This window comes from Kribbella sp. NPDC050470 (genome assembly GCF_044458365.1).
In the GTDB taxonomy this organism is placed as follows: domain Bacteria; phylum Actinomycetota; class Actinomycetes; order Propionibacteriales; family Kribbellaceae; genus Kribbella.
This window is the reverse complement of record NZ_JBITHV010000008.1, coordinates 442521-499221: the sequence shown is the minus strand read 5'-3', so window position 1 is coordinate 499221 and position 56701 is coordinate 442521. Positions and strand designations below refer to the sequence as shown.

Annotated in this window: 53 protein-coding genes (2 of these 53 only partly in view); 31 read left to right on the top strand and 22 right to left on the bottom strand. The window is 69.1% G+C overall.

Annotated elements, in window-relative coordinates; translation table 11 throughout:
• The 3 genes in view from ACIBGM_RS26565 to ACIBGM_RS26555 are tightly spaced (each overlapping or abutting the next) and all read left to right on the top strand, a layout consistent with a single transcriptional unit that may run on beyond the window.
• Nucleotides 1–201: the final stretch of an AMP-binding protein gene (locus tag ACIBGM_RS26565; protein WP_360536394.1), read on the top strand. 1509 nt of this gene lie to the left of the window's left edge; 201 of the gene's 1710 nt are visible here — the last part of the coding sequence; the start codon falls outside the window, past its left edge; the stop codon is at nt 199–201.
• Nucleotides 201–968, top strand: a complete 768-nt coding sequence (locus ACIBGM_RS26560; RefSeq protein ID WP_396387029.1) for an ABC transporter permease — start codon at nt 201–203, stop codon at nt 966–968. Before ACIBGM_RS26565 ends, ACIBGM_RS26560 begins: the two co-directional genes overlap by 1 nt.
• Complete coding sequence (locus ACIBGM_RS26555; protein ID WP_360536398.1) at nt 965–1213, top strand: DUF2630 family protein; 249 nt, start codon at nt 965–967, stop codon at nt 1211–1213. Before ACIBGM_RS26560 ends, ACIBGM_RS26555 begins: the two co-directional genes overlap by 4 nt.
• Nucleotides 1214–1230: 17 nt before the next feature.
• Here the strand turns inward: ACIBGM_RS26555 and ACIBGM_RS26550 are convergent, their stop codons facing one another.
• From ACIBGM_RS26550 to ACIBGM_RS26535, 4 genes are read right to left on the bottom strand one after another with little or no spacing between them, the layout of a single operon-like run.
• Nucleotides 1231–1653 carry a TIGR03667 family PPOX class F420-dependent oxidoreductase gene (locus ACIBGM_RS26550; protein WP_396387028.1) on the bottom strand — a complete coding sequence of 141 codons (423 nt, stop codon included), beginning with the start codon at nt 1651–1653 and terminating at the stop codon, nt 1231–1233.
• Between the two features lie 23 nt (nt 1654–1676).
• Entirely contained in the window at nt 1677–2078 is a 402-nt protein-coding gene (locus tag ACIBGM_RS26545) for a CoA-binding protein (RefSeq protein WP_396355874.1), read from the bottom strand.
• Between the two features lie 14 nt (nt 2079–2092).
• The gene (locus tag ACIBGM_RS26540; protein WP_396387027.1) at nt 2093–2746 is read right to left on the bottom strand and encodes a LuxR C-terminal-related transcriptional regulator; all 654 of its coding nucleotides are present in this window, start codon (nt 2744–2746) and stop codon (nt 2093–2095) included.
• Nucleotides 2728–4002, bottom strand: a complete 1275-nt coding sequence (locus tag ACIBGM_RS26535) for a sensor histidine kinase (RefSeq protein WP_396387026.1) — start codon at nt 4000–4002, stop codon at nt 2728–2730. Before ACIBGM_RS26535 ends, ACIBGM_RS26540 begins: the two co-directional genes overlap by 19 nt.
• Before the next feature lie 108 nt (nt 4003–4110).
• Between ACIBGM_RS26535 and ACIBGM_RS26530 the strand changes: the two genes are divergently transcribed.
• The 8 genes from ACIBGM_RS26530 to ACIBGM_RS26495 all read left to right on the top strand — a co-directional run bounded on the left by ACIBGM_RS26530 (nt 4111) and on the right by ACIBGM_RS26495 (nt 15258).
• Nucleotides 4111–4878 (top strand): ABC transporter ATP-binding protein, encoded by a 768-nt coding sequence (locus tag ACIBGM_RS26530; protein WP_360536408.1) that lies wholly within the window; start codon nt 4111–4113, stop codon nt 4876–4878.
• Nucleotides 4878–6803 carry an FtsX-like permease family protein gene (locus tag ACIBGM_RS26525; RefSeq protein WP_396387025.1) on the top strand — a complete coding sequence of 642 codons (1926 nt, stop codon included), beginning with the start codon at nt 4878–4880 and terminating at the stop codon, nt 6801–6803. Before ACIBGM_RS26530 ends, ACIBGM_RS26525 begins: the two co-directional genes overlap by 1 nt.
• Nucleotides 6804–7053: 250 nt before the next feature.
• Nucleotides 7054–9516, top strand: a complete 2463-nt coding sequence (locus ACIBGM_RS26520; RefSeq protein ID WP_396387024.1) for a DNA topoisomerase (ATP-hydrolyzing) subunit A — start codon at nt 7054–7056, stop codon at nt 9514–9516.
• A gap of 4 nt (nt 9517–9520) precedes the next feature.
• The gene (locus ACIBGM_RS26515) at nt 9521–10231 is read left to right on the top strand and encodes an LppX_LprAFG lipoprotein (RefSeq protein ID WP_396387023.1); all 711 of its coding nucleotides are present in this window, start codon (nt 9521–9523) and stop codon (nt 10229–10231) included.
• Nucleotides 10228–11883 (top strand): MFS transporter, encoded by a 1656-nt coding sequence (locus tag ACIBGM_RS26510; protein WP_396387022.1) that lies wholly within the window; start codon nt 10228–10230, stop codon nt 11881–11883. The genes ACIBGM_RS26515 and ACIBGM_RS26510 overlap by 4 nt, the downstream gene beginning before the upstream one ends.
• Before the next feature lie 106 nt (nt 11884–11989).
• A complete protein-coding gene (locus ACIBGM_RS26505; protein WP_396387021.1) occupies nt 11990–12871 on the top strand; it encodes a sucrase ferredoxin in 882 nt (293 codons plus the stop codon).
• Nucleotides 12868–13365 carry a carbonic anhydrase gene (locus ACIBGM_RS26500; RefSeq protein ID WP_360536420.1) on the top strand — a complete coding sequence of 166 codons (498 nt, stop codon included), beginning with the start codon at nt 12868–12870 and terminating at the stop codon, nt 13363–13365. Before ACIBGM_RS26505 ends, ACIBGM_RS26500 begins: the two co-directional genes overlap by 4 nt.
• A gap of 18 nt (nt 13366–13383) precedes the next feature.
• Nucleotides 13384–15258 carry a beta-L-arabinofuranosidase domain-containing protein gene (locus tag ACIBGM_RS26495; RefSeq protein WP_360536422.1) on the top strand — a complete coding sequence of 625 codons (1875 nt, stop codon included), beginning with the start codon at nt 13384–13386 and terminating at the stop codon, nt 15256–15258.
• 3 nt (nt 15259–15261) lie between these two features.
• Here the strand turns inward: ACIBGM_RS26495 and ACIBGM_RS26490 are convergent, their stop codons facing one another.
• Nucleotides 15262–15561, bottom strand: a complete 300-nt coding sequence (locus tag ACIBGM_RS26490) for a hypothetical protein (RefSeq protein WP_360536424.1) — start codon at nt 15559–15561, stop codon at nt 15262–15264.
• 60 nt (nt 15562–15621) lie between these two features.
• On the opposite strand from ACIBGM_RS26490, the gene ACIBGM_RS26485 reads away from it, so the two are divergent.
• Entirely contained in the window at nt 15622–16263 is a 642-nt protein-coding gene (locus ACIBGM_RS26485; protein WP_360536426.1) for a helix-turn-helix domain-containing protein, read from the top strand.
• On the opposite strand, the gene ACIBGM_RS26480 is transcribed toward ACIBGM_RS26485, so the two are convergent.
• Complete coding sequence (locus tag ACIBGM_RS26480; protein WP_396387020.1) at nt 16247–17032, bottom strand: carbonic anhydrase; 786 nt, start codon at nt 17030–17032, stop codon at nt 16247–16249. The genes ACIBGM_RS26485 and ACIBGM_RS26480 overlap by 17 nt on opposite strands.
• Nucleotides 17033–17164: 132 nt before the next feature.
• Here ACIBGM_RS26480 and ACIBGM_RS26475 point away from each other — a divergent pair, with 132 nt between their 5' ends.
• Nucleotides 17165–18457 (top strand): hypothetical protein, encoded by a 1293-nt coding sequence (locus tag ACIBGM_RS26475; RefSeq protein ID WP_396387019.1) that lies wholly within the window; start codon nt 17165–17167, stop codon nt 18455–18457.
• Here ACIBGM_RS26475 and ACIBGM_RS26470 read toward each other — a convergent pair.
• From ACIBGM_RS26470 to ACIBGM_RS26445, 6 genes are all read right to left on the bottom strand, one after another.
• On the bottom strand, nt 18454–19683 hold the full coding sequence (locus ACIBGM_RS26470; RefSeq protein WP_360536358.1) for a Gfo/Idh/MocA family oxidoreductase: 1230 nt from the start codon (nt 19681–19683) through the stop codon (nt 18454–18456). The genes ACIBGM_RS26475 and ACIBGM_RS26470 overlap by 4 nt on opposite strands.
• A gap of 10 nt (nt 19684–19693) precedes the next feature.
• Nucleotides 19694–20524: a carbohydrate ABC transporter permease gene (locus ACIBGM_RS26465; RefSeq protein ID WP_360536357.1), complete on the bottom strand. Its 831-nt coding sequence runs from the start codon at nt 20522–20524 to the stop codon at nt 19694–19696.
• Nucleotides 20521–21507: a carbohydrate ABC transporter permease gene (locus ACIBGM_RS26460; protein ID WP_396387018.1), complete on the bottom strand. Its 987-nt coding sequence runs from the start codon at nt 21505–21507 to the stop codon at nt 20521–20523. The genes ACIBGM_RS26465 and ACIBGM_RS26460 overlap by 4 nt, the downstream gene beginning before the upstream one ends.
• Nucleotides 21507–22976: an ABC transporter substrate-binding protein gene (locus tag ACIBGM_RS26455; protein ID WP_396387017.1), complete on the bottom strand. Its 1470-nt coding sequence runs from the start codon at nt 22974–22976 to the stop codon at nt 21507–21509. Before ACIBGM_RS26455 ends, ACIBGM_RS26460 begins: the two co-directional genes overlap by 1 nt.
• 4 nt (nt 22977–22980) lie before the next feature.
• Nucleotides 22981–26448 carry an endo-1,4-beta-xylanase gene (locus ACIBGM_RS26450; protein WP_396387016.1) on the bottom strand — a complete coding sequence of 1156 codons (3468 nt, stop codon included), beginning with the start codon at nt 26446–26448 and terminating at the stop codon, nt 22981–22983.
• Nucleotides 26449–26702: 254 nt separating this feature from the next.
• Entirely contained in the window at nt 26703–27788 is a 1086-nt protein-coding gene (locus ACIBGM_RS26445; protein ID WP_360536349.1) for a LacI family DNA-binding transcriptional regulator, read from the bottom strand.
• Between the two features lie 298 nt (nt 27789–28086).
• Here ACIBGM_RS26445 and ACIBGM_RS26440 point away from each other — a divergent pair, with 298 nt between their 5' ends.
• The 4 genes from ACIBGM_RS26440 (at nt 28087) to ACIBGM_RS26425 (ending at nt 32230) form a co-directional block, all read left to right on the top strand.
• On the top strand, nt 28087–30090 hold the full coding sequence (locus ACIBGM_RS26440; RefSeq protein ID WP_396387015.1) for an MGH1-like glycoside hydrolase domain-containing protein: 2004 nt from the start codon (nt 28087–28089) through the stop codon (nt 30088–30090).
• An 89-nt stretch (nt 30091–30179) separates the two neighbouring features.
• Nucleotides 30180–31151: an RNA polymerase subunit sigma-70 gene (locus tag ACIBGM_RS26435; protein WP_396387014.1), complete on the top strand. Its 972-nt coding sequence runs from the start codon at nt 30180–30182 to the stop codon at nt 31149–31151.
• Between the two features lie 63 nt (nt 31152–31214).
• On the top strand, nt 31215–31778 hold the full coding sequence (locus ACIBGM_RS26430) for a dihydrofolate reductase family protein (RefSeq protein ID WP_396387013.1): 564 nt from the start codon (nt 31215–31217) through the stop codon (nt 31776–31778).
• 26 nt (nt 31779–31804) lie between these two features.
• Nucleotides 31805–32230: a DUF6069 family protein gene (locus ACIBGM_RS26425; RefSeq protein WP_360536341.1), complete on the top strand. Its 426-nt coding sequence runs from the start codon at nt 31805–31807 to the stop codon at nt 32228–32230.
• 21 nt (nt 32231–32251) lie between these two features.
• Here the strand turns inward: ACIBGM_RS26425 and ACIBGM_RS26420 are convergent, their stop codons facing one another.
• A complete protein-coding gene (locus ACIBGM_RS26420; protein WP_396387012.1) occupies nt 32252–32980 on the bottom strand; it encodes a VOC family protein in 729 nt (242 codons plus the stop codon).
• 150 nt (nt 32981–33130) lie between these two features.
• Here ACIBGM_RS26420 and ACIBGM_RS26415 point away from each other — a divergent pair, with 150 nt between their 5' ends.
• Nucleotides 33131–34162, top strand: a complete 1032-nt coding sequence (locus ACIBGM_RS26415) for an RNA polymerase subunit sigma-70 (RefSeq protein ID WP_360536339.1) — start codon at nt 33131–33133, stop codon at nt 34160–34162.
• Nucleotides 34163–34255: 93 nt separating this feature from the next.
• Here the strand turns inward: ACIBGM_RS26415 and ACIBGM_RS26410 are convergent, their stop codons facing one another.
• Entirely contained in the window at nt 34256–34819 is a 564-nt protein-coding gene (locus ACIBGM_RS26410) for a dihydrofolate reductase family protein (RefSeq protein ID WP_396387011.1), read from the bottom strand.
• Nucleotides 34820–34899: 80 nt separating this feature from the next.
• Entirely contained in the window at nt 34900–35559 is a 660-nt protein-coding gene (locus ACIBGM_RS26405; RefSeq protein ID WP_396387010.1) for an HAD family hydrolase, read from the bottom strand.
• Nucleotides 35560–35623: 64 nt separating this feature from the next.
• Between ACIBGM_RS26405 and ACIBGM_RS26400 the strand changes: the two genes are divergently transcribed.
• Nucleotides 35624–36490 carry a PHP domain-containing protein gene (locus tag ACIBGM_RS26400; protein WP_396387009.1) on the top strand — a complete coding sequence of 289 codons (867 nt, stop codon included), beginning with the start codon at nt 35624–35626 and terminating at the stop codon, nt 36488–36490.
• 25 nt (nt 36491–36515) lie between these two features.
• Here ACIBGM_RS26400 and ACIBGM_RS26395 read toward each other — a convergent pair whose 3' ends face one another.
• Nucleotides 36516–38600 carry a DNA topoisomerase IV subunit B gene (locus ACIBGM_RS26395; RefSeq protein ID WP_360536331.1) on the bottom strand — a complete coding sequence of 695 codons (2085 nt, stop codon included), beginning with the start codon at nt 38598–38600 and terminating at the stop codon, nt 36516–36518.
• A 438-nt stretch (nt 38601–39038) separates the two neighbouring features.
• Here ACIBGM_RS26395 and ACIBGM_RS26390 point away from each other — a divergent pair, with 438 nt between their 5' ends.
• Entirely contained in the window at nt 39039–39281 is a 243-nt protein-coding gene (locus ACIBGM_RS26390) for a hypothetical protein (protein ID WP_360536329.1), read from the top strand.
• A 116-nt stretch (nt 39282–39397) separates the two neighbouring features.
• Here the strand turns inward: ACIBGM_RS26390 and ACIBGM_RS26385 are convergent, their stop codons facing one another.
• A complete protein-coding gene (locus ACIBGM_RS26385) occupies nt 39398–40873 on the bottom strand; it encodes a PLP-dependent aminotransferase family protein (RefSeq protein WP_396387008.1) in 1476 nt (491 codons plus the stop codon).
• Between the two features lie 86 nt (nt 40874–40959).
• Between ACIBGM_RS26385 and ACIBGM_RS26380 the strand changes: the two genes are divergently transcribed.
• The gene (locus tag ACIBGM_RS26380) at nt 40960–41583 is read left to right on the top strand and encodes a LysE family translocator (protein ID WP_396387007.1); all 624 of its coding nucleotides are present in this window, start codon (nt 40960–40962) and stop codon (nt 41581–41583) included.
• Here the strand turns inward: ACIBGM_RS26380 and ACIBGM_RS26375 are convergent.
• Nucleotides 41573–43564, bottom strand: a complete 1992-nt coding sequence (locus ACIBGM_RS26375) for a glycogen debranching N-terminal domain-containing protein (protein WP_396387006.1) — start codon at nt 43562–43564, stop codon at nt 41573–41575. The genes ACIBGM_RS26380 and ACIBGM_RS26375 overlap by 11 nt on opposite strands.
• Nucleotides 43565–43661: 97 nt before the next feature.
• Here ACIBGM_RS26375 and ACIBGM_RS26370 point away from each other — a divergent pair, with 97 nt between their 5' ends.
• From ACIBGM_RS26370 to ACIBGM_RS26350, 5 genes are all read left to right on the top strand, one after another.
• Complete coding sequence (locus ACIBGM_RS26370; RefSeq protein ID WP_396387005.1) at nt 43662–44147, top strand: DUF456 domain-containing protein; 486 nt, start codon at nt 43662–43664, stop codon at nt 44145–44147.
• A 131-nt stretch (nt 44148–44278) separates the two neighbouring features.
• The gene (locus tag ACIBGM_RS26365) at nt 44279–44830 is read left to right on the top strand and encodes a hypothetical protein (protein WP_360536319.1); all 552 of its coding nucleotides are present in this window, start codon (nt 44279–44281) and stop codon (nt 44828–44830) included.
• Nucleotides 44831–44991: 161 nt separating this feature from the next.
• A complete protein-coding gene (locus ACIBGM_RS26360) occupies nt 44992–45528 on the top strand; it encodes a hypothetical protein (protein ID WP_360536317.1) in 537 nt (178 codons plus the stop codon).
• A gap of 83 nt (nt 45529–45611) precedes the next feature.
• On the top strand, nt 45612–46313 hold the full coding sequence (locus tag ACIBGM_RS26355) for a response regulator transcription factor (RefSeq protein WP_360536315.1): 702 nt from the start codon (nt 45612–45614) through the stop codon (nt 46311–46313).
• On the top strand, nt 46313–47809 hold the full coding sequence (locus ACIBGM_RS26350) for a HAMP domain-containing sensor histidine kinase (protein WP_360536313.1): 1497 nt from the start codon (nt 46313–46315) through the stop codon (nt 47807–47809). The genes ACIBGM_RS26355 and ACIBGM_RS26350 overlap by 1 nt, the downstream gene beginning before the upstream one ends.
• A 26-nt stretch (nt 47810–47835) precedes the next feature.
• On the opposite strand, the gene ACIBGM_RS26345 is transcribed toward ACIBGM_RS26350, so the two are convergent.
• Nucleotides 47836–48456 (bottom strand): TetR/AcrR family transcriptional regulator, encoded by a 621-nt coding sequence (locus ACIBGM_RS26345; protein WP_360536311.1) that lies wholly within the window; start codon nt 48454–48456, stop codon nt 47836–47838.
• Between the two features lie 121 nt (nt 48457–48577).
• Here ACIBGM_RS26345 and ACIBGM_RS26340 point away from each other — a divergent pair, with 121 nt between their 5' ends.
• From ACIBGM_RS26340 to ACIBGM_RS26325, 4 genes are read left to right on the top strand one after another with little or no spacing between them, the layout of a single operon-like run.
• Entirely contained in the window at nt 48578–49594 is a 1017-nt protein-coding gene (locus ACIBGM_RS26340; RefSeq protein WP_360536309.1) for an alpha/beta hydrolase, read from the top strand.
• Nucleotides 49582–50940 carry an ABC transporter substrate-binding protein gene (locus tag ACIBGM_RS26335; protein ID WP_396387004.1) on the top strand — a complete coding sequence of 453 codons (1359 nt, stop codon included), beginning with the start codon at nt 49582–49584 and terminating at the stop codon, nt 50938–50940. The genes ACIBGM_RS26340 and ACIBGM_RS26335 overlap by 13 nt, the downstream gene beginning before the upstream one ends.
• Before the next feature lie 29 nt (nt 50941–50969).
• Complete coding sequence (locus ACIBGM_RS26330; RefSeq protein WP_360536305.1) at nt 50970–51881, top strand: sugar ABC transporter permease; 912 nt, start codon at nt 50970–50972, stop codon at nt 51879–51881.
• Nucleotides 51878–52690, top strand: a complete 813-nt coding sequence (locus tag ACIBGM_RS26325) for a carbohydrate ABC transporter permease (RefSeq protein WP_360536303.1) — start codon at nt 51878–51880, stop codon at nt 52688–52690. The genes ACIBGM_RS26330 and ACIBGM_RS26325 overlap by 4 nt, the downstream gene beginning before the upstream one ends.
• A gap of 2 nt (nt 52691–52692) precedes the next feature.
• Here ACIBGM_RS26325 and ppk2 read toward each other — a convergent pair whose 3' ends face one another.
• Nucleotides 52693–53601, bottom strand: coding sequence for a polyphosphate kinase 2 (gene ppk2 / locus ACIBGM_RS26320; RefSeq protein ID WP_360536301.1), 909 nt, complete (start codon nt 53599–53601; stop codon nt 52693–52695).
• Between the two features lie 183 nt (nt 53602–53784).
• Between ppk2 and ACIBGM_RS26315 the strand changes: the two genes are divergently transcribed.
• Nucleotides 53785–54660, top strand: coding sequence for a hypothetical protein (locus tag ACIBGM_RS26315; RefSeq protein ID WP_360536299.1), 876 nt, complete (start codon nt 53785–53787; stop codon nt 54658–54660).
• 935 nt (nt 54661–55595) lie between these two features.
• On the opposite strand, the gene ACIBGM_RS26310 is transcribed toward ACIBGM_RS26315, so the two are convergent.
• On the bottom strand, nt 55596–56651 hold the full coding sequence (locus ACIBGM_RS26310; protein ID WP_360523810.1) for a Gfo/Idh/MocA family oxidoreductase: 1056 nt from the start codon (nt 56649–56651) through the stop codon (nt 55596–55598).
• A gap of 1 nt (nt 56652) precedes the next feature.
• Nucleotides 56653–56701, bottom strand: the 3' end of a protein-coding gene (locus ACIBGM_RS26305; RefSeq protein WP_360523807.1) for a TIM barrel protein. It continues 794 nt past the right edge of the window; only the last 49 of its 843 coding nucleotides appear in the window; its start codon lies beyond the right edge, outside the window — the gene reads right to left on this strand; it ends in the stop codon at nt 56653–56655.

Here is a 56701-nt window from a genome sequence, read left to right as displayed (position 1 = left end):
CTGGCCGGCGAGATCCTGGCGTTCTGCCGCGAGCACCTGGCGCCGTACAAGCGGATCCGGCGGATCGAGTTCGCGGAGCTGCCCAAGACGATCTCCGGGAAGATCCGCCGGGTCGAGCTCCGGGCGGACGAGACGGCCAAGGTGGACAGCGGCGAGCCGGGCCGGCACGCGTACGACGAGGCCGACTTCAGGGAAGGGTGATGTCCTTCGACACCGGCCTGGGTTGGGCAGCGATTGTCGTTCTGCCACTGCTGATCGCAATTGGCGTCGGTGCGTCCCGGTACGCGGGGCTGCGGCACGACAGAGGAATCGTGACTGCGGCCCTGCGTGCTGTTCTGCAGCTGACCGCGGTCGGTCTGGTGGTCGGTGTCGCGCTGCAGCACACGCTGGGTGCGATCGCGTTCGTGCTGGTGATGTTCGTGGTCGCCACCTTCACCAGCACCCGGCGGATCCACTCGACCGCGGTGATCCCGCGGCAGTGGATGTACTGCGCGACCGCGATCGGTTGCGGTGCGTTCGCCGTACTGCTGCTGCTCATCCTGCCCGGGGTGGTGCCGCGCAACCCGGCCACGATCCTGCCGATGGGCGGCATCATCATCGGCGGCACGATGACCGCGACCACACTGGCCGGCCGCCGGGTGCTGAACGAGTACGGCACCCGGTACGGCGAGTTCGAGGCCGGACTGTCGATCGGCCTGCTGGCGCCGGACGCGTTCAAGCTAGTGGTCGGTCCGGTCGCCGGTGACGCTCTGCTGCCGGCGCTCGACCAGACGCGCACGGTCGGGCTCGTCTCGCTGCCCGGCGCGTTCGTCGGCATGGTCCTGGGCGGCGCCTCGCCCACGGAGGCGGCCGCCCTTCAGCTGGTCGTCCTGATCGGCCTGGTCGCCGCCGAGTCGCTGGCGATCCTGACCATCACCGAGCTGCTGTCCCGTTCGGCCCTTCCGGACGGGCGTACGGTTTCCTCATGAGTGATGACAAGAGCCTGTTCAGCCGGATCGACGACCTTGTCGCCGAGGAGCGCGAGCTGCGCTCCCGGCACGCGACCGGGCGAATGAACGACGACGACGAGCGCGCCCGGCTGCGGGCCGTCGAGGTCGAGCTCGACCAGTGCTGGGACCTGCTCCGGCAGCGCCGCGCCAAGCGCGAGTTCGGCGACAACCCCGACGACGCCCAGGCCCGCTCCGCCGACACCGTCGAGGGCTACCTCGGCTAGAAACCGCGCCTGACGGCCTAGAAACCGCGCAGTTTCTCCGGCGTGATGCGGATGGTCACCGAGTAGTCCGCGTGGAACTGCTCGTTGGTCATCCCGAGGCCGGCGATGTCGTCGGCGTACTTGTTGTTGTAGGCCGCCAGCTCGTCACCGGTGATCGGCGCGTCGTCGACGACCGCGGTGCCGGAGATCACCCCGACGTCGCCGCCGGTGTGGGTGGCGTTGAAGTTCAGCGCCACCTGCGGGTGCGCGGCGACGTTGTGCAGCTTGGCCTTGTTCGGCTGGCTGGCGATCAGCAGCCGGTCACCGTGCCAGAGGAACCAGACCGGGTTCGGCGCGGGTGTCCCGGACTTGCCGACGGTCGTCAGCCACACCACTCGTTCGTCGTCCAGCTGCCGCGCGATCCGCTTGCCGAAACCGGTGGACGTGTCGATCGTGATCATCAGGCCCCTTCAGGGTCAGGTGGTCAGGACGGACCGAGACGCCCCCACTCGATCGCCGGGCAGCGGTTCATCACCATGGTCAGCCCGGCGGCCGTCGTACGCGCGTAGGCGTCCGGATCCACTACATCCAGCTGGAACCACACGGCCCGCGCGTTGATTCCCACCGCCTGGTCCGCGATGTCGCCGGCCAGCTCGGAGCGCACGAACACGTCCACGCAGTCCACCGGGAACGGGATCTCCGCCAGCGTCGCGTACCCCTGCTCGCCGTGCACGGTCTCCGCCGACGGATGCACCGGCACGATCCGCTTGCCGTGCCCCTGCAGGAACCGCGCCACGCCGTACGCGGCCCGGCTGGTGTTGTTCGACAGTCCAACGACCGCCCACGTCTGGCAGTCCGCGAGGATCTTCCGGATATCGCTGTCCATGTCTCGATCCTCCCTCAGCCACGCAAGTACGTGAGCACTGCGGACACCCGCCGGTCCCGCCCGTCGTCCAGCTGCAGCTTCGCGAAGATGTTCCCGACGTGCTTGCGTACGGCGGCCTCGCTCACCACCAGCTGCTCGGCGATCGACGCGTTCACCCGCCCTTCCGCCATCAGCGCGAGCACCTCCAGCTCCCGCGGCGTGAGCGCCGACAGCGGACCGTCGTTCCGCCGCCGCGCGAGCAGTTGCCGGACCACCTCGGGGTCCACCACGGTCCCGCCGTCGGCGACCCGGTCCAGCGACTCGAGGAACTCCGCGACATGCCCGACCCGGTCCTTCAGCAGGTACCCGATCCCGCCGGTCGTTGTCTCGAGCAACGAGGAGAGATACGCGTCGGCGACGTACTGCGACAGCACCAGGATCCCGATCGCCGGCAACTCGGCCCGGATCGCCGCCGCCGCGCGCAGCCCTTCGTCGCTGTGGCCGGGCGGCATCCGGACGTCGGTGATCACCACGTCCGGCGGCGCCTTGCGTACGACGGCCAGCAGTGTGTCGGCGTCCCCGACGGCATCCCGTACCTCGTGGCCGGCGCGGTCGAGAATGCTGGCCAGCCCCTCCCGCAACAGCATCGAGTCTTCGGCCAGCACGATGCTCAGTCGCCGAGTCGGCACGGGCACTCCATCCTCAGTCGAGTCGGCCCACCGAGTGGGCTGTCGATGTCGAGTGTCCCTCCCAAAGCGTCCAACCGGGTCACCAGCCCGGTGAGCCCGGTCCCGGCGCCTGGCCGCGCACCACCGACTCCGTCGTCGGTGATCGTGATGACCAGCCGATCACGCTCGACCCACCCGGCCACCTCACAGGTCCTGGCCTGCGCGTGCTTGGCGACGTTGGCCAGCGCCTCGCTGACGACGAAGTACGCCGCGGCCTCGATCGGCGGCGGCAGTCGCGACGGCAGCGTCAGCTGCACGGTCACCGGCAGCGGACTCCGGTCCGCCACCTCCAGTACGGCGGCCTCCAGCCCATGGTCGACGAGTACGCGCGGATGGATCCCGCGGACCGCCTCGCGCAGGTCCGCCAGCGCCGCCTCCGCCTCACCGTGCGCCTTCACGACCAGCCGCTTGCCCTCCCCCTCCGGCAGGTCGAGCTCGGCCAGTCCGAGTGTCATGGTCAGCCCGACCAGACGCTGCTGCACGCCGTCGTGCAGGTGCCGCTCGATCCGGGCCCGCTCGGTCTCGAACGCGTCGACCAGGTCGAGCCGGGACCGCCGCAGCTCGGCCAGGTTCCGCTGCAGCTCCTCCTGCCGCGGGCCCAGCATCGCCTTCGCCAGCGCGGCCTCCGCACCCGCGAGCACGCCGACCAGGTAGGAGCTCAGCGCGAAGAAGGGCGGCCCGAAGCACAGCAGGAAGATGAACCCATCCTGCGCGCTGTCCAGGATCCACGGCCCCATCCCCATCTGGTCGCCGTCCGCGATCACCGGCGCGGCCAGCGTCGTACCGAGGATGGTCGCGCTGATGCCCGCGACCAGGGCGCTGAGCGGCCAGACGAAGACACCCAGCACGAAGCCGTAGCCGAGTGCGCGCAGCGAGGCCTGCTCGCGGCGGCGGAACTTCAGCTTCTCGCGCAGCGACAGCGACTCGGGCATCTTGGCGTGCGGGCTGCTGATGCCGTCGATCAGCACCAGCCCGGACCGCCACCGTTCGACCCGGCCGATCACGACCCCGATCAGCGGGAACATGGCGATCAGCAGGATCCCGATCAGGATCGGACTGAGCACCGCACTGGCCGCAGCGAGCCCGAAGAGCACACCGATCGTCACCACACCCACCGGCACCGACGTGAACAGGTAGGCGTAACTCCGCCACGGCCACGACGACACCAGGTACCGCGGCGACGCCATCGCCGCCCAGGTCGTCATCGGTCTGTCCACGGCGTCAGCCTAGGTGGGTTGGGGCCCGGTGAGCGGTAGCGTGCGCGCTACTCCAGGTCTCTTCTGTGGGCCAGGGCTTTGTAGCCGCTTTCCCGGTGTGCTGAATGCATGACCGCTACCGCGCCGACGTACCCGAGCGTCGTACCCACTGAACCGCCGGCCCTGCTGCTGGACGGCATCACCAAGACCTACCGGTCCAAGGCCGGTGCGGTCGATGCGCTGCGAGGCGTGACGTACCACTTCCACCGCGGCACGTTCACCGCCGTGATGGGCCCGTCCGGGTCCGGCAAGTCGACCCTGCTGCAGTGCGCAGCCGGGCTCGACCAGCCGACCAACGGCTCGGTCGTCCTCGGCGGAGTGAACCTGCGCGGGCTCAATGAGGTCGCGCTGACCAAGCTGCGCCGCAAGGAGATGGGCTTCGTCTTCCAGGCGTACAACCTGCTGCCGTCGCTCACCGCCTACGACAACGTCGCGCTCCCCCTGCGACTGACCGGTCGCCGCCCGAGCCGCAGCGCCGTACACCAGGTGCTCGAGCAGGTCGGGCTGGACGGCAAGGCGAAGCGGCGCCCGGCGGAGCTGTCCGGTGGACAGCAACAGCGGGTCGCGATCGCCCGGGCGCTGATCACCCAGCCGTCGGTGTTCTTCGCCGACGAGCCGACCGGCGCCCTGGACAGCGGCACCAGCCGGCAGATCCTGTCCCTGTTGCGCGATGCGACCGACCGGGCCGGGCAGACCGTGGTGATGGTGACCCACGACCCGGTGGCCGCCGCGTACGCCGAGCGTGTCCTGTTCCTGTCCGACGGCCTGATCGCAGGCCACCTCGAGCGCGGCACGCCGGCCCAGATCGCCGCCGCGATGAGCCACTTGGAGCGGTGATGTTCTACGTCAGCCGGCAGACCGTCGGCCGCCATCGCGCCCTGTATGCCGGCTCGTTCATCGCGCTCGCCGTCGGGGTCTTCCTGCTCGGTCTCGCCGCCACCGCGACGGCCGCCACCATCGCGTACGACGGTCCGCTCGCCGCAAGCATCACCGTGACGACCCTCGGCAGCCCCGACACCCCGCCCGAGCAGCTCCGGGTGCCGACGACCGACGCCGACGTGTCCGGCCTGCAGACCGTGCTCAGCATGGTCGGGACGCTCGCCGGGTTCATCACGATCTTCGTCATCGCCAGCACCTTCGCCTTCGCGGTCGCCTCGCGTCGCCGGGAGATCGGCCTGCTCCGGCTGATCGGCGCCACCCCGAGGCAGGTACGGCGGATGATCCTCGGCGAAGCGTTGGTCGTCGCGATCGCGGCTGCGCTGACCGGGGCGGTGCTCGCCCAGCTGGCGACGCCGCTGCTGCTGAGCAAAGCGTCGTACACCGAACTGGCGCCGGTGAAGCTGGAGCCGGCCTCGCCGTGGGTCCCGTTGTCGATCGCGGTCGGCGCCGGGGTCCTGGTGGCGATGCTCGGCGCGCGGTCGGCCGCTCGTCGGGCCGGTCGGGTCGGACCGATCGACGCGCTGCGTGAGGCAGCGCTGGAGCCGCCGCGGATCGGGCCGGTGCGGATCGCGTTCGGGCTGCTGTTCCTGGCCGGATCGATCACGTTGCTGGCGCTGATCCGGCCGTCGACCGGTGAGGGCGTGATGCCGCTGGCGATGTTCACCCCGATGCTGCTGGTCATCGCGCTCACTCTGCTGGCGCCGCTCATCGTGCCCTGGATCAGCCGGCTGTGGTCGCTGCCGCTGACCAGGTGGACCCAGGTCTCGGGCCTGCTCGCGCGGAGCAACGTGATCGCCGCACCCCGCCGGAGCGCCTCGCTCGCGGCGCCGATCCTGTCGATCTCCGCGATCGCCGGGTCGATGGTGCTCAGCCTCAGCTTCGCCGCCGACAGCGCCGAGGCGGCCATCCGCGACGCCGTTCGCGCACCCGTCGTGGTCACCGGCTCGCAGCTGTCGTCGACGACCGGCGTGGCCGCTGCCGACGCCGGCATCCCGCTCCAGTTCGTCCGGATCAGCCAGGACGACGCCCAGCTCGAGGACGCCGAAGGCATCGGCCCCGCGGTCGCGGTCCGCACCCGGCAGCTGACCCCGATCGCGGGCGACCTCGCGCGACTGACCGGCAACACGGTTGCCGTGGGCAAAGAGACGGCCGGGTTCGAGCACTACCGGGTCGGCGACGAGGTACCGGTGACGTTCCTGGACCGGACCAGCGCCAAGCTCCGGATCGTCGCCATCGTCCCGGATGCGTTCGGCGCGAACCCGACCTTCCTGGTGCCGCTCGAGCTGGCCCGCAAGCACGCGCCGACGGCCGAGCCCGAGCGGATCTTCGTGCTCCCCGAACCCGGCGTCGACCTGGTCGGCAAACTCGACAACGCCGTGCTGGCCGCCGAGTGGGAGGCGGAGCAGGCGGCGGGAGTCCGGAAGGGAAACCAGTTCGGGCTGATCCTGCTGCTCGGGCCGGCCGCGCTCTACAGCGCGATCGCGATCGCCAACACGCTGCTGATGGGCAGTCTGCAGCGGCGGCACGAGTTCGTCACGTCGCGGCTGCTCGGCGCCACGCCGGCCCAGATCCGCCGGATGGTGCTGTGGGAGTCGTCGCTGGTCGGCGTGGTGGCGCTCAGCCTCGGTACGGCGATCACGGTCACCGTCGGGATCCTGATCCGGCACGCGCTGACGTCGGGGGTGGCCGACGTACCGGTGACCGTGCCGTGGGGTGTGCTGCTGGGTATCGCCGCGATCTGTCTGACCTTGGCGGTAGGGTCCGCTCTGGCCCCGACGACGTACATCCTGCGCCGGTCGCAGCCGTCCGGAGCGCTGGACTAGACCGCTCACGGCGGCTGTCTCGGCAGGTTGGCGGGTCGTGGCCACGCTCGTGGGGCCCCCGTCCTGGACTGAGGAGCGCAGGGAGCGAAGCGACTGGAGTGACGAGGGAAGGACGGGAACCAGGCCCCACGACGCGCCGCGCCGGAGGCGTGGCAATGTGCACAGCAAATGGGAGTTCACCAGGGACAATGGGCACGGCGCCGGACCGTCGCGGCGCCGTACCGGCTTGATCGAGGAGTTCGTACACCGCATGGCACGCCGTAGCAGCACCACCGCCGAGCCCGAGGACTTCGAGGAGCGCATCCTCGACGTCGACGTCTCCGACGAGATGCGCACCAGCTACCTGGAGTACGCCTACTCGGTGATCTACTCCCGGGCGCTGCCGGACGCGCGGGACGGGCTGAAACCGGTCCAGCGGCGGATCCTGTTCTCGATGGCGGAGAACAACATCCGCCCCGACCGCGGCCACGTGAAGTCGGCCCGCGTCGTCGGTGAGGTGATGGGTAAGTACCACCCGCACGGCGACGGCGCGATCTACGACGCCCTGGTCCGGACCGCGCAGCCGTGGTCGATGCGGGTCCCGCTGATCGACGGCCACGGGAACTTCGGCTCGCTCGACGACGGCCCGGCCGCGATGCGGTACACCGAGTGCCGGATGGCGCCGTCCGCGCTGGCGATGACCAACGGCCTGGACGAGAACGTCGTCGACTTCCGGCCGAACTACGACGGCCAGGAGGAGGAGCCGGCGGTGCTGCCGGCCGCGTTCCCGAACCTGCTGGTCAACGGCGCCGCCGGGATCGCGGTCGGGATGGCGACCAACATGGCGCCGCACAACCTGGTCGAGGTGATCCAGGCACTGCGGCACCTGATCAAGACCCCGAACGCCGACCTGGACGACCTGATGCGGTTCGTCCCCGGGCCGGATCTGCCGACCGGCGGCAAGATCGTCGGCCTGGAGGGCATCAAAGGCGCCTACGCCACCGGCCGCGGCAGCTTCAAGATGCGCGCCACCGCCCGGATCGAGAACGTCACCCCGCGCCGCAAGGGCATCGTGGTCACCGAGCTGCCGTACTCGGTCGGCCCGGAGAAGGTGATCGAGAAGATCAAGACCCTGGTCCAGTCGAAGAAGCTGCAGGGCATCGCCGACGTCAAGGACCTGACCGACCGGACCCACGGCACCCAGCTGGTGATCGAGGTCAAGAACGGCTTCGTCCCCGAGGCGCTGCTGGAGCAGCTGTACAAGCTGACCCCGCTCGAGGACGCGTTCCACGTCAACAACGTGTGCCTGGTCGACGGCCAGCCGCGCACCCTCGGCCTGAAGGACCTGCTCGAGGTCTACCTCGGCCACCGGTACGACGTGGTCCGCCGGCGCAGCGAGTTCCGCCGGAAGAAGGCCCAGGACCGGCTGCACATCGTCGACGGCCTGCTGATCGCGATCCTGGACATCGACGAGGTCATCCAGATCATCCGCAACAGCGACGACGCCGCCCAGGCCCGCGGCCGGCTGATGGAGATCTACGACCTGTCCGAGGTGCAGGCCAACTACATCCTGGACATGCCGCTGCGCCGGCTGACGAAGTTCTCCAAGCTCGAGCTGGAGACCGAGAAGGGCGAGCTGGAGCGCGAGATCGAGCGGCTGACCGCGATCCTCGAGGACGAGAACCTGCTCCGCAAGACGGTCTCCGACGAGCTGGCCGAGGTCGCGAAGACCTACGGCACGCCGCGCCGGACCGTGCTGCTGGAGTCGTCCGGCGCGACCAAGACCGCGGCCGTGCCGCTCGAGGTCAGCGACGACCCGTGCTGGGTGCTGATGAGCTCGACCGGCCTGCTCGCCCGTACGAACGGCGTGGAGCCGTTCGGCACCGGCGACGCCCGGGCCAAGCACGACGCGATCGTGTCCGCGGTGAAGAGCACCGCCCGCGGCCAGTACGGCCTGGTCACCAGCGCCGGCCGGCTGATCCGGCTCGAGTCGCTCGACCTGCCCGCCGTACCGACGACGGCGAACGCGCCGAACCTGCAGGGTGGCGCGCCGGTGGCGGAGTTCGTGTCGCTGGAGCCCGGTGAGAAGGCGCTTGCGCTGACCACGATGGATCCCGACTCGATCGGTGTCGCGCTGGGGACGGCGGCTGGCGTGGTCAAGCGGGTCGTGCCCGACCACCTGAGCAACCGGGACGCGTGGGAGATCGTCCGGCTGAACGACGGCGACGAGGTCGTCGGCGCGATCGAGCTGACGACCGGCGAGGAGGAGCTCTGCTTCATCACCTCCGACGCGCAACTGCTGCACTTCCCGGCGTCCGCGGTGCGTCCGCAGGGCCGGACCGCGGGCGGTATGGCCGGTGTCCGGCTCGGCAAGGACGCGAAGGTGGTCTTCTTCGGCGCCGTCGAGTCCGGGCGCGAGGCGCACGTCGTCACGATCGCGGGCTCGTCGTCGGCGCTGCCGGGGACCGAGGTCGGCGCAGTGAAAGTCACACCGTTCAGCGAATACCCGGGCAAGGGCCGCGGCACCGGCGGTGTGCGCTGCCAGCGGCTGCTCAAGGGTGAGGACGGGCTGCTGCTCGGCTTCATCGGTGCTGCGCCGGTCCGGGCGAGCGCGAACAGCGGCGCCCCGGTGGACCTGCCGCCGATCGACCCCCGACGGGACGGCTCCGGCGTACCGGTTGCGCAACCTATCGCTGCCTGCGCCGCCGACAGCGCCAGTTACGTGGCAGGCTGACGCCATGAAGAGACTGCTCGCGCTGGGCGCGGTGCTGGTGCTGGCGCTGGCGGGCTGCAGCGACGACAAGAAGGACGCCGACGGCGGCACCACCCAGCCCGGCGACGATCCGGTCGCGCTGCTCACGGATGCCAAGAAGACGATCGACGAGGCGGCCAGCGTGCACATCGTGCTGACCGGCCGCGACCTACCGGAGAACGCGCAGACCCTGGTCACCGGTGACGGTGTGGCGACACACGCCCCGGCGTTCAAGGGCAAACTGACCGTTCGTACGGCGGGCGCGCCGATCGACGCCGAGGTGGTCGCGGTCGGCAGCAAGGTCTACGCGAAGCTGCCGTTCACGACCGGCTTCACCGAGCTGCCGCAGTCGCAGCTGGTCGCGCTCGGCGCGCCGGACCCGGCAATCCTGCTGGACCCGGACAAGGGCCTGACCTCTTTGCTGCCGAAGGTGAAGGACCCGAAGATCAAAGGCGAGACCCGGGAGGGCGCCAAGGTGCTGACCGAGGTCACCGGCACGGTGCCGGGTTCAGCGCTGCCGGGGATCTTCCCGAAGGCGCCGGCCGACCAGGACTTCCCGAGCACCTTCAAGATCGACAAGGACACCAAGCAGTTGGTGTCGGCAACGATCACCGGACCGTTCTACGACGGCGCCACCAGCAGCTATGACGTGACCCTGGACAAGTACGGCGAGCAGGTCGAGATCACCAAGCCGTGAGCACCCCCAGGGTCCGGCTCACCCTTGCGTCGATCGCGGTAGCCTTCGCAGCTGCCGACACCTACGTCGTCGTCCTGGCGTTGCCGGACATGATGGCGGGCGTCGGGTTGTCCGCGGACGAGCTCCAGCGGGCGGCGCCGATCATCTCCGGGTTCCTGCTCGGCTACATCGCCGTCCTGCCGCTGATCGGCCGGATCGCCGACGTCATCGGCCGCACCCCGGTACTGATCGGCGCACTGCTGCTCTTCGCGGTCGGGTCGCTCATCACCGCCGGGGCGTACGACCTGTCGTTGATAGTGACCGGCCGCTTCCTGCAAGGTGTCGGCGGTGGCGGCCTCGTCCCGGCCACCCTCGCACTGGTCGCAGACCTGTGGCCTGCCGACCGCCGAGGCCTCCCGCTCGGCGTGGTGAGCGCCGTACAGGAGATCGGGTCGGTGCTCGGCCCGCTGCTCGGCGCGCTCGTGCTCGCGGTGGCCGACTGGCGCTACATCTTCTGGCTCAACCTCCTTGTGGCTGTGGTCCTCGCGCTGCTGCTGCGCGGGTTCAAGGCACCACCGCTCTCGGCTGCGGTCGGCTTCCTCGCCTGTGTGGCACTCGGTCTCAGCTTGACTGCGCCGGACCGGTTGGCGACCGGTGTGACGCTCGGCATCCCGTTCGTCCCGTTCTCCGGTGACTCGCGCCTGCTCACGCCGATCGGCGTGGTCACACTCGCCCTGCTGCTCCTCTGGATTGCCCTGCTGCTCCGCAAGGCCCGTGTGCGGGCAACGCTCGAGCAGGTCGACCTCGTGGGCGCGCTGCTGCTTGCGCTCGCGCTGGCCGGTGTCGTGCTCGCGTTTGCGACCGCTGATCCCGAGCGGGAGCTGATGTCGCCTGCGGGACCGTGGCTGCTGGTGGGAGCTGCGGTGTTCGCGGTGGCGTTCGCGGTCTGGCAACGCCGTACGCCGCGGGCGATCGTGCCTCGTGGTTTGCTCGGTGCCTCGCCTGCGTGGGGTTCGCTGGTGGTCAGTTTCCTCGTCGGATGTGCGCTGATCGCGGCGCTGGTCGACGTACCCGTCTTTGCGCGCACCACCCAGGGCGGCGGGCAGTTGGCGGCCGCGTTGGTGTTGCTGCGATTCCTGATCGCGTTGCCGGTCGGTGCGGTGGTCGGCGGCTGGCTGACGCGGCGCTACGGGCTCGGCGTGATCACCGGTGCCGGGCTCGCGCTGGCCGGGGCGATGTTCGTGGCGATGGCGTTCTGGAGTCGCGACGCACTCGATCACTGGCCGGCGACCGTCGTACTGCTGCTGTGCGGGTTCGGCTTCGGGCTGGCGTTGTCGCCGGTCAACACGGCCGTGCTCGGTGCCACTCCCCCGGACAGCCACGGCCTGGTCAGCGCGCTCGTCGTGGTCGCCCGGATGGTCGGCATGCTCGTCGGCGTCTCCGCCCTCACGGCAATCGGTCTACGCCGCTACTTCGCCATCGTCGACGACATCCCGTCGCCCAACGAACTGTGCCCGACCGCCCCCGGCTCCTGCCGCCCGTTCGTCGACGCCCTCCGCGACGCAGCCGTTTCACAAGTTCACGCAATCTTCGCCGGCGCCGCCGTCTCCGCCTTCCTGGCCGCCGTCCTGGCCGTCCTCCTCCTCGGCCGACGTGGCGTTGTGCACAGATGATGGTCACCGTGCCGGAACCTGGTCCCGGCTGCCGTACGGTGATTCCGTGACCGCACGACTCGACGCAGCTGGCCGGCCTGGCCTGTGTTCGACTTTCTGTCGGGAGTTGCGTGAGCCGATGCCCGGTACGGCGGTTGTCGCCAGCGGCTGGGTGGTCGTCGAGCAGCCTGGGCCGTGGGGTGCGAAGGCGCCGACGCAGAGCCATCTCGACCCGGAGTTCGGTCGTGCGATCGACGAGGCGTGCAAGAAGGCGGACGTGCGGTTCGGGCTGATCCGCTCCCCCGGCCGCCATCCGGACGCGGTCGAACGGTCACACCAGGTGTACGTCGCCTCGACTCGTCCCGGCCGGACTTGGCTGCTCGGTGGAGCTGTCGCCGACCCGGTGCAGCTGGACGAGCTCGACCTCGACGCGATCGGCCGAGGCGATCAGGATGCCGTGATCGACTCGCTGCCCACGCTGAGCGTGGTCGACGAGCCGGTGATGCTGGTCTGTACCAACGGCAAGCGCGACGAGTGCTGCGCGCTGCTTGGCCGGCCCTTGGTCAACGCGGTCGCCGCGGTCGCGCCGGGCCGGGTCTGGGAGGCGAACCACCTCGGCGGACACCGGTTCGCGCCGACTGCGACTGTGCTCCCCTTCGGCACGATGCACGGCCACCTGACTGCCGACACCGCCGTCGGCGTACTCGAGGCCGCGCGTCGCGGGGAGACTGTGCTGACCGGCCTACGCGGGCGGTCGACCTGGTCGAAACACGGCCAGGCGGCGGAGATCGCCGTACGTGAGCTCACCGGTGAGCTTGCGCTGGATGCCCTCAGTGTGGCGGGCGAAGACCTGGGAACCGTGACCGTGGTGCATCGCAACGGCCGGTCCTGGAATGTGCCGGTCACCAGCGCACCGGCCGATCCACCTCGTCCGGAGTCCTGCGGAAAGGAGCCGTTCGCCATGTCGATCCTGCGTGCCGAAACCCCAGTGCCGGGTGACGTCCGATGAGCAGCGGATTCGAGGACCTGCTGGCCGCCAACGCCGACTACGCCGCCGACTTCCACTACGGCGGGTTCGACGGGATCGCGCACGCCGGCGTCTGCGTCGTCACCTGCATGGACTCGCGGATCCCGCCGCTGGAGATGCTCGGGCTGAAGCCGGGAGACGCGAAGGTGCTGCGCAGCGCCGGCGGCCGGGTCACCGAGGTGACGATGACCGGGCTGGTGCTCGGCGTCCAGCTGCTCGGCGTCCGCCGGATCATGGTCATCCCGCACACCCGCTGCGCGATGGCCGCGATGTCCGAGGACGACCTGCGCGCCAAGGTCGAGGCCGCCGCCGGCAAGCCGGCCGGCTACCTGCCGATCCACGTCATCCCCGACCAGCTCGAGGCGCTCCGCCACGACGTCACCGCCGTGCGCGACCACCCGCTGATCGGCGACGACATCCTGGTCGGAGGGTTCATGTACGACGTGGACACCGGCCGCCTCACCCAGGTCGACTGACACTTAGGAGCTGCTTCCGTGCCGGGTTCCGGCCACCCTCAGTTCACGCTCGCTCCCGCCGCCCTCCGCCCCTTGCCGCTGGCAACTGTCCGGCCCACCGGATGGTTGCTGGAGCGGCTGCGTCTGCAGGCCGACGGGATGGCCGGTCACCTGGACGAGTTCTGGCCCGACATCGCACGCAGCGGCTGGATCGGCGGTGACGCCGAGGGCTGGGAGCGCGGACCGTACTGGCTCGACGGCATCACCGGCATCGCCTACCTGCTCGACGACGAGCGGCTGCAGGCGAAGGTACAGCGCTGGGTCGACTACATCCTCGACCATCAGCACCCGGACGGCTGGTTCGGGCCGCGCTCGGGCGAATCGACGTACGCCGACCATGACGTCTGGCCGCGGATCATCGTGCTGAAGGCGCTGCTGCAGCACTATGACGCGACCGGCGACGAGCGGGTGGTACCGGCCGCACTGCGGTTCCTCCGGCTGCTCGACGTACTGCTTGACGAGTGGCCGCTGCAGGAGTGGGCGCGGTCGCGGTGGACCGACGTGGTCTGGGTGATCAACCAGCTCCACGATCTGACCCGCGAGGACTGGCTGCTGCCGCTGGCGGCGAAGTGCCAGGAGCAGGGGTTCGACTGGTTTGGGTACGCCGACGACCTCCCGTTCCGCGGGAAGGTGCCGGACGCAACCTTGCAGGCCGCGAAGGACGAGCACGACGGCCTCTGGATGAACGACGTCCACCTGTCCTCGCATGGTGTGAACGTCGCGATGGGGCTCAAGGCGATGCCGGTCTGGTCGCGGCACGATTCCGCCGAGGATCAGCAGGCCCGCCTCCTCCGGCTCGTCGCGGCGTTGGACGAGCACCACGGGCAAGCGAGCGGCTTGTTCAGCTGCGACGAGCACCTGGCCGGTCGCCACCCCAGCCAGGGCACCGAGAACTGCACGGTCGTCGAGCACCTGGCGTCGCTCGAGGTCGCCCTCGAGTCCTACGGCGCCGTCGAGCCACTCGCCGACCGGATGGAGCGGCTCGCCTTCAACGCGCTGCCCGCGAGTGCATCGGCCGACGAGTGGACGCACCAGTACGTACAGCAGGCCAACCAGGTGATCTGCCACGTCACCGAGGACCGCATCTACACCAACAACGGCCCCGACGCGAACGTCTTCGGCCTCGCGCCCCACTTCGGCTGCTGCACGGCCAACCGACACCAGGGCTGGCACCGCTTCACCACCCACCTCTGGATGCACTCGCCCGACGGCGCCCTCACCGCCCTGTCCTACGCCCCGTGCTCCTTCTCGTACGGCGACCTGTCCGTCGACGTCGCCACGTCGTACCCGTTCGAGGACGACGTCACGATCACGGTCAGCGGCTCCGGCGTCGTACCGCTCGATCTCCGTGTCCCCGCCTGGACCACCGACGCCACCGTCGACGGCAAGCCGGTTGCCGCCGGCACCATTCACCAGGTACGACGCGACTGGTCCGGCGGACCGCACGTCGTTCGACTGCATCTCCCGGCCGCGGTGCAGACGGTCTCGCGGACGGCCAGCACCTTCGAACGCGGTCCACTGGTCTTCGCCCTTCCGATCCCCGAGACCAGGCACCGCATCGGCGGCGACGACCCGCACGCGACCTGGGAGATCCACCCGGCCGGCCCGTGGAACTACGCCATCGACCCGGCCACGATCGAGGTCGACCGCCGGCCGCTGACCGGGCACCCCTTCGTGAAGTCCCCGATTCAGCTCCGCGCGCAGGGCCGCCAAGTCCCCTATTGGACGCTGGAGCACGGCGCAGCCGCCGCACCCGCGCCCAGGCCCGCCACCACCGGCGACGCGCAGGACCTCACGCTCATCCCCTACGGCTGCACAACCCTGCGCGTCACCGAGCTACCGCTGACCTCGTAGACCTCAGAGCTCGTCGACCACCTCGATCTCCTCGACCGCGGAGGTGCCCTCGCGGACCAGGGCGAAGGCTGCCTTCACCTCGGGGAGGTTCGGGGCGAGCTCACGCACGGACTTGAGCGTGTCCATCGAGTCCCAGCGCCAGACGCCGACCCACTGGCCATCGGGCAGCCGGCCGAGGCGCGCCTCGGTCAGACCCGGCGTGGCAGTGCGCACGGCCTCGACCAGGGCGGTGTGGCGATCCCGTACTTCGGTCGCCTCGACGGTGTCGACAGCTTCGAATCGGGTGACTGCGATGAGCGACATAACTAGTGCCTTTCTCTAGAGTTGACTTATAGCGAACGAATCTAGAGATAGACTCTAGTTATGACTGTTGTCAAGCGGCCCAACCGGCGGGCGGAGAAGGCGGCCGAGACCCGGCGGCGGATCATCCAGGCAGCCACCGAGCTGTTCGTCGAGGACGGGTACGGCGCGACCAACCTGCAGGACGTGGCCGACCGGGCCGGGGTCGCCGTACAGACGATCTACTTCGTCTTCGGCAACAAGCGGGCCCTGCTCAAGGAGCTCGTCGACGTGACCATCGCCGGGGACTCCGAGCCGATCGCGACGATGGATCGCCCGTGGTTCACCGACGCCGTCAAAGCGGCGACGGCCGGAGAGATGCTGTCGGCGTACGTCCCCGGCTCGAGCGCCGTGCTGCAGCGGGTCTCACCGATCATGCGCGTCCTGGAGGCCGCTGTAGCGAACGACCCCGAGGTCGCCGCGCTGTGGCCGCAGGACGAGGACCTGCGGTACGTCGTCCAGCGCGCAGCCGCAGACGCGTTGGTCACCAAACCAGGCGCACGCGAGGACCTCACCGCTGAGAACACGGCAGACATCCTCTACGCCATCCTCAGCCCCGAGCTCTACCTGCTGTTCACCCGCGACCGCGCCTGGTCCCACGAGCGCTGGCTGCAGTGGGCCGGAGAGACCCTCCGCAGCCAGCTCTGCGTCACTGGTGGAGCATGACCTTGCCGGTGTCGAGCTCGTAGTAGGCGCCGACCAGTTTGAGCTTGCCGGACTTCTCCAGCGGACCGATGACGGGTGACTGGCGGAGCGTGGCGAGCACGAGGTCGACGTTCGCGTGGATGGCGTTGGTGAGGCGGTCGCCGGGTTTGCCGGCGACCTGCCGGACGGCCGGGGCGAGGGTGTCGACGAGGTAGTCCATCTCGCCCGCCTCGGCGGTGCGCCGGCCTGCGTCGACCGCCTTCATCGTCGCGGTGAGCGCGCCGCACCGCTGGTGGCCGAGCACCATCAGCAGCGGTGTGTGCAACTCGGCGACGCCGAACTCCAGGCTGCCGGTCACCGAGTGGTCGAGCGCTTCGCCGGCACTCCGGACGACGACCAGGTCACCGAGCCCCTGGTCGAAGACGAGCTCGATCGGCACCCGCGAGTCCACACAGCCGAGCACGGTGGCGAACGGGGTCTGACCCTTGCTGACGGCAACGCGGCGCGCGATGCCCTCGTCCAGGTTCTCCTCGCGGTCGGCGACGAACCGGGCGTTGCCTTCCTGCAGGCGCTGCAGCGCCTGGTTGCCGTCAGCAACCGGCGGCGCGGAGGGCGGGTAGGTGCCGGCCAGCGTGTGTCCGGCGGACGAGGCGACCGACGAGGGCGTCGTACCGCCGCCGGCTCCGGCGACGAGAGTAGTCTGCAGGGCGGTGGTCAGGAACCGGCGCCGCGAAGTGAAAGCCGCAGTATTGGGCGCCGCCGCCTGGCCGCGGCGAGATGTGATGCTCAACGATGTGCTCCTTGATGAGGGCGGCGTGGGCGATCGCCGCCTTCTGAAGGTAACCCCTTGCATACTGTCTGCAATACCCGGGGTGGTCAGTAATCTGATCGGGTTCCGGGAGAGATCTGATAGACAGCCCTTATGAGACTCCGCCCCAGCTCGTTCTCACGCTCCCTGCTCATCGGCGCCATCGCCCTGACCACTGCCCTGTCGGGTGCACCGACCGTCCACGCCGCACCCACCACCGGCTGTCTCGACACCGCCGTCAAAGGCACCGTCGAGGAGCAGCGCCTGGACAACGGGGTCGCCGGCGGCCCGTCGGTGCCGGCCGAGATCCTCCGCCGCTCCGGCTTCGACCGGCACGTCGCCCTGTTCACCCGCCTGCTGTGCTCGGCTCCCAACAAGCACGCTGCCGCCGTCCTCGTCCGCACCCAAGGCGAGGCCCTCTGGCGTACGGCGACCCATCGCGCACAACACCCGCAGACGCAGCCCGACGCACTGCCCGCCACCGACGACCGCGGCCTCTACTGGGCTCGCATCTCGATGGCCCTCGCCCTGCGGCAGTGGCAACCGGACTTCACTATCGGTACGGCGGACCGCGCCGGCCTGATCCGGTCACTCGAGTACAGCTCCCGCGGCATCACCGGCACCCGGTTCGCACCCGGCGTGCAGAAGATCCTGGTGACCGGCTTCGACCCGTTCACGCTCGATGCGGACATCCGGATCGGCAACCCGTCCGGCGCCAACGCCTTGACCCTGGACGGTCAGCGCTGGGTGGTGAACGGCAAGACGTACGAGATCCAGACCGTCGTCTTCCCGGTCCGGTACACCGACTTCGACGAGAACATGGTCGAGAACGCTCTCGCCCCGCACTACCGCCCAGGTCCACAGCGGGCTGATCTGGTCATGACTGCGAGCCAGGGCCGGGTGGGCATCTTCGACCTGGAGGTGTTCAACGGCCGGCGCCGTTCGGTCAGCTCGATCGGTGACAACAACAACCTGTGGGGCGGTGGCACGGTCAGCGCACCGGTCGTCTCCCCCAGCATGCCGGCGGGTCCCGAGTGGCTGACCTCCAGCCTGCCGCTGGCCCGGATGGCGCAGGCCGAGGTCACGCCGTTCCGGATGCGGGTCAACACCAGCGTGCTCGAGATCCCGGCCGGTCAGACTCAGCCCGTCCGCCAGCCGCTAGGCCCGACGCCCGGCTCGATCGCGTCCGAGGGCGCCGGCGGCGGCTACCTGTCCAACGAGGTTGCCTACCGCAACACCCTGCAGCGCGACCTGCTGGACCCGTCGATGCCGGCTGGTCACCTGCACGTTCCGGTGCTGTCATTCGACGCGGCGAACAAGACCGCGATCACCGACCCGACGTACGAGGCCAACCGGGAGGCGATCGTCCGCGGCTCCCATGCCGCGCTGCGTGCCGCCCTCGGCTAGAGCTTCAGTACGTCGGCAGTCCGCACGGGCTGACCGGTTTCGAACGAGCGGTTGGCGGCCAGGCCGGTGACCAGGGCCAAGGCCGCCTGCCGCGCGTCCGCGACGTCGGCACCGTGCGTCGGATCGTTGTCGAGGAGTGCGGCCAGGACCCGCGGATCGGCGCCACCATGGCCGGTGTGATCAGGCTCGACCGTGTGGTCGACAGGCGGCGACCACAACGGGCGAAGCGTGATGCTGGTCCGAAATGTCGACTCTTCGACATCCAGCTCCAGCCGGCCGCGCGATCCGTTGAACATCACCCGGTAGCCCTCGGCCGGTGAGTAGGCGGTCAGGTGGTACGTCATCGTCGCGCCGGTGTCGTACGACACCAGCAACGCCATGTCGTCCTCGATCGTCACGCCCGGCGCGAACACGTTGCGGTCGCGGTAATACCCGTCCTCGCCCTCCGCGTCCAGGTACAGCTCCCGCATGGTCGCGTTGTCCGCCAGATGCAGAGCGAACGGGTCGTCCAGCGCCTCGGCGGATCCGTGTGCTCGTGCGTAGTCCCGTGCGTACCCATGCCGTCGACCAGGACCGTAGAAGGCCAGCTGGCCGCGCCCGTACACCAACTCCGGCTCGGCGCCGAGCCACCAGTTCACCAGGTCGAAGTGATGACTGGCCTTGTGGACCATCAGGCCGCCGGAGTTCGCCTTGTCGCGATGCCAGCGCCGGAAGTAGTCCGCGCCGTGCGATACGTCGAGCAGCCACTCGAAGTGCACGGAATGCACGTCACCGATCGCGCCCTCGGCCAACAGTGACCGCACCCGCCGGTGCACCGGGTTGAACCGGTAGTTGTACGCGACCGACAGCGACCCGCCCGTCTCCCGGACGGTGTCGAGGATGCGCTGCGCCTTCTCCGCATCCGTCGTCATCGGCTTCTCGCAGATCACCCGGACACCGGCCCGCAGCGCCGACTCGATGTACCGGTCGTGGGTCACGTCGACGCTCGTCACCACCAGCAACTCGATCCGCTCGACCCGCAGCATCTCGTCGAACCGCGCCGGCGGCCACTGATGAGCGGTACGGCGGCCGGCTGCCAGCAGCATCCGGTTGTGGAAGGCCATCCGGACCGAGTTCGGGTCGCACAACGCCACGACGTCGTACGCGTCCCGCTTGGCGAGTCCTTCGGTGAACAGTTGCGCGCGGTGGCCGGCTCCGACGATCGCCGTCCGCACAGGTGTGGACATGGATGACCCCCTATTGCTTGACCGCGCCGGCCAGGCCGTTGACGAAGAAGCGTTGCAGCAGCAGGAACAGCAGGACGATCGGAGCGAGCGTGATCACCGTCCCGGCGCACAGCAGCGTCCACTCGGTCGAGTTCTCGCCGATGAACGCGTACATGCCGATCGCGAGCGTGCGCAGCTCCGGCCGGCCGAGCGTGAAGACCAGCGGGATGAAGAAGCTGTTCCAGGCGGTGATCGCGGTGAACAGGCCGACCGTGGCCAGCATCGGGCCGGACAGCGGCAGCATGATCCGCGCGAACGTCTGGTGGAAGTTCGCGCCGTCGACCTGGGCCGCGTCCTCGAGCTCACGGTCGATCGCCATGAAGTAGCCCATGAACAGGAACGTGCCGAACACGACCCCGCCGGACGCCTGCACGATGATCACCGCCCACAGGCTGTTCAGCAGATGCAGCCGCTGCATCAGGTCGAACACCGGGATGATGGTGTAGCCGTGCGGCAGGAACAGCGTCGCCGACACCAGCCCCAGACAGAAACCACGGCCCGGGAAGCGTGTCCGGGCAAGTACGTATCCCGCGGTGGACGTGACTACTAAAGTAACCACCACCGTCCCGAGGGTGATCAGAAAAGTGTTCATGAAGTAGCGCCCGAACGACGCCTCGCGCCAGGCGTCCAGGTAGTTCGACCAGAGAAACTGCGATGGCATCGGGTTGAGCCCGCGGCCGAAGAACTCGTCGTCACTCTTCAGCGAACTGCCGAGCGCCCAGAACAACGGGTACAGCCAGGCCAGTCCACTGACCAGCAAGGCGACATGCGTCATCGCCGTCACCATCCGCCGCCGAGTCATCGCGCGCCTCCTGTCCCCCGGCGCCTCGCGAGAGAACGCAGTACGACGACCTGGACCACGGAGAACACGATCAGCAGCAGTCCGTAGATGAACGACGCCGCCGAGGCGAGCCCGATGTCGGGCTGGACCGCGTTGGCGTTACTGCCGCCGAAGGCCAGGTGGTAGATGTAGGTGTTCACGACCTCGGTGGAGAAGTACGGGCCGCCGCTGGTCAGCACCTGGACCAGGTCGAAGATCTGGAAGGTCCCGATCACCGCCAGGACGACGATCACCACTCCGACCGCCCGCAACATCGGGATGGTGATGTACCGGAACGTCGCGATCCGGCCGGCGCCGTCCAGCCGGGCCGCCTCGTACAGCTCCTCGGGGATCGTCTGCAGCCCGGCCAGGAAGTACACCAGGTTGTAGCCGAAGGTGTGCCAGATCCCGACCAGGATGATGATCGCCATCGCGAAGTGCGGGTCCCCGAGCCAGTCGACCGGCCGGTCGATCACGTGCACCTTCAGCAGCAGGTCGTTGATCGACTCGCCGAAGTTCGACACCAGGAGCTGGATCACGACCCCGATCACCGCGGCCGACGTCACCACCGGCAGGAAGAACAGCGTCCGGTAGAAGGAGGCGAACCGCAGCCGCTTGTTGTTCAGCACCAGCGCGAGCGCGAGTGCCAGCACCAACTGGATCGGTACGACGAAGGCGGCGTACACGAAGGTGTGGCCGAGTGACCGCCAGAAGATGCTGTCGTCGACGATCTGCCGGAAGTTGTCCAGCCCGACGAAGTCGGTCGGGTCGCCGATGCCGTCCCACTTGTAGAACGTGTACCCGAGCGACGCGATGATCGGGTACACCACGAAGCCGAGCAGCAGCACCATCATCGGCGCCAGGTAGACGTACGACCACAAATAGGTACGGCGCCGCCGCCGCCGACGGACCGCAGGCGGCGGTCCGGCGGTGGCGACGTCGTCCCGTACGGCGGTCAGCGCCATCAGGCGACCGGTTTCGTCGTGTACGGCTTGGTCAGGTCCCAGTCGGTGAACGCGAAGTCCTTCAGGCTCGCACCGGCGCCGACCTTCTTCACCGCGTCGCCCAGCGCCTGGTTCATCTTGCCGGTGAGCTCGCTGAGCGCACCTTGGACGTCCTTGAGCTGACCGGTGTAAATGCCGGCCAGCACATCGTTGATGTCCGGCTTCACCGCCGGCAGCTCGAGCTTGGTCAGCTTCGGGTTCCGGATCGTCGGTTGCGGACCGACCACGGCGGCGCCCGACATGGCGACGTACTGCGCGAACGGCGTGAACGTGACCGCCTTCGGGTCGTTGTTCTGCGCGTAGACCGAGAGCCCTTGGCCCTGCTCGACCCAGCGCTTGCCGGCGTCCGCGCTGTACAGCCAGTCGAACCAGGCCCAGGCCTCGTCGGCATGCTTGGACTTCGACGAGACCGCGACGAACCGGCCGCCGGGCGGCCCGTAGAACAACGCCTTCGGGTCGCCGCCCGGCGTCGGCAGCGTGACCAGGCTGTAGTCGGTGAACTTGTGCTTGGTCCACTCCGGCTGGTTCCAGACCCCGCCGACGGTCATCCCGAACCGGCCGCGCTCGAAGAACGCCCGCGCCTGCTCGTCGGAGATGCTCATCGAGCTCGGGTAGAACCAGTTCTTGTTCTTCCACTCCAGCAGCAGGTTGATCACGTCGGCGTAGTTGCGGTCGGTCCCGAAGGTCCACTGCCCGACCCGGTAGTCCATCCCGTCGATCCCGCCGACGGCGGCGCCGCCCGGCGAGCCGGCCCCGCGGACGAACAGATCGAGCCACCAGGCCAGGGTCGTGTTCGTCGAGTTGCCGAAGCCGAACGGCGACACCTTGCCGCCGCTCTTCGACGCGATCGCCTCGGCCGCGCGGCTCACGTCGTCCCAGGTCTTCGGTAGCTTGACGCTGCCGTCGGGGTTGGTCAGCCCGGCCTCCTTGAAGACGCCGTGGTGGATGTACAGCTGCAGGGACGGCGCCGGGGCCGCGAACGGCGCGGTGTAGACCTTGCCGTCGAACACGTCGACACCTTCGACGAAGCTGTTCTGCGGGAAGCGGGACTGCCAGGACTTCGTCGCCCACTTGTCCACCGGCATCAGCCAGCCCTGCGAGACCTGCTGGCTGAGCTGCGGGCTCTTCGGGATCATCAGGATGTCCGGCGGGTTGTTGCTGCGGTACGCGAGCGAGACCAGGTCGGCGTACTTGTCGCTGACCTGCGTGGTCTTCTTGACCGCGATCCCGGGATTGGCCTGCTGGAACAGCTTGATCTCGTTGTCGACCCAGCCGGCCTGGCTGGCGTACCAGTCCCAGTAGGTGATGGTGGTCTGGGCCTTCGAGCCCTCGCCGCTGTCGCCCGACGAGGAGCAGCCGGCGACCGCTCCCGCACCGGCCAGCGCCGCTGCACCGCGGAGCAGGGTCCGTCGTGAGATGCGTGATGACATGGGTTTACCTCCGATGAATACTGGCGGCCGCGCCGCACGCCGGTGACGTGGACGATGCGGTCTGGGTCAGGGTGCCGAGCCGCCAGGTGAGTGGACTGCCGTCCCAGCTGACCGCGACCCGGCGCGGCCGCTGGAAGGGCAGGAAGTGAACGGACTGGCCGCGGTCCGACGGTCCGGGGCTGAAGTAGTTGTCGCTCCCGACCGGGACCGGGATGTAGTAGTTGTTGGCGTTCGAGTAGCCGAAGTACGCCGTGTACGTGTTGTCGACCGAGTTCCGTACGACGCAGGCCGCGGTCGGCTGCACCGGGTTGAACGCGGTCTGCTCGACACCGGCCGGTTGCAGGGCCGCATCGTCGACGTAGACGTTGTCGTTGGCGACGACCCACTCGGCCTTGGTGAGCGTGCCCGTCCAGCTGACCGGGATGTTGTTCGCGGCAACCTTCGTCCAGCCGGACGCATTCACCGCGGCCGACGCCAACGGCACGGTCGCGACCGACCCGTCCGACTTCGTCAGCTTCAGCTGCACCTGGGCGGTCCCGGTGCCGGTCGCCAGCCGGATCCAGGCCGAGGTCTTGTACGACGCTCCGTTCGCCACGGTCACGGTTTGCGTCGGCGTCGTACCGAGGATTGCGGTGGAGCCGCCGTGCACCTGAGCGGTCTGCGCGGTGCAGGACGTCGAACAGGTCCAGTTGTCGGTGCCTTGCTCGGCGTCACCGTTGGTCAGGAGGTCGCGGCCGGCGACCGGCTTGGCCTTCGGAGCGAACGAGGTGTCGTCGACCAGGAGGTTGCCGGTGCCGGTCGTCGTACTGATCCACCACTCGGCCTTGGTCAGTGTGCCGGTCCAGGCGACCTTCGTGTTGGCCGCGGAGATCCGCGTCCAGCCGGTGCTCGTCACCGGTGCCTGACCGAGCCTGATCGTGGTCGATCCGGTCGAGGTGGTCAGCTTCAGGCTCACCATCGCGGTGTCGGAACCACTCGCGAGCCGCACCCAGGCGGACGAGTCGTACAGACCGCCGTTCACCACGGACACGCCCTGCGCCGGGCCGGCCCACGCTGCTGCGCGTCCGGTGATCGACAGGTCGCCGCTACCGGTGTGCGGAGTCGTCGCCGCGTTCTTGAGGGTGCATGTGCCGAGGCAGTACCAGCCCGTCGTACTGGATTGGTTCTCGAGCGTCCCGTTCACCAGGACGGACGGCGTCGGCAGGTACGGCGTTGTCGCCGGCGGACCCTGGGCGGGTGGTGGCGTGCCGTCGGTCGGCGTGATTCTGATGTCGTCGAGCGTGCACTCCGACGTGGTCGGGTTCGGGTTGGACCAGGCGAACACCTGGATCCACTTCGTCCCGGTCGGAGGCGTGAATGCCGCGAGCTTCTGGGTGTAGGCGCGTTCGTCGGCGTAGGTGAGCTCGTACTGGAAGGTCGGAGTACCTGCCGTCGCTCCCCCGCGCACCCCGATGTAGCACTGGGTGCCGCCGCCGTTGAGGCGTCCCCAGCCGGACAGCAGGTAGCTCGTGCCCGGCGTCAGGCCGGTGATGTTCTGGGTCACGCCCGACCCTGGGCTGAGCGAAAGCGCTGTGTACCCGCTGTGCGCGTTGGCGGCAGTCGATGGGCCGGTGCCGAGCGGAGTCCAGCCGCGGGTGCCGCTCTCGAAGTCGCCGTCGCCGACCGGGTTGGGTTGCGCGGTCCGGACCGTGGTCGCGATGCCGTCGGCGATCACCTTCACGGAGGCGCCGGCCGTGGTCGGCATCGGTACCTTGACCTGCTTGGAGATGCCGTTCACGGTGACCGTCACCAGGTAGTCACCGAGGAAGCCACGCGTCCCGAACGTCCCGCCGGCGCTCGTGTGGCCGTTGACGCTCGTGTGCCACTGGCGCTTGATCAGGTCCTCCCAGACCAGCGCGTTCGGCTTCGGCGACCAGTCGGCGTTGTAGAGCGCGACCCGCGGGTTGTAGATGTTGTTCGCCCAGATCCCGAAGTTGCTGATCTGGTTGACGTTCGGGTTCGAGAACATCGCGGTCATGAAGTCGCGGGTGTAGTCCGCCTGCAGTTGCAGGTCATCGGTGTCCACGTCGAACTCGGTGATCGCCACCGTCACCCCGAGCGCGGCGAACTGGTCGACGATCGTCATCAGGTCGTCCGGAGAGGTCAGCTGCAGTCCGTTGAAGTGGCTCTCCATGCCGACCAGGTCGATCGGCGCACCGGCCGCCTTCAGCGACTGCACGATGCCGTAGACATGGTCGCGGTGCCGCTTCTCCCAGCCGTTGTTCTCCAGCAGGCCGTAGTCGTTCAGCGCCAGCGGCACGGTCGGGTCGGCCTGGCGGGCCAGCCGGAACCAGGACTCGATCTCGCCCGGACCGAGGATGTCCTGCAGGCTGTGCTCGGAGTACGGCTCGTTGACCACGTCCCACTCGTCGACCATCCCCTTCAGCGTGGTTGCCTCGTCGGTGATGTGGTTGTTCACCCGGGCCCGGAGCGCGGCCGGATCGTTCTGCAACGTGACCAGGTCCGGCGGCATGTAGCCCCAGGACGGCCAGATCAGGGTGTGGCCGCGGACCCGCAGACCGCGTTCCCGCATCCACTGCAGCGCGGGCATGGTGATCGTGTCCCGCTCGACCTGGTTCTCCCAGTGGTTGCTCCACTTGAGGTTGTTGCCCAGGGCTCCTTGATTGAACAGCGTCGAGGCCTTGCTCTGGTACTGCGCCAGGTCGCTCGCGCTGATCCCGCTGGACGGGTCGCCGATCAGCCGCGACCCGTCGGAGGCGGCGCCGAACTTGAACGCGCTGGTCTGCTGCACGGCGGACACGGTCGCGCCGCTGACCGGATTGCCGGCCGGGTCGACGACGGACACGGCCAGGTTTCCCTTGCGGTACTGGTCGATCCTGGCGTTGGCCGCCGTACGCCAGGCTGCGTTGGCCTCGCGACCTTCGTACGTCACCTGCGGGTAGCCTGCTGGCGTGCCCGGCCCCCAGTCCTTGACCGAGACGCCGGCGATCTGGAACTTCTGAGCGCCGTACCCGAGCCAGAGGTTGAGGTGCGCGGCGGTCGCCGTCCCCGCTTCGTAGGTGACCGCGGCGCGGACCGGGAACTCGAACTTCTGCCACTCCGGGCCGTAGAGCAGCGCCGCGTTCATCGACTTCTTGTACGGCGGTCCGTCGGTCTCGAAGACCACGTGCGCGTTCCCCGTCGTACTGCCGGGCGTCGGCTCGATCGACCGCATCCAGAGGGTCGCGACAAGCGCGTCGCCGGCGGTCACGGTCTGGGTGGCGGCGACGCCGAGCGTGATCTCGTACTCGCCGTCGAGCCCCTGGCTCTGCGGGGCGTTCGGCACGGTGACCTCGAGGGCCTTGGTGAAGTTCGGGTTGCCGGTGATGGCGACCTGCTCCGTCGAGTCGGCAGGCAGGTTCTTGAACTGCGTGAAACCGGCAATCGGATCCGCCGGCAACACCTCGAACGGCACCACCTCAGCCCGAGCCACAGGCTGCCCCACCACCCCCACAACAACCACAACAACCGCAGCGGCGGCACTGGCCCAACGCCGCCGTCGAGCGGAGCGAGGGGGAGGGGGTATTTCCTGGTTTTTGATCACTCCGGGGTCCTTCCAGAGGGCGCGCAGCAGCACCTGACCCGCCGGCCGCCGGCCGGGGTCTGTGGGGGAACGGCTGTGTGCGCTGTCGGTGGGCGCGATAGGCGCCAGGAGTCGTTGGTCGGGCGGGACCTCGATCCGGAGGATCAGGCCTTGGCGGTCTGCGACCGTCCGCGCGGGGACCGGGTCACGGGCACCGGCCCGCAACTCGCCCGGACGATCAGGCTGGTCGGCATCACCAGGCGAGGCAACTCCACCTCGCCGGTCGCCGGCTCTTCGGGTTCGTCGTCGTTCGGGCCGATCGCCTCGACCAGCATGGTCGCGGCGCGCTTGCCCATCTCGACGAACGGTTGCTGGATTGTGGTCAGCGGCGGACGGATCTGAGCCGCGGACTCGATGTCGTCGAAGCCGATCACCGACACGTCCTCGGGCACGCGCAACCCGGCCTCGGCCGCGGCGGTCATCACGCCGTACGCCGTCACGTCGGAGTGCGCGAACACCGCGGTCGGCCGCTGACCGGCCGGCAGCGCGAACAGCTCCCGCGACCGGGAGCGGATCTGCTCGGGCACGAAGTCACCGGGTTTGGTGAGCTCGGGATCGGGCTGGATGCCTGCAGTGCGCAGCGCGTCCAGGTAGCCGCGGTAGCGGTCCTGGCAGCACCGGTACGCCATTCGGCCTTGCACACAAGCGATTCGCTCGTGTCCGAGTTGCATCAGGTGGTCCATCGCCGTCAGCGCGCCTTCGTAGTTGTCGGCGGTGACGGACGGCAGGTCCACGTCGGCGTCGATGGTGTTCACCAGGACGACCGGCAGGCCCTCCTGGTGCAGCTGGACGAGTGGCTCGAGCGGCTGCTCGTGACTGACCACGAGCAGGCCGGACGCCATGCTGGAGGTCAGCACGCGGTCGATCAGCGAACCGTAGTCACGGTCGTTGGTGGCGGTGTACAGGATGATGTCGAACCCGTTCCGCTCGGTCACCGCGGCCACCCCGATGTTGATCGAGGCAACCATGTGCCAGGACAGGCCGGGCACGACCATCCCGATCAGCCGGGTACTGCCCTTGGCCAGCGCGGTGGCCGCGAAACTCGGCACGTACCGGTGCTTGCGCATCACCGCGAGCACGTGCCGACGGGTCGCCGGGTCCACCTTCGGGCTGTTGTTCAGCACCAGCGAGACGGTGGACTTGGACAGGCCGGACAGCGCGGCGATGTCGCGAATCGTCAGCTTCGCCATCCGGCCCCTCCCTTGATCAGCGCCGTTGGACTGGTCCAACGGGTCAGCACCGGAACGTAACAGCGGGCGGGAGCGAGGTCAACAGTCCGTACGCAAACGGTTTCATCGCTTGGCCATTGCGCTTCTCGGAATCTTCGTGCCACCATCGAGCCACCGTGTTGGACCGGTCCTACGCGGGCCGGGATCACCTGCCGGGACCGGTCCGGCACGCCCACTCCCGCCGGCCCGCCATCGCACCAGGCTGTGCCCTTCGCCAGCTTCTGCTGCCGTTCGTCAAGCTTCTGCAGGAAGGCCGCCCATGCCGCCGTACGCCCTCGACGACTTCGCCTTCGACCTCCGCCGCGCCGTACCGCCGGACCAGATCTGGGTCGGAAGCGGCACCGGAACCGTCAGCCGGCTCGCGGGCACCGTCTGCGGAGTCGGCGGCTGGTTCTCTCCCCCACACGCGGCCGCTGACAGCCGCCTCACGATCTCGTTCGAGCTGGACGGCCGGACGATCCCGGACGGCACCCGCCCCGGCGCCGGCGACCGCGGCCTCCTCCCCGCCGGCGGCACCTGGCGTCCAGACCGCCTGACGCGCCGAGGCACCTACCACCAGTACGTCGACGGCCGCCTCATCTCCCTCGCCGTCGAAACCACCCTCACCCCCCGCCACGGCGAACCCGGCTACATCCTGACCATCCACATCCACAACCGCTCAGACCGCACGCACCAACTCACCGTCCACCCGGCACTCGCTCCCACCCAGGCCACTGCTGTCCAGCTGTCCAACTGGGGCTGGGTCCCACCCGAACCGGGCCCGGGCGGTCCGGGCGGGCTGGCACCTGGCACCAGCACACCCGTCACCCTCACCCACGCCGGCCTCACCGCCCGACTCCCCCCGGGCGGTCACGCCACCTTCAGCCTCGCCGTCCACCCCGCCGACGCAACGCCGCCCGCCGACCCCGCCGCGGACGCGGCCGCCACCACCCGCGCCTGGACAGCCCGCATCGACCAGGCCCTCGCCCGAGTCCCCGTCCTCACCAGCGACATCCCCGGCCTCGAGCAGTACTACCGCCGTTCGCTCGCCAGCGGCCTCGTCTGCTGGTGGGACCACCCGGACTTCGTCACCACCCCGTTCATGGCGACCTCAGGTCTCGACGGCGGCGCGCTCTGCGCCTACGCCTGGGACACCGGCGGCTACGCCCCCAACGTCCTCAGCCTCATGCTCGGCGACCACGTCGTCGACCTCATCGAGTCCTTCCTCGACGCCGACCTGACCGACCGCTACGCCATCGCCCCCGACGGCACCGGCCTCGGCGTCGCCTACGCCTACAGCGGCTGGTCTCTCACCATGCTGACCCGCGCTGCCGCCGCGGACCGCCGGCTCGACCCCGGTCTCGTCTCACGGCTGTACGACGTACTCACCGCCCTCGACAAACGCTTCCGTCCCGACGACCAGACCGGCGTACTGCGTGACTATGGCGACCAGAGCAACCTCCTCGAGATGCGCGGCGCCGGCTGGGAGCACGTTGTCGCCAGCCCCAACGCCGAACGCGCCTGGTCGCTGGAAACCCTGGCCGAACTGGCCGAACTCTCCGGCGCCGCCTTACCCGTCGACGAGTTACGCGCGTCCGCCCACCAGATCCGGACCGAGGTGATCCGCCAACTGTGGGACGCCGACGCCGGCTGGTTCCGCAGCCGCTACCCCGACCGTCACACCGAGTTCGCCTTCTCGATCCAGGCCTTCGACGTACTGCGTTCCGGCGCCTGCCCACCCGAGGTCGCCGCAGCCCTGATCAAGCACCTCCGGCCAGGCGCGTTCCTTGGTGAGTACGGCGTGAGCAGTGTCAGCGCCGAGGACGCACGCCACTACGAGACCGCCGACATCGACTGGTCCGGCGCCGGCGCCTACACCGGCGAAGCACCCCAGCTCGCGCTGACCCTCTGGGAACGCGGCGAATCAGCACTGGCGTGGGATGTCCTTCGCCGCCTCTTCTGGATGGGCGACCACTACCCGTACTTCCCGCAGGACCACTACTCCGACAAACCCGGCGCCCCCGCCACCGGCCGCCGCGCCAACGTCATCGCCGGCCTCACCGGCGCCGAAGCCATCCTCACCGGCCTGGCCGGCATCCACCCGAACCCCGACGGCTCCCTGACCATCAACCCGCACCACCTCCCCGAAGGCACGCTCACCCTCACCAATTACACCCACCAGAACCACACCATCAACCTGACGATCACCCCCGACCGCACCGCGATCACGGTCGACGGCCGCGAGGTGAACCCCGGTCAAGTAGTCCCTCCCCGCCCTGCGTAACTCCCTCGACCACGAGGTCCTGGCGCACATCAGACCGGCTGACCGTGAGAACGTGCACTTCTACGGCAGCCGCACAGAGAGGCGTCCTGATGGAGATCCCGCAGTCCGACTTCGCTGAACGCGCTGAGCTGCACCGGGGCGAGCTGCGGGTGCACTGCTACCGGATGCTCGGGTCGTTCGACGAGGCGGAGGATCTGGTCCAGGAGGTGTACCTGCGGGCGTGGCGCGGACGGGACGGCTTCGAGGGCCGTTCGTCCCTGCGCGCCTGGTTGTACCGGATCGCCACGAACGCCTGCCTGGACTTCCTGGAGGGCCGTCGCCGCCGGACGCTTCCCGATCAGGCCGATTCGCCGGACGGCCCGTGGTTGCAGCCGTTCCCCGGCCACCTGTGGGAGCCGGCGGCGCCGAGCGCGGACGACCCGGAGGCGGCGGTGGTCGCGAAGGAGACGCTGGAGCTGGCGTTCCTGGCCGCCATCCAGCACCTGCCGCCGAGGCAGCGCGCCGCGACGATCCTGTGCGACGTGCTGGGCTGGCCGGTTCGCCAGACAGCCGAGGTTCTGGACGGCAGCGTCGCCTCGGTCAACAGTGCCCTGCAGCGGGCCAGGGCCACCCTGCGCACCCACCTGCCGCCGGGCCGGTCAGACTGGGCTCCGTCAGCCCCGCCCACCGACGAGGACCGCAAGATCCTGCGCCGCTACATGTCTGCGGTGGAGCGCGGCGACCTTGCCGAGGTCGCGGAGCTGCTGGCGAAGGACGTGCGGGCGACGATGCCGCCGTACCCGGAGTGGTTCGCCGACCGCGATGGCGTGCTGGCAGCGCTGGCCGAGAGCTGGGACCCCGGCTCGCCGTACTACGTGGGAACGCTGCGCGTGCTGCCGGTCGCCTGTGCCAACGGTGAGCTGGCCGCAGCGACGTACCGGTGTCCGCCGGGCGGGGACACGTACGAGCCGTTCGGCCTCGGCGTGCTGCAGGTCCGCGACGGCCGGATCACCGAGATGGTCGCGTTCCACGAGCCGGGTCTGTTCCCGGCGTTCAATCTCCCGCCGACCCTGGACCGATGAGGTTTGGCGGTCGATGCCGTCTCAATACTGCACGAGGCAATCAGCCGCAGAGGAGAGACACCAGTGAACGACATCGAACCGCAGACCGCCGACGGCAAGGTGCTGTGGCACTTCACCATGTCCTTGGACGGATTCGTGGCCGTGCCGAACCACGAGATGGACTGGATGATGACCGGCATCTCGCCCCAGCCGGGACTGATCGACGAGTACGTCGCGACCACCGGCGCGGTCCTCGGCGGCCGGCGCGGCTGGGACCAGTTCCCGGATCCGGGGGCCGTCTACGGAGGTGCCTGGACCGGGCCCATCTTCGTGCTCACCCATCACCCGGAGGACGCCGCCCCCGCCGAGGGCGTCACGTTCCTGGACTGTGACGTGGCCGAGGCGGTGCGGATCGCGCTGGCCGCGGCCGGCGGCAAGAACGTCGAGGTGCTGTCGCCGAACATCGGTGCACAACTCCTCGAACGCGGCTTGCTCGACGAGATCGACCTGCACATCGCGCCGGTGCTGCTCGGCGACGGCATCCGGCTGCTGGACCTGCCCGGTGGCCGGCCGCACTACCTCCACCGGGTCAGCGACGGCGACCCCACGGCCGAGCTCACCGTGCGATACCGGCCGGTCAAGCCGTGAGCACAGGATCTGCCGAAGGAGTCGACGTGACGATTCAGAGTGATGTGCAGGAGATCAGTGCCGGACGGCGCCGGCGCATTCGGGCTCTCGCAGTACTGGGAGCCGTCGTGGCGGCCGTCCTGGTCTGGGTGGTCGGCGAGCCGTTGCTCGGCAACGACATGGTCATCAAGGCCGAGGGGCAGGAACCGCAGGATCTCGGGGCGAGCGCGTTCATCATGTTCTCGCTGTTCTTCTCCCTGCTGGGCTGGGCGCTGCTGGCCCTGCTGGAGCGCGTGACCGCGCGCGCCCGGCTGATCTGGACGGTCGTGGCACTGGCGTTCCTGGCCGTGTCGTTCGTCTTCCCGCTGTTCACCATCGAGGCGTCGGGTGGGACCAAGACCGTGCTCGCACTCGCGCACGTCGCGGTCGCCGCAGTACTCGTTCCGGCGTTCCGGGCGACCTCCCGCAAGTAGCTGTTGGAGGTGGTGAGGTTGTCAGCCTCGGCCGAGAACGCAGAACTCGTTGCCTTCCAGATCGGCCAGAACCACCCAAGGTACGTCGCCCTGGCCCACATCGGCCGGGGTGGCGCCGAGGCCCCGCACCCGAGCCACCTCCACCGCTTGATCCTCAACCGGGTCCGGCAGCAGGTCGAGATGCGCGCGGCGCGGCAGGTCCTTCCCATGGGGTGTGCGGAGGAACTCCAGATACGGCCCGGTCCCCCTGGCAGACCGCAGCATCGCGTGCTCGTCGGTCACCTCGTGCACCGTCCAGCCCATGACCTCACCCCAGAACCGCGCCATGGCCCGCGGGTCGGTGCAGTCGACAACCACCGCCGCGATCGGCCCGGTGTCCCGGTAGAGCTTCCGAGGCTCCAGCACACACAACAGATTCCCTTCTGGATCAGCCAAAACCGTCCACGGGACGTCCACCTCAGCTGGCGTAGCGCCAAGCTCCATCAACCGCGCCACCAGTTCCGCATGATGCGCCGCCGAACTGGTTGCGAGCTCAATGTGGGCACGGTTCTTCACCGTCTCCGGGTCCGGGACCCTGATCACATCAAGACTGACCGCACCGGGCAGCGGCCACCCAGATCCCACCGGCAAAACCCCGGTGGCCCCAGCCTCCGCGCCCACAGTCCCCCACCCCAACGCCCCAGCCCAGAACCGCCCCAGTGCCAGGTCATCCCCAGCCTTGAAATTGACCTGCACAAGCTCCAACGCCATCCCGCAACCCTATGCGGACACCCCCGTACGAGCCACGAACTTTCCGAGTCGGCGACAACACGCGCACACACGCGGCTGCACCGATCAGAAATCCTCCGCCCCGTCGTCAGTTCTGGTAGCCCTCCCGTACCGGTGGAAGGATTGATGACCATGACCGAGGCCAGACTGCTGGGCGCCGACGAGGCCACATTCATCGCGGCGGTCCGCTCAGACGACACGGCGCGGTTCGCACTCCTCACGGAGCGCTACCGGCGTGAGCTGCAGGTGCACTGCTATCGGATGCTCGCGAACTACGAGGACGCCCAGGACATGACGCAGGAGACGTTCCTGCGAGCGTGGAACAAGCGGGAATCGTTCAAGGGCCACGCGGCCCTGCGGACCTGGCTGTACCGGATCGCGACGAACGCCTGCCTCGACTTCCTGGAGAAGCGCAACGACCGCACACCCGCACCGTCCGAGCTGCCGGACCTCGACTCCGAGGTGCTGTACCTGCAGCCGTACCCCGACCGGATGCTCCCCGAGGACCCGCAGGAATCGGTGGTGGCGCGGGAAACGATCGAGCTGGCGTTCATCGTCGCCGTCCAGCACCTGCCGCCGCGGCAGCGGGCGGCGTTCATCCTGCGCGACGTCCTCGGCTGGCCGGCGTCGAAAGCGGCCGACGCCCTCGAGCTGACCGTCGCATCGGTGACCAGCGCACTGCAGCGGGCTCGTGTGACGATGCGCGAGCAGCTGCCCGACCGCCGCCTCGACTGGCGGAGCCCCGCCACCCACGAGCTGTCGAACGACGAGCGCGGCGCGGTGAAGTCGTACATCGACGCCCATGAGCGCAACGACCTCGACGGGCTGACGTCCCTGCTGCGCGACGACCTGCGCTTCGCGATGCTGCCCGATCAGGGCACCTCGGTCATGACGGCCAGGGACGCAGTGGACGGCTGGGTCTCCGGTGGGCTCTTCCAGCGCGGCTACGACGACTGGCGCGGTATCACCACGACGGTCAACCGCATGCCTGCCGCCGCGCTGTACCTCCGCACCCCCGACGACCCGAAGTACCGGCTGTTTGCCATCGCGGTCCTGCACGTCGTCGACGGGAAGATTGCCGAGCTCACCGGATTCGACGCCGACGACAAACCATGGCTGGGCCTGCCCCCGACACTGGAATCAGACGACGTCACCGCGGAATGAGCACCCGACCAGCTGCACACCAACGCGGACACCACCGCCCCGCCGGCGTTGCCGGCGGGGCATCTTTGCACGAGCCGAGCATCTGGCCCGTGCTCAGCGCCTCGTCTCGTAGCGGGTCAGTACGACGCCGCCGGGAAACGTCCGCGTCTCCACCAGGTTCAGGTTCACCCAGCTGTCCAGGGCGGTGAAGAACGGCGTGCCGCCGCCCAGCAAGACCGGTGCGGTGACCAGCAGGTACTCGTCGATCAGCCCGGCCCGCATGGCCGCTGCGGCGAGTGTGGCGCCGACGAGGTCCATAGGGCCGCCGTCTTCGGCCTTGAGCCGGGTGATCTCGGTGACCGCGTCGCCGGTGACGAGGCGGGTGTTCCAGTCGACCGTGCTGGTCGTCGAGGAGAACACGACCTTCGGCATGTCCCGCCAGCGGCGGGCGAACTCGATCTCCGCCGGTGTGGCGCCGGGCTGCTGGTCGGCGGTCGGCCAGTGGGAGCTCATCGTCTCCCACAGTTTGCGCCCGTACAGCGCCAGGTCGGTCGCCCCCACCCGGTCGGACCACCACTGGAACAGTTCGTCGCCCGGTACGCTCCAGCCGAGGTCGTCGCCGGGCGCGGCGATGTAGCCGTCCAGGCTCACGTTCATTCCGAAGATCAGTTTCCGCATCGTGCCAGCCTCCTGTGAGTCGATCTCACACGTACAGACGGGCACCGCGCGGAAACCTAATCGGTGCGCGTGGGAAGGAATCAGCTGGCGAGGATGGTGGGGAAGGACTTGAGGATCGAGTCGAAGTGGTGGTCGGCGACCGGGGTGTCCAGGGTGTGGTGGTGGCCGATGCGGATGGTTTTGAGGCCGGCGTTGATACCGCCGGCTACGTCGTACGACGGGTGGTCGCCGACCATCCAGCCGTCCGTGAGGGTGGCGCCAGTCTGGGATGCAGCGATCTCGAAGATGCGGCGGTCCGGCTTCCGCACCCCCGCGGCCTGCGAGATGCAGCAATAGTCGACGGCCGCCGCGATCCCGGTGTGCTCGAGCTTGCCCGTCTGCTGTACGACGTTCCCGTTCGTCACCACCGCCACCCGCCACCCCGCCGTACGCAACGAAGCCAGCCCATCCAGCACCGCCGGCTGCACCCACGTGAACGGTGGATGCTCGCGATCGTAAGCGGCGACCAACTCCTCGACCGAACCCCTCACCCCGAACGCCGACCGCAACCCCGCGAACAACTCCTCCCGCGCCGTGAACCCACCGTTGTCATGAGCAACCAACCACCCAACCGCGTCCTCCCCCACCCCGGCCCGCTCCACGAACCACCGAGCCCACGCCAGGAACGCGCCATCGCGATCGATCAACGTGTTGTCCAGGTCGAAGCAGGCCAGGCGCGGGGTCCTACCATCGGCGGTCACGTTCGATGCGATCCTTGTCGTTCAGGGCACGAGTGACAACAGCCTATCTAGGGGTCGAACAGGTATGGACTCGGTCATGCCACCGGACGGCCACGTGCACACGGAGTGGTCGTGGGACACCGCCGTCGGATCGATGGAGGCTTCGTGCGCCAGGGCGATCGAGCTCGGCCTGCCGTCGGTGGCATTTACCGAGCACGCCGACCTGACGCCGTGGGAGATAGCTGGTGAAGAAGTGGACCTGCTGCCCGAGCACCTCCGGGTCCGGGTCCGGCCCGACGGGGTTCTCGAGGCTCCGGCACTGGAGGTGTCGGGATATCTGGCGTGTATCGAGCGCTGCCGGGGGCGGTTCCCCGAGCTTCGCATTCTGTCGGGTGTCGAGCTGAGTGAACCGCACTGGCATCCCGAGCAGACGGCCGAACTGCTCCGCAGTGGTGGGTTCGAGCGGGTGCTCGGGTCGGTGCATGCATTGCCGGATGGCGACGGGCACCGGGAGATCAGCAGTTTGTACGCTCGCCGCCCGAGTCCGCAGTTGGTTCAGGAGTACCTGGCTGAGGTCCTCCGGCTGGTGGAGTCATCCGCCCCGTTCGCCGTGCTGGCCCACATCGACTACCCGATCCGCTACTGGCCGCAGCGCTCGGGCGTCTACGAGCCGGCCACTTTCGAGGACGAATTCCGCGCTGTTCTCCGCGCGCTGGCCGGAAGTGGCAGAGCGCTGGAGGTGAATACGAAAGTGCCGCTGCATGGTGAGGTCGTCCGTTGGTGGTATCAGGCCGGTGGTGATGCGGTTGTCTTCGGCAGTGACGCGCATGACCCGGCCGCGGTCGGGCACGGCTTCGCGGCGGCAGCGGCGATGGTCGAGTCGTGCGGGTTCCGCCGTGGACAGACTCCGCACGAGGTGTGGACGAGAGCGGCACACAGCACCGTGAGCTGAGCCGCTCAGGCCCACCCGCCGTCCGTCAGACGTCGATGCGGTTCTCGTCGAGTTCGTAGGCGCCCTGGACCAGGAACTCCTTGCGCGGCGCGACGTCGTTGCCCATCAGGAGGTCGAAAACGTGGGCTGCGGCCTCGCCGTCGTCGACGGTGATGCGGCGGAGCGTGCGGTGCCGAGGGTCCATGGTGGTTTCCGCGAGCTGGTCGGCGTCCATCTCACCGAGACCCTTGTAGCGCTGCGGCGGTTCCTTCCAGCGCACGTTCTTCTTCATCAGCTCGGCCGTCTTCCGCTGGTACTCGGCGTCGCTGTAGGTGTACAGGTACTTCTCCTGCCCCTTCTTCGGGTTCGTCAACTCGAACCGGTGCAGCGGCGGTACGGCGGTGTAGACCCGGCCGGCCTCGACCAGCGGCCGCATGTACCGGAAGAACAGCGTGGCCAGCAGGCAGCGGATGTGCGCGCCGTCGGAGTCGGCGTCGGCCATGAAGATGATCTTGCCGTAGCGGACCTGCTCGAGGTCGAAGCTGCGGCCGGACCCGGCGCCGACGACCTGGATGATCGAGGCGCACTCGGCGTTCTTCAGCATGTCGCCGACCGACGCCTTCTGCACGTTCAGGATCTTGCCCCGGATCGGCAGCAGCGCCTGGAACTCCGAGCTGCGGGCCAGCTTCGCCGTACCGAGCGCCGAGTCACCCTCGACGATGAACAGCTCGGAGCGGTCCACGTCGTTGCTGCGGCAGTCGGCCAGCTTCGCCGGCAGCGCCGACGACTCCAGCGCCGTCTTGCGTCGCTGCAGCTCGCGGTGCTGACGCGCGGCCACCCTGGTCCGGGAGGCTGCGACGACCTTCTCGAGTACGGCGCGGGCCTGCGCCTTGTGCTCGCGCTTGTTCGAGGTGAGGAACGACTCCAGCTCGCTCTGCACGACCTTCGCGACGATCCGCGAGGCGGCCGGCGTGCCGAGGACCTCCTTGGTCTGGCCGTCGAACTGCGGCTCGGCCAGCCGGACCGTGACGACGGAGGTCAGGCCCTCCAGGACGTCGTCCTTGATGACCTCCTCGCCGCTCTTCAGCAGCCGGGTGCCGTCGAGGGCGTTGGTGAAGCTCTTGGCCAGCGCGCGCTCGAAGCCGGCCACGTGGGTGCCGCCCTTGGGCGTGGCCACGATGTTCACGAACGAGCGGAGCTCGGTCTCGTACCCGTCGCCCCAGCGGACCGCGATGTCGACGTCCAGGTCGCGCTCGACGTCGGTCGGGGTCATGTGCCCGGCGTCGTCGAGCATCGGCACGGTCTCGGTGAAGTGGCCGGTTCCGGTCAGCCGGATCACCTCGGTGACCTTCTGGTCGGTGGCCAGGAACTCGCAGAACTCGCTGATCCCGCCGTCGTGCTTGAAGGTCTCCTCGGTGACCTCGTCGCCGCGCTCGTCCCGGATCACCAGCTCGAGCCCGGGCACCAGGAACGACGTCTGCCGCGCCCGGGTGACCAGCTCGTCGTAGTTGAAGGTCGCGTCCCGGGTGAAGATCTGGCGGTCCGCCCAGTACCGGATCCGCGTCCCGGTGACGCCCTTCTTGGCCCGCCCGGCCTTGCGCAGTCCCTTCGCCGGCGTGAACCCGGCCGAAGCGCCCTCGCCGTCGAACTCACCGGCGACACCGCGCCGGAAGGAGGTGGTCCAGACCACCCCGCCGCGGTCCACCTCGACGTCGAGGCGCGCGGACAGCGCGTTCACCACCGAGGCGCCGACACCGTGCAGACCGCCGGAGGCGTTGTAGGAGCCGCCGCCGAACTTGCCGCCGGCGTGCAGCTTGGTGAACACGACCTCGACACCGCTGAGTTTGGTCTTCGGCTCGATGTCGACCGGGATGCCGCGGGCGCGGTCCTTCACCTCGACCGAGCCGTCCTTGTACAGCACGACGTCGATCCGCTCGCCGTGCCCGGCCAGGGCCTCGTCGACGGCGTTGTCGATGATCTCCCACAGGCAGTGCATCAGGCCGCGGCTGTCGGTGGACCCGATGTACATACCCGGCCGCTTGCGCACCGCCTCGAGTCCTTCGAGGACGAGGAGGTGCCGGGCGTTGTACGTCGGGTCGAGCTCGGTACTGCGAGGCGTCGGGGCGGCCACTGGGCTCCTTCACTGGTTCACAAACTCACTGCAACACATCCGGACCCGGCCGGGGTCCGAACGCCTGCTCACAGACTATGCGGCCCGACCCCCAAAACCGTGCAACCGGGGCTGTGGCGGGCATGCGACCGGGTACCGGGGTCACAGCGGATCGCTCGATCAGAAAGGTGTTTTGGCAGGTATCGATCCGGACTCGATCCGGAGTGGTGTACGACACTCCGAACATTGGCGCACAGTGACGGCACCATGGCGCACAGTGAGAGAAGACACGCCCGACACCCGCCGGAAACATAAATTCGCCCGCTTCCGAAACGATTCCTCGTCAAGATGCGTCATACGGGAACAGGTGGTTCGTCTCACATACGGACACGCTGCCCCTACCGGGAAGCGATCCGCATGTCAGGATGTTGCTATCTGGTGAGTACGGAACTAGATGAGATGAGGCCTCAAGTGACTACAGCACTCGCCCCGAGTTCGACCCTGTCGGCTGCGGACCGTTGTGACCGCTGCGGCGCGCAGGCCTACGTCCGTGTCACCCTGACCTCCGGTGGGGAGCTGCTCTTCTGCGCCCACCACAGCCGGGAGCACGCGGAGAAGCTGCGCAACATCGCGATCACCATCCACGACGAGACGGGCCGGCTCGAAGCCACCCCGAGCGTCGCTGCGGACGACGAGCGGTAAGCCCAAGCTTCACAAACGCGCCAACGACGGCGCCAAAGTCATAGAGGCTGTGATGGCGGTCACCCGGAAGGGTGGCCGCCATCCTTCATTGTCAGATGAGAGGTACGTCGGAAGCGTCAGATGAGAGGTACCTCGGGAGGCGGGCCGTGCCGGCGTAGTTCTTGCCAAGCCCGGGCGAGTCTCGCGACCGCGTCGTCAAGCACGGGCTCGGCGTACGCGAACGGCACCCGCAGGTGGTCGTCGTGCCGGCCGGTCGGATCCATCGCCCGACCCGCGACCACCTCGACCCCATGACGCAGTGCCACCTGGGCGAACACCCGCGCGTCGGTGTCCGGCAGCCGGATCCACAACGCCGACCCGCCCTCCGGCTCGGACCACTCCCAGTCCGGTAGCCGCTCGGTCAGCAACTGCCCCATCAGCTTCCGTCGCGCCGTCGCCACCCGCCCCCGCGCCGCCGTCAGCTCCCCCAGCCGTGGTAGCAGCCGCGCCGTCAACGCCTGGTCGATCACCGGACTGCCGAGGTCGGCCAGTGCCTTGTGCCGCGCCAGCCGTTCGGCCAGCGGCCGCGACGCGCGGATCCATCCGATCCGCAGCCCACCCCACACCGCCTTCGACACCGATCCGATCGTCAGCACCTCGCTGCCGTCCGGCGCGTACGCCGCCAGCGGCGGAGGGATCGCCGGCCCGGCCGGATCCCACGCCGAGTACGCGTTGTCCTCGACCACCACGACACCGTGCTTGGCCGCGAGCTCGGCCACCTGCCGCCGCCGGTTCGCGGACATCAGCCGCCCAGTCGGGTTGTGGAACGTCGGCATCACGAACAGCATGGCCGGCTGGTGCTCGGCGAACGCAGTCGTCAGCAGATCCGGCCGGATCCCGGCATCATCCAGCGGTACGCCGACCACCCGGCCGCCAGCCGCCCCGAACAGATCGAAGCAACCGGGCCAACTGGGCTGCTCGATGACCACGGCCGCCCCGGTCCGTAAGTACATCTGGGTCACCAACGCGATCGCTTGGTGCGCACCGGTGGTCACCACGATCTCGTCAGGTGACGTCGGCAGGCCGGACTCCTCGAAGTGCTCGGCGATCCGCTCCCGCAGCACCCGCAGCCCGCGTGGGTGATAGCCGACATCGTCCAGGAGCGTCGGCAGGTCGCTGCTCGCCAGCTCGATCAGCTCTGCGGCCAACTCGGGCATCCCCGGGTCGACGGCGTAGGTCAGCGAGATGACCTCACCTGGTCCGACCGCTATCCGATGGAACAGCGACTCGCCGTACCCCACCGGCATTCGCTTGTCCGCTCGTGAACGACCACGGCTCGCGGCTCGGGCGATCGTCGTACCGCTCCCCCGGCGGCTCTCGACCAGGCCGCGGGCGCGGAGCTCGTCGTACGCCGCGACGACGGTCGAGCGACTGACTGCGAGGGCCTCGGCGAGGCGGCGTTCGGCGGGCAGGCGGGCGCCGACCGGTAGCTCGGCCGAGCCGATCAGGCCGGCGATCGCGTCGGCCAGCCGGCGGTACAGGCCGCCGCCCGGCCCGGTCAGCGGGCCGCCGATCAGGTCCGCCAGTGCGGCGGCATCTCCAGAACGGTCCACTTCTCCCCTTATTGGCTCGGGTGGACTGCTTCTCTCGCGGCCAGGCTAGTACCACAAGCCAGTCCAGTTCGAGAGGGAGAAGGATCATGGGGATCGCGCAGCTGCTGGGGTTCGCCGGCACGACGGTGGTGCTGGTCGGGATGCCGGGGCCGAACAATCTCTACATCTCGCTCCGGTCCCTCACCCAGGGACGCCGAGCCGGGGTGGTCTCCGCGCTCGCGATCGAGACCGGCACCCTGGTCTACATCGTCGTCGCCGCCCTTGGGCTGGCGACGCTCGTCAAGGCGTCGCCGGTGTTGTTCACCGCGATCACCCTGACCGGCGCGCTCTACCTGGCCTACCTCGGCGTGAAGATGCTGCGGATGCCGGCGACCGAGACCGCCGGCGGCGTTCCGCCCGCGCCGCTGGGCCGCGTCTTCCGGGACGGCGTCGTGGTGAACCTGCTGAACCCGAAGGCGGCGCTGTTCTTCCTCGCCTTCCTGCCGCAGTTCACCAGCCGCGGCTCCGGACCCGACCAGCTACGGACCGAGATGCTGCTGCTCGGTGTCGGCGCCCTCGTTATCGGCCTGACGCTCGACCTCTGCTACGCCGTCGGCGCCGATGCGATCGGCCGCCGGGTCCGCTCGGCGCGGGCCTCCAGCCGGTGGCGCAACCGCATCGTCGCCGCGGTCTACCTGGCCCTCGCGACAGCTGCCGTCCTCACCGTGTGAGGCCCTCCGGGGCCTCCAGTACCGTCAACTCGCCCGACTGCCAGTGCAGGGACAGGCTGTCGTTCCCCAGCCGAAGACCGGACACCTTCAGCGACTCCCAGGGCATCGTTTCTGCCGGGTTGAGCACCAGCGTGCCGCCCGGGACGTCGGGCTCGATCCCCAGCGCCGCGACGACGACCGCGATCGCGGAGGCGGCGGCCCATGCCTGCGGGAAGCACGACAGCGGGTACGGCGTCGGCGTCGACTCGTCCGCCAGCCCGCGGCCGCCGTACAACTCCGGCAGCCGGTAGTCGAACGCCTCAGCAGCACGCATCAGACCCTCGACGTACGACGAAGCACGCGAGGCGTGCCCGGTCGCGTACAGGCCCTGGACGGCCATCGCGGTGTCGTGCGGCCAGACGCTGCCGGTGTGGTAGCCGAGCGGGTTGAACCGGGTCATTGCCGTGGTCAACGTTCGCAGTCCGAAGCCGCTGTCCAGATCGGCGCCGGCCAGGACCTCGGCGACTGTCAGCTCCTCGTCGGCGTCGAGCAGACCGGTGCCGAGCAAGTGGCCCATGTTCGACGCGCGCCCGGCGACCGGGTTCTTCTCGCCGTCGAGCGCGATGGCCGGATAGCCGTCGACCCAGAAGGCGCTGCGGAACCGCTCCTGCAATGCAGCCGCCCACACCCGCCACTCATCACCGGACTCGCGGTGGGCCTCGAGCAACTCGGCTCCACGGACGGCTGCGGCGTACGCGTAACCCTGGACCTCGCACAGCGCGATCGGCGCGGAGGCGATCGTGCCGTCCGGCCACTGCACTGCGTCGGCCGAGTCCTTCCAGCCCTGGTTGGCCAGGCCGTGGCCGGACTCGTCGATGTACTCGAGGAAGCCGTCGTCGTCTGGGTCGGAGTACTCCTTCATCCAGGTCAGGGCGTTGCGGAGGTTGGGCAGCAGGTCCCGGACCTGGTCGGCGGGCATTCCCCAGCGCCAGGCCTTGTGCAGGGTGGTGATCCAGAGCTGGGTCGCGTCGTGCGTGCCGTAGTACGCCGCGGGCAGGACCAGGCCGCCGCCGTGGTCGGCCACTTCGGCGCGGAGCTCGTGCGGGATCTTGCCGGGCTGCTCGGCCGAGTCGGGGTCGACCTTGGTGCCCTGCCACGCGGCGAGAGCCCGGAGCGTGCCTGCGGCCAGCTCGGGGTCGACCGGGATGAGCATGCCGGAGGAGATCAGCGAGTCGCGGCCGAACAGGGTGAGGTACCAGGGTGGTCCGGCGCCGAGGTAGCGGTCGTCGCCGGCTGCGAGTTGCAGAGCCTGCACGTCCGCGAGCGATCGGGTCACCCAGCGGTCCACGCGCTTGTCGTTGCAGTCGACGACAAAGGCGTAGGGCTGCCGGTCGGCCGGCGGGTCGATGCTGAAGGCGGTCGTCGGCTTCGGGAAGTCCGCTGCGACCTGCAAGGTCACCGTGAACTCCTCCCCCGGCTCCAGGCGCGGCCTCGCGGTCACGCCGGGGTCGAGGTGCACTGTCACCCGGGTGCCGGAGTTGTCCCAGTGCAGCCGGGCCGCGCCGTCGTACGCGGGACTGAGCTCGGGCAGGTCCGCGGCGGCGCCGCTGCGGACGGCCGCCGTACCCGCGAGGTCGGTGCCCAGGGCAACGTCCAGCCTGCACTCGACCGTGGCCCGGGAGCGGTTCACCAGGCGGATGTGCTCGGTGATGCCGTCGGAGCGGACCTCGCGGGTTCGGTACAGCATCACGGTCGGGTCGTGCCGGTTGGAGTCGCCCAGTCCTTCGACGACGGCGACGTACTCGTGCACCGAGGCAGAGCGTTCGTCCGCGTGGATCGGGACCGGCGGCTCGCCGTCGACGGTGACGCTCAGCCGGGACAGGATGCGCCGGTCCCGGGCGTAGACCCCCTCCGCGCCGGTGCCGGTGAGCTGACCGGAGCGGGGCGAGAGGACCACCCAGGGAGCAGCGAGTGCGATGACCAGTTCGTGCAGCTGGGGCATGTCACCTACCCTAAGGGTCCGCCGTGCGCCCGCTCGTCTGTCCTCCTGTTTGTGCACCTACGAGCAAACAGCTGCAGAATGCGGCAGAGTTGCCGATGTGAACAGTGTTGCGACGTTCCTCGTCGGTGTGGCGATCTTCGTCGGGATCGTGGGCATCGTCGTCCCGGTGCTGCCGGGTGCCCTCCTGAGCCTCGCGGCGATCCTGATCTGGGCGCTGGAGGAGCAGAGCGCGACCGGCTGGATCGTGCTGGCCGCGGCGATCGTGCTGATCGGGGCCAGTCAGGTGGTGAAGTACGTCGTACCGGAGCGACGGCTCCGGGAGTCCGGGGTGCCGCGACGGTCGATGTTCGTCGGCGTCGTACTCGGCATCGTCGGGTTCTTCGTGATCCCGGTGGTCGGGATGTTCGTCGGCTTCCCGCTCGGCGTGTACCTGTCGGAGCGGCAGCGGCTCGGCAGCCACGGGCATGCCTGGGGGTCGACGAAGCACGCGCTCCGGGCAACTGGGCTGTCCATCCTGATCGAGTTCATCGGCACGTCCCTCGCCGCCGCGGTATGGCTCGCCGCCGTACTGTTCGTCGTGTAGCCACGCTCCGCAGTTCGTCGATTGCCAGTGTTTTCGCAGTGCCGTCCAACGGTCGTGCCAGGTCTGCCGGACACGGTGGGGAGGACCAGCGCCGGGGATCTCCCGGGGCGCGTAACGGAAGGCACGACAGCATGGCGTTGCACCAGAAGCTCATCGACAACCGCTGGCGGGCGGCCGGCACGGTAGCCGCAGTAGCAGCCACCACCGTCGCCGGCGGCGTCGCCGGCGGCGTCGCCTGGGCATCCACGGGCGACAGCACGCCCGCCCCGTCCACCTCACCGTCCCAGCAGGGGCAGCAGCAGGACCGGGGCCCAGGTCCGCGCGGCGGGCTGCTCGGCGACGCGCTCCACGGTGAGTTCGTGACGAGCAAGGACGGCGGCGGCTACCAAACCATCGCAACCCAGAAGGGCGAGGTCACCGCGCTCACCGACACCTCCATCACGCTGAAGAGCGCCGACGGCTACACCCGCACCTACACGATCAACTCCGACACCAAGATCAACCGCGACGGCAAGATCGCCGACCTCAAGACCGGCGAAACCGTCCGCCTCCGAGCCGTGGTCGCCGGCGAAACCGCCACCGCCACCCAGGTCACCGACAACACCGACCGCCCTCAGGGCGCCCCCGAAGGCAAGCCCGGCAAGCCGGAGTCCGGGAGCAGCGCCACACCCACCCCGAAGTAGCCGCTTGCAGCAGCCCGGCTGCCGGACCAGGTCCTAGTGGGGCTTCTGCGGCATCCGGCGGTGGGGCCGGCCGGAGGGCCGGCCTCACCGCCGGGCCCAAGCGTTATCTGATTGCCAGGGTCTTCTTAGGTGCACCGGAGGTTGGTGGGTCAGGGTGAAGCATGGTGTCGTATCAGAAGGTTTTCGAGAATCGGTGGCGGGCGGCCGGGACTGCGGCTGCGGTGGTGGTTCTGAGTGTGGCGGGCGGGGTCGCCTGGGCGTCCAGCGGCGCGGATCCGACGCCCACGCCGTCGCCGTCGGCCTCGCCGTCGACGACCCCGGACAAGCCGAACGAGCCCGGCAAGGGCGGTCTGCACCGTGGGCAGTTCGGGCTCGGCGGGGCGCTGCACGGGGAGTTCGTGGTGAAGAAGGACGACGGGAGCTACCAGACCGTCGCCACGCAGCGCGGTGAGGTGACCGCGGTCAGCAAGGAGTCCATCACGGTGAAGAGCGAGGACGGGTACAGCCGGACCTACACGCTCACCGAGGACACCTTGGTGAACGCCGCCCGGGACGGCATCGACGACGTGAAGACCGGGAACAAGGTCTCCGTCCTCGCCGTGGTCGCGGACGGCAAGGCCACCGCCACCTCGGTCAACGACGGCACCGTCCGCGAGGGCGCCCGCGAGCGCTGGGGCTTCGGCCGCGGCCCCCGCTGACCGCAGCACTCCGCTGGTCCACTCACAGCTGATTGCCAGGAAGCTCCCAGGGTCCGCACGGGTTGCCGCGGCAGACTGAGGGCATGAGCCCGCATCTGCTGGTGGTCGACGACGAGCCGAACATCGTCGAGTTGCTGTCCGCGAGTCTGCGCTTCGCCGGCTACGAGGTGACCACGGCGACGCACGGCGCCGAGGCGCTGCGCAAGGCCCGGGAGGTGGAGCCGGACCTGGTCGTGCTGGACGTGATGATGCCCGGCCTGGACGGCTTCGAGGTGGTACGGCGGCTCCGCGGCGAGGACCGGCACGTGCCGGTGCTGTTCCTCACCGCGCGGGACGCGGTCGAGGACAAGGTGCTCGGCCTGCACACCGGCGGCGACGACTACGTGACCAAGCCGTTCAGCCTGGACGAACTGGTCGCCCGGGTCCGGGCGCTGCTCCGCCGGTCCGGTCACCGCGAGCAGACGACGACCGAGGCCGCCGTACTGCGCTATGCCGATCTCGAGCTGAACGAGGACAGCTACGAGGTGTTCAAGGCCGGCCAGGCGGTGCAGCTGTCGCTCACCGAGTTCAAGCTGCTGCGCTGCCTGCTGGAGAACGCCGAACGGGTGATGTCGAAGGGCCAGATCCTGTCCGCGGTCTGGAACTACGACTTCGCCGGGGACGCCGGCGTGGTCGAGTCGTACATGTCCTACCTGCGCCGTAAGGTCGACACCGGCGACCAGAAGCTGCTCCACACCGTCCGCGGGGTCGGCTACGTCCTGCGCACTCCCCGAGGCCCCAACTGATGCAGCAGACCCACCGGCGCTTCACCGACCGGTACCCGCTTCGCGTCACCATCGTCGTCGTCCTGCTGACACTGGTGGCGGTGGCGCTGGTCGCCTCCGGCGTGCTCGCAACCACGATCATGCGCGGTTACCTGGTCGACCGGGTGGACACGCAGCTGACGAAGGCGGCCGTCGCCTTCCAGCAGGACGGCAGCGCCACCAACCGGCCACCGCGTCCTGGTCCGGGCCGGAACCGGCCGCTGCCGAGCCTCGTCGTCGTACAGTTCAACGACTCCGAGGGCGACCCCGACGACTCGCCGTTCCGGGCGCCCCTGGCCGAGACAGATCCACTGCCGGACCTTCCGAAGCTGAACCTCAACCAGGTCCGCGCCCTCGACGGCAAGCCGTTCAACACCGATGCCGTCTCGGGCGACGCGACCTGGCGGGTCGTGGTGCTGCCGCTCAACAACGGCCAGGGTTCGGTGACGGTCGCGCAGAGCCTCGGCGACCTCGATCGGACCATCCAGCGGCTGATCGGAGTTCAGGCGGCCGCCGGACTCATCCTGCTGGTGCTGCTGGCCGGCGTCGGGACCTACGTCGTACGGCGAAGTCTGCGCGGACTCGAGGACGTCGAGCACACCGCCGTCGCGATCGCCGGTGGAGACCTGGGCCGGCGGGTTCCGCAGCGGAATCCACGCACCGAGGTCGGCCGTCTGTCGGTCGCACTGAACCAGATGCTCGGCCAGATCGAGACCGCGTTCGCGCAGCGGACCGCGTCGGAGTTCGCGGCCCGGCGATCCGAGGACGCGGCACGTCGTTCCGAGGAGGCTGCCCGTCAGTCCGAGGACCGGATGCGGCGGTTCGTGGCCGACGCCTCCCATGAGCTGCGCACACCGCTGACGTCGATCCGGGGATTCGCGGAGCTCAGCCGCCAGCGTGGCGGCTCGGCCGACCCGGACGTCATGCAGCGCATCGAGGACGAGGCGAAGCGGATGGGCCTGCTCGTCGACGACCTGCTCCTGCTGGCGCGTCTCGATCAGCAACGGCCGCTCCGGATGGAACCGGTCGACCTGCTGCCGATCGCGGCCGACGCGTTGCACAACGCCCAGGCCGTCCAGCCGGAACGGAACATCTCGCTGAAGATCCTGCCGGACTCGGAGGCGCCGGTCGTCGAGGGCGATGAAGCACGGCTGCGTCAGGTGCTCGGCAACCTGATCAGCAACGCGCTGCACCACACGCCGCCCGACGCACCGATCACGGTCTCGATCGGCACCCGCCACGGCGACGCGATCCTCCAGGTCAGCGACACCGGGCCCGGCCTCACCGAAGAGCAGAAGGCACGCGTCTTCGAACGGTTCTACCGAGCCGACTCGGCCCGCACCCGCGCGACCGGCGGCTCCGGCCTCGGCCTCTCCATCGTCGCCGCCCTGGTCGCCGCCCACCGAGGCCGAGTCACCGTCACCGACACCTCACCCCACGGCGCCACCTTCACCGTGCACCTACCGTTGAATCGTTGACGTAGCTCGAGAGGTATCCGTCGTTCTCAGGAAGTCATCTGAGCGGTCTGCTCCGCTGCCCAGCGGGCGGCAGCGTCGACGACCGGGATCGTCGGATCCACCAACCACGCGGCCTCGAGCCCGTAGCAGAAGGCGATGATCTCCATCGCCTTGAGCCGCGGCTCGATGTCGGCGCGCATCTCACCGCGCTCCTGTGCGGCGCGCAGCGTGACCGTGACCCGATCGATCGTCGTCTGGTAGCCCTCGACCAAGCGTGGGTGGAGCTCGGTGTCAGGGCTGACGTTCTCCGCGAGGACGACCGTGTTCATCCCGATCAGGCTAGCCACCTTGTCGTCGTGCTGGCTCGGCCAGCTCGCCATGTGCCGGGCGATGATGTCCACGATCTTGACGCCCGGGTCGGGTCCGTCGCCCCACAGCCATTCCTCGCTGAAGGCCAGGTGGCGGTCCAGGACCGCGTTGAGCAGCGCCTCCTTGGTACGGAAGTGATACAGCAGGCCGGTCTGCGACACCCCGGCCTCGGCCGCAATGTCCGCGAGGCTCGTGCCGCGCGCCCCGTTGCGAGCGATGAAGCGTACGGCGACGTCGACGATCCGCTCCCGGGTCTCGAGACCCTTGGCCGAGGTCTTTGGCTGCTGAGCAGCGGGCACGGTCGCACTCCTCGCGGTGGTCGGGACGGTCGCCGCCAAGCATAGACAACCGACTGAGTACTCGGTAGCTTTTGAAAAACAGACCGAGTACTCAGTCTGTAATGAGGAGGGATCGACCCGAATGAACTCAGCGTCTTGGCGGGCAGAGCAGATTGCCGGCGATGCGGACACTCCGCCCCGCCCGCACGAGCAGGTCCAGGTCTTCCTGGACGGCATCGGCCCGTCGCCCGACCCGTGGAGCGCCGACATCGCGGTCGTGCGCGCCGACGCCCGTGAGAAGGTCTTGGCCGTGACCGGCGAGCCCGTGCCGGTGGCGTCCGTCGAGTCGATCGACGCGGACGGCGTTCCGTGCCGGCTGTACCGTCCCACCGGAGCGGAGCAGGATCTGCTGGTCTGGGCGCACGGGGGCGGTTGGATCCACGGTGACCTCGACACCGCCGACGGTGTTGCCCGCGCCCTGGCGAACCGGACCGCGTGCGCTGTTCTGTCGGTCGGCTACCGGCTCGCGCCCGAACATCCCTTTCCGGCCGGCTTCGACGACGTGTGGACCGCCCTCATGTGGGCTCGGCGCTCCTTCGGCAGCGTGGCCGTCGGCGGCGACAGTTCGGGTGGGAATCTTGCCGCCGCGACCGCCCTCAAGGCCCGCGACGAAGGTGTCCAGCTGGCGACCCAACTGCTCGTCTACCCGGCCCTCGACAGCATCGAGGACACCGCCTACAAGGTCGAGTTCCGGCGGCGGTATGCGACCTTCGCGGGCCGGCCGGGCTTCGGCGCCAACAGTTACCGCCGGCTGCAGCACATCTGGACGACCTACGTTCCCGACCCGGCGGCCCGCAGGGCGCCGTACGTGTCACCGCTCCATGCAGAGTCCGTGGACGGCGTCGCCCCCGCGACGATCGTCATTGCCGAGCACGACTTCCTACGGGGCGAGGCCCAAGACTATGCCCGGCGACTGCGGGCGGCCGGTGTCCCGGTCGACGTGCACGAGTACGCGGGCCAGATCCACGGCTTCTTCGAGATGTTCGGCGTCATGACCGATGCCCATCACGCCGTCGCTGCCGCCGGTGACGCCCTTCGCCGGGCCTTCCAGTCCAGCCACCCGACCGAGTCGTCCAAGGAGCTGTCGTGCGATCGCTGACGCAGTACCGCAGAATCTTCCAGGCGGCCGCGGTCGCCCTGACGTCCGTCCTGCTCTTCGCCGGCTGCGCACCCGGTGGAGACTCCGAAGCCGGCCCGGCACCGTCCAAGCCGGTGACGACGGGTGTCGGCAGTGCGCCGGTCACCCTGAAACTGCTCGTGAACAGCGGCGTCGACGTCGCGTTCTATACCGCGCTCGGCGAGCAGTTCCACGCGAAGTACGGCAACGTCACCGTCAAGGTGGAGAACCAGGACTACGCCACTCTGACCACGAACATCGCGCATATTCTTGCTGGGAGCAACGTTCCCGACCTGGTTCGCGTCTCCCAGCTGGGCAACCTGACCGGGGACCACCTGCTGGCCAACCTCGATCCGTACGCCGCGGCGTACGGATGGGACGAATGGCCGCAGTCGCAGTTCGCGTCGACCCGCGTCGCTCCGGACGGCAAGCAGCGCGGGACTGGCTCGCTCTATGCCGCCGGTCCCGGGTTCGGGCTCACCGGGGTGTACTACAACAAGGCTCTCGCCCAACGGATCGGCATGACCCAGCCGCCGGCGACGGTCGCCGAGTTCGAGCGACTGCTCGCCAAGGCCAAGGACAGCGGGCTGCAGCCGATCATGATCAACGGCAAGGACGGCGGCTCCGTCTACCCACTGCAGAACCTGGTGATGTCGGCAGCGGGCGACGCACAGGCCGTTCAGGACTGGAACTACGCCAAGCCCGGCGCGAGCATCGACAACGAGTCGACCGTGAAGGGGGCGACGACGCTGCAACGCTGGGGACAGGCGGGCTATCTGCCGGCTGACGTCAACGACATCGACCAGACCCGGGCGCCGGCCGAGTTCCTCGAGGGCAACGGTGTCTTCTTCCCCAGCGGCAACTGGCAGGCGCCCGGACTGGACAAAGCCGGGGCCGGTCGGTTCGGCTTCTTCCTCTTCCCGCCGGGCGAGGCAGGCGGACCGTCGTACGCGATGACCGCCGCCGCCAATCTGGGGATCCCGGCGAAGTCGCCCAACGCCGACGTCGCGGCCGCATTCCTGGACTTCGTTCAGACCGATCCGCAGGCACGGCAGGCCACCGTGGCGCTCGGCGGCCTCGTGCCCGCCGGCCCGTCGAACGCGGCCGCTCCGACCGCACCTCAGGGATCGGCGGTTGCCGCCACCGTCGCCGCGTTCCAGGAGTTGCTGAAGAGCAACGGGCTGGTCGGCTTCATGGCCGATGCCACCGCCTCGATCCACGTCAACAGCCTCATCCCGCAGACACAGTTGCTGCTGGCCGGCAAGACGACGCCGGAGTCGTTCGCGGCGAAGGTGCAGGCCGACTACGAGCGCGACCTCGGCCAATGAGCCCGTCGGTGATGGATCAGGCTGCACCTGTGACGGACGTCTCGAGAGACGCGGCCACCAGCCGACCCGCTGTACGGCGCCGGCGGCGCCGGTGGAGTGCGTTGCTCTGGGTCGCACCGGCGTTCGTCATGTACTCGGCGTTCGTACTGTTCCCGATGGCGCAGTCCGTGCAGTACTCGTTCTACGACTGGGACGGCATCGGTCCGGCGACGCCGGCCGGACTGGACAACTGGAAAGCGATCTTCACCCGGCCGGAGCTGCTGCAATCGCTCGTGCACGCGTTCATCCTGGTCTTCTTCTACACGGTCCTGCCGGTCGGGCTCGGGCTGATCGCGGCCTCACTGATCCGCGAGCTCCGCCCCGGAGCGTTCAGCACGACCGCCCGGGTGATGCTGTTCATCCCGCAGGTACTGCCGCTGGTCGCGGCCGGCATCGCGTGGACCTGGATGTACTCCTCGAACGGCCTGGTCAACCAGCTGATGCGTGCGGTCGGCCTCGACCGGTACACCCGGGCGTGGCTGGGCGACTTCACCTTCGCCCTGCCGGCGGTCGGCGTGATCGGGGTCTGGGTCATGCTCGGCTTCTGTACGGTGCTGCTGCTCGCGGGCATCGGGAAGATCGACCCGGCGCTGTACGAGGCGGCCCGGCTGGACGGCGCCGGCCGGATCAGGGAGTTCCTCGCCGTGACCCTCCCGGGGCTGCGGCGGGAGCTGGTCGTGTGTACGACGTTCACGATGATCGCGGCGCTGGCCAGTTTCGACGTCGTCCAGATCGCGACGCAGGGCGGTCCCGGCTACCAGACGATGGTGCCGGGCGTGCAGATCTACAGGCTGACGTTCCTCCAGCAGCACGTCGGCCAGGCCTCTGCGCTCGCGGTGCTCCTGGCCGTCCTCGTACTCGTGGTCATCTGGCCGATCCAGCGGCTCGGGAGGGAGCGATGATCGCGCAACGGATCACGCGGACCGGAATTCTGCTCGCACTGATGCTGTTCGCGGTCGTGCCGCTGCTGAGCATGTTCACCACGGCGCTGGCCGCGCCGGGCAGCACACCACAGGGCCTGGCCTGGCCGAGCGACCCGCACTGGAGCAACTTCGTGGACGCGTGGAGCGCGGCGAACTTCCTCGCCCTGTTCCGATCGAGCACGCTCATCGTGCTGGCTGTCGTCCCGACCACGGTCGCGATGGCCACCGCGGCGGGCTACGCCCTCGCCCAGCTGAACGTGCCGTTCGGCAAGGCGATCTACGGTCTCCTGCTCGTCGGTCTGACTTTGCCGTTCGAGGCGCTGATCACCCCGCTGTACTACGACCTCCGCAGTCTCGGCCTGCTCGGTACGCGACTGGCGATCGTCCTGCCGCTGATCGGACTGCTCATGCCGTTCGGCGTCTTCTGGATGCGCGCGCACTTCCTCGGCGCCGAGCCTGCCCTCACCGAGGCAGCGAAGGTCGACGGCGCCGGCACCTGGCAGACATTCCGCCGGATCCACCTGCCACTGGCGACCCCGGCATGGTCGGCACTGGCGGTGCTCTTCTTCCTCGCCAGCTGGAATCAGTACCTGCTGCCGCTCGTCCTCGTCGACGATCCGACGAAGCGAACGGTGGCCGGGGGGCTCGGGGCCTTCCAAGGGCAGTACGGCACCGACATCGTCCTGCTGTGTGCCGGTTCGCTGCTGATCATCCTGCCCTCGCTGGTGATCTTCCTGATCTTCCAGCGCAACTTCGTCAAGGCCCTCATGCAGGGAGCCGTGAAATGAAGCTAGAGCACCGGGAAGAAACGGGTGGCGGATTCGCCGTGTTCTAGGACCTCGGCGGCGGGGCCGAGGATGTTGCGGTCCGGGCGGCCGACGAGCTCGTGGTCCTTGTTGGTGTAGTCGTGCAGGCTCAGGACGTGGCGCATGGCCTCGAGGCGGGCGCGCTTCTTGTCGTTGCTCTTGACAACGGTCCAGGGGGCGTGCGGCGTGTCGGTGTAGTGGAACATCGCTTCCTTGGCCTCGGTGTAGTCGGCCCATTTGTCCAGTGACGCCAGATCGGTCGGCGACAGCTTCCACTGCCGGACCGGGTCGATCTGGCGGATCGTGAACCGGGTCTGCTGCTCGGCCTGCGACACCGAGAACCACAGCTTGACCAGCTTGATACCGGACCGGACCAGCATCCGCTCGAACTCCGGCGCCTGCCGCATGAACTCGTCGTACTCGTCCTGCGTGCAGAAGCCCATCACCCGCTCGACGCAGGCGCGGTTGTACCAGGACCGGTCGAACAGCACCATCTCGCCGGCGGCCGGCAGGTGCTCGACGTACCGCTGGAAGTACCACTGGGTCTGCTCGCGCTCGGTCGGCTTCTCCAGCGCGACGATCCGGGCGCCACGCGGGTTGAGGTGCTCCATGAAGCGCTTGATCGTCCCGCCCTTGCCGGCCGCGTCCCGCCCCTCGAACACGATCACCAGCTTCTGCTGCGTCCGCTTCACCCAGTACTGCAGCTTGAGCAACTCGATCTGCAGCAGCCGCTTGTCCCGGTCGTACACCTCGCGCGGCAGCCGTTCGCCGTACGGGTAGCCCTCCCGCCAGGTGTCGACGGGAGTCCCGTCGGCACGTATCAGGACCGGGTCGTCGTCCTCTTCATCGAGAACCCGGAAACCCAACTCGTGAACCAGATCGGGGGTGCTCATGGCGCCCAGAGTCGCCGCCTGCGGTGAACCGTGAGCGGCTCCCAGATGAACAGAACTCCGATACCGTTGACTCGGGGTAGGGAGACGCATGACCGGGGTGACCGGTCGCTCTTGGGGGGATCCGGCTGGCCCGGATTTTGCAGGGAATGGGACCAACGGCCGGATCAGCAGGAAGGTCAGCCCATGACCGCATCCTTGATACCGGTGGCCGATCAGCGTGGCCGCGTCGGTCCCGGGCAGGTGGTAGTCGACCAGCTCGCGCTGCTCGCCACGCACCGCGGCAATCCCCCGGCGTTGCTGCTGCGGTGGAGTGCGATGCCCGCGCAGGCGACCGTGGACGTCGTCGTTCACCTGCACGGGTTCTCGCGCCGGGGCCGGTCGATGCACCTCGTCCGCGACATCGGCCGGTCAGCGGCCTCGCTGGCCGATCCACGCCGTCCGTCGGCTCCTGGGCGCACCAGCCCGAGCTTGCTGGTGTTCCCCCGCGGTCATTTCTACGGCGGGAAGACCGGGCGGGGTTACAGCTTCCCGGCGCTCACCCGGCCGGGTGCGGTCACGAAGCTGGTCGACGAGTCGCTCCGCCGGTTGCGAGCGGCAACCGGGGTCCAGGCGACCCGTGGGCGGTTGATCCTGACCGCCCACTCGGGCGGCGGCGCCGCGCTGATGGCGATCCTGCGGCACCTCGACCCGGTCGAGGTGCACACCTTCGACGCGCTCTACACCGATCCAGGCCCGTTGATCGCGTGGGCCCGCCGACGCCAGGAGTCCGGCTCCGGCGCGCTGCGTGTGCTGTTCCGGCCGGGTGAACCGTCCGCCCGTAACAGCCTTCGCGTCGCCGCCGGCCTGGGTGCCGGGTCCGCGCGGTTCCGGGTCGAGCAGACAGGGGTATCTCACATGGCCATCCGCAGACCTACGGCTGGCGGCTGCTCGCCGAAGTCCTCGGCTCAGAACCCGCTTATTGCCTCAGGCAACTTTGCGGTCCAGGACCGGCAGCGGTTCGGCCCGGCCGACGACGAACGCATAGGTCAGGGCGCCGACACGGTACGGACCGTCCGGTGAGCGCCTCGAGACGGTCACGGCTGCATGCGCCCGGTCTCGCCGGTCTTGCCCAACTTCCCCGGTCTTACCCGACTTCCTAGGCTGACCCAGCTCGACTGGTTTGCCCAGCTCCCCCGGTTTGCCTGGTTTGCCCGGCATATGGCCAGTTTCGTCCGCATCCCGGGACCCCGGTGGAATCACCTGGGGGCTTGCACAGGAACTGGGGACCTAGGACAGGCTGTGTGATGTCCGAGGTCCCCGGAGGGTGTTCAAGCCCGCGGCTCTCAGCCGAACCTGACCAGCATGCGGACAAATCCGACCACCCACCGAACCATCTCCTCAAGGACCTGAAGCCCACAGAGTTCGCGCGCCGCCGACACGCTCCAGGCCCGCGGCCGTGATCAGCCCGACGATGTGTTGACGACCTCCGCGTCGGTTCAGTTCATCCGAACCCAGCCTCCGGATGCGCCGCCGGCAAACACCGTCCGATCCGACCCCAATTTCCGGACGCGCCGCCGACACAACCCCGGCCCACCCGAATCCGACCTCGGGATCCAGATCCCCCGGATCCACACCGGCACACCGAATCCACCCCCGGCACGCGACCACTCCGGTGAGCTGCTCCGGAACAGCTGCGTCCTTTCCTGGTCGTGGGGGGGGGGGGGGGGGGGCGGCGGCGCCCCCCCCCCCCCCCCCCCCCCACGACTAGCACCATCAAGCAGCCCGGAGCCGCGCCCCCACGCCGCCAGTCCGCCAACCGCCCCCAACCGCTCACCGATCCACGCCGCGCCGAAGGCGCCAACACCAGCCGCCGCCGCAGGCGGTGTCCCTTGCACGTCCCGTCCGCCGAAACACCTTCACGCGTTCCGCGGTGTGCGGCGCGCCGAAGGCGACAGAAGAACCGCCGCCGCCGAAGCCGGTGACCTTTTGCACTTCCTCTCCGCGGTTGAGGTCGGTCAGCGGGTGATGGGCACCTCGGTGCCGGCCCGTGCGGACTCGTAGATCGCGGTCAGGATCCGGGCCATCTCCAGGCCGTGCTCGGCGGTCGCGTCGGCTGGGATCTCGCGGCGGCAGATCCGCAGGAAGTGGTCGATCTGGTTGGCGAACCCGACCGCGAAGTCGAAGCCGAGCGAATCGATCTGCGGCTGGACGTGCAGCAGGGTGTCGTGCCGCTCGGTGATCATCAGCAGCTCGGGCTCGATCTCCGCGCCGCCCTTGTCCCCGTGGATCTTCACACTCGTCGAGTTCCGCGCGTGCAGCGAGTACGACGTGTCCACGTCGAGCACAGCGCCGTTCTCGAACCGGATCTGCGCGGTCGCGTAGTCCTCGACGTTGTTGACCCGGGACTCCGACGCGGCCCGGTACCGGGTCAGGTGCTGGATGTTGTCCCGGGCACCGAGCGGCGAGAACGTCGCACCCGAGGCCGAGACGGCGGTCGGCATTCCCATCAGGTACCAGCACAGGTCGATGATGTGGACGCCGAGATCGATCAGCGGACCGCCGCCCGAGATCTGGACGTCGCCGAACCATCCGCCGGGGTTGCCCGCCGCCCGGATGATCGTGGCCCGCGCGGCGTAGATGTCACCGAACTCGCCCGCGTCCAGGAAACGCTTCGTCACCAGGGCGTTCGGCGCGAACCGCCGTACGTAGCCGATCTGCAGAGCCTGTCCGGTCTCCTGCGTCGCGCGGACCAGCGCCTCGGCCTCCGCGACCGTCACGGACATCGGCTTCTCGACCAGCACGTCCTTGCCGGCTCGTAGCGCCGCCTCCGCGATCGTGGCGTGCAGGAGGTTCGGGACGCAGATGCTCACCGCGTCCACACCGGGGTCGGTGAGGATCTCGTCGACGACGTCGGTGGCGCGCGGAACACCGAACTCGTCGGCGCGCGCCTTGGCCCGGGTCCGGTCGATGTCGCACACGGCCACCAGTTCGGCGTGCGGGTTCTGCTGGTACGAGACCAGGTGCTGGGTGGCGATGGCGCCCACCCCGATGACAGCGATGCGGGTCGTCATGTCAGGCGGCTCCTGCCAGTCTGAGGATGTTGTCGAGTGAGCGCTCGATG

Excerpts from the sequence above, each read along its gene's own strand:
- ACIBGM_RS26415 (WP_360536339.1), top strand. The coding sequence starts at position 33,131 with ATGACCGAGGCCAGACTGCTGGGCGCCGACGAGGCCACATTCATCGCG.
- ACIBGM_RS26350 (WP_360536313.1), top strand. The coding sequence starts at position 46,313 with ATGCAGCAGACCCACCGGCGCTTCACCGACCGGTACCCGCTTCGCGTC.
- ACIBGM_RS26410 (WP_396387011.1), bottom strand. The coding sequence starts at position 34,819 with ATGCGGAAACTGATCTTCGGAATGAACGTGAGCCTGGACGGCTACATC.
- ACIBGM_RS26460 (WP_396387018.1), bottom strand. The coding sequence starts at position 21,507 with ATGGCGCTGACCGCCGTACGGGACGACGTCGCCACCGCCGGACCGCCG.
- ACIBGM_RS26550 (WP_396387028.1), bottom strand. The coding sequence starts at position 1,653 with ATGATCACGATCGACACGTCCACCGGTTTCGGCAAGCGGATCGCGCGG.
- ACIBGM_RS26520 (WP_396387024.1), top strand. The coding sequence starts at position 7,054 with ATGGCACGCCGTAGCAGCACCACCGCCGAGCCCGAGGACTTCGAGGAG.
- ACIBGM_RS26455 (WP_396387017.1), bottom strand. The coding sequence starts at position 22,976 with ATGTCATCACGCATCTCACGACGGACCCTGCTCCGCGGTGCAGCGGCG.
- ACIBGM_RS26515 (WP_396387023.1), top strand. The coding sequence starts at position 9,521 with ATGAAGAGACTGCTCGCGCTGGGCGCGGTGCTGGTGCTGGCGCTGGCG.
- ACIBGM_RS26555 (WP_360536398.1), top strand. The coding sequence starts at position 965 with ATGAGTGATGACAAGAGCCTGTTCAGCCGGATCGACGACCTTGTCGCC.
- ACIBGM_RS26400 (WP_396387009.1), top strand. The coding sequence starts at position 35,624 with ATGGACTCGGTCATGCCACCGGACGGCCACGTGCACACGGAGTGGTCG.
- ACIBGM_RS26355 (WP_360536315.1), top strand. The coding sequence starts at position 45,612 with ATGAGCCCGCATCTGCTGGTGGTCGACGACGAGCCGAACATCGTCGAG.
- ACIBGM_RS26440 (WP_396387015.1), top strand. The coding sequence starts at position 28,087 with ATGCCGCCGTACGCCCTCGACGACTTCGCCTTCGACCTCCGCCGCGCC.
- ACIBGM_RS26360 (WP_360536317.1), top strand. The coding sequence starts at position 44,992 with ATGGTGTCGTATCAGAAGGTTTTCGAGAATCGGTGGCGGGCGGCCGGG.
- ACIBGM_RS26420 (WP_396387012.1), bottom strand. The coding sequence starts at position 32,980 with ATGGCGTTGGAGCTTGTGCAGGTCAATTTCAAGGCTGGGGATGACCTG.
- ACIBGM_RS26310 (WP_360523810.1), bottom strand. The coding sequence starts at position 56,651 with ATGACGACCCGCATCGCTGTCATCGGGGTGGGCGCCATCGCCACCCAG.
- ACIBGM_RS26445 (WP_360536349.1), bottom strand. The coding sequence starts at position 27,788 with ATGGCGAAGCTGACGATTCGCGACATCGCCGCGCTGTCCGGCCTGTCC.
- ACIBGM_RS26560 (WP_396387029.1), top strand. The coding sequence starts at position 201 with ATGTCCTTCGACACCGGCCTGGGTTGGGCAGCGATTGTCGTTCTGCCA.
- ACIBGM_RS26325 (WP_360536303.1), top strand. The coding sequence starts at position 51,878 with ATGATCGCGCAACGGATCACGCGGACCGGAATTCTGCTCGCACTGATG.
- ACIBGM_RS26485 (WP_360536426.1), top strand. The coding sequence starts at position 15,622 with ATGACTGTTGTCAAGCGGCCCAACCGGCGGGCGGAGAAGGCGGCCGAG.
- ACIBGM_RS26500 (WP_360536420.1), top strand. The coding sequence starts at position 12,868 with ATGAGCAGCGGATTCGAGGACCTGCTGGCCGCCAACGCCGACTACGCC.
- ACIBGM_RS26340 (WP_360536309.1), top strand. The coding sequence starts at position 48,578 with ATGAACTCAGCGTCTTGGCGGGCAGAGCAGATTGCCGGCGATGCGGAC.
- ACIBGM_RS26380 (WP_396387007.1), top strand. The coding sequence starts at position 40,960 with ATGGGGATCGCGCAGCTGCTGGGGTTCGCCGGCACGACGGTGGTGCTG.
- ACIBGM_RS26525 (WP_396387025.1), top strand. The coding sequence starts at position 4,878 with ATGTTCTACGTCAGCCGGCAGACCGTCGGCCGCCATCGCGCCCTGTAT.
- ACIBGM_RS26490 (WP_360536424.1), bottom strand. The coding sequence starts at position 15,561 with ATGTCGCTCATCGCAGTCACCCGATTCGAAGCTGTCGACACCGTCGAG.
- ACIBGM_RS26315 (WP_360536299.1), top strand. The coding sequence starts at position 53,785 with ATGACCGCATCCTTGATACCGGTGGCCGATCAGCGTGGCCGCGTCGGT.
- ACIBGM_RS26465 (WP_360536357.1), bottom strand. The coding sequence starts at position 20,524 with ATGACTCGGCGGCGGATGGTGACGGCGATGACGCATGTCGCCTTGCTG.
- ACIBGM_RS26365 (WP_360536319.1), top strand. The coding sequence starts at position 44,279 with ATGGCGTTGCACCAGAAGCTCATCGACAACCGCTGGCGGGCGGCCGGC.
- ACIBGM_RS26375 (WP_396387006.1), bottom strand. The coding sequence starts at position 43,564 with ATGCCCCAGCTGCACGAACTGGTCATCGCACTCGCTGCTCCCTGGGTG.
- ACIBGM_RS26470 (WP_360536358.1), bottom strand. The coding sequence starts at position 19,683 with ATGTCCACACCTGTGCGGACGGCGATCGTCGGAGCCGGCCACCGCGCG.
- ACIBGM_RS26390 (WP_360536329.1), top strand. The coding sequence starts at position 39,039 with ATGAGGCCTCAAGTGACTACAGCACTCGCCCCGAGTTCGACCCTGTCG.
- ACIBGM_RS26545 (WP_396355874.1), bottom strand. The coding sequence starts at position 2,078 with ATGGACAGCGATATCCGGAAGATCCTCGCGGACTGCCAGACGTGGGCG.
- ACIBGM_RS26530 (WP_360536408.1), top strand. The coding sequence starts at position 4,111 with ATGACCGCTACCGCGCCGACGTACCCGAGCGTCGTACCCACTGAACCG.
- ACIBGM_RS26475 (WP_396387019.1), top strand. The coding sequence starts at position 17,165 with ATGAGACTCCGCCCCAGCTCGTTCTCACGCTCCCTGCTCATCGGCGCC.
- ppk2 (WP_360536301.1), bottom strand. The coding sequence starts at position 53,601 with ATGAGCACCCCCGATCTGGTTCACGAGTTGGGTTTCCGGGTTCTCGAT.
- ACIBGM_RS26435 (WP_396387014.1), top strand. The coding sequence starts at position 30,180 with ATGGAGATCCCGCAGTCCGACTTCGCTGAACGCGCTGAGCTGCACCGG.